Raw genomic sequence first — 57,671 nt, forward strand, 5'->3', positions numbered from 1 at the left:
ATACGTATGGGGTCTACTTCTTCAATGCTTATCTGGATATCAGCGCTTTTTATAACAAACATAAACAGCCCCAGCAATACACCGATAAGAATCGCTGTTGTTAAATCCAAGGCAACTGTAGCAACCATTGTAATAGCATATTTTATAACCGGACCATTGAATTTACGGGAGAACATATAACGGATAGCAGGCCATTCGTTCATTCTCCATGCTGTAACTATCAGGACGCCTGCCAGAGCAGTCAAAGGGATTTTTGACATTACGGGACTTAGTAAAAACATAGCAATTAAAAGTCCAATTCCATGAATGATACCGGTCAGTCTGGTCCTGGCGCCTGATTTGATGGCAACACTGGTCCTGGCGATAGCTGCTGTTGCCGGAATCCCTCCGAAAAAGGGTATCAGCATATTTCCGATTCCCTGTGCAATAAGCTCCTGGTCACTGTTCATGGCCTTATCTGCCATTCTGCCGGCAGAAGCTCCGCACAGAAGACTTTCAATCATACATAGCATTGCAATGCTTACAGCGGGTGAAAATAATCCCTCAATATGTTCCCATGTGATACCTGAAAGACGGAGCCTTTCTGCCGGAAAGAGTGTTTGGGGTATTTCTCCTACTGTTTTTACATCAAGGTGAAACAATATACTTGCTGCCGTAGCAAGGATGATGCCAAGCAAGGAGGCCGGTATTATATTATTCCATTTCTTTGGGAAAAACATCATTAACAATACCACAAATAATCCAACACAAAGGGTCGGTATATCCGGCACAAAGCCAAGCTTTGTATAACTAAAAAGCTTACTTAAAGCAGTTGCTCCTTTTGAGTGTACGCCAAAGAAATTATCTATCTGGCCTAAAACGATAATAATAGCTATCCCGGAGGTAAATCCGGTAATAACAGGTGACGGTATAAAGGAAGTAACCTTGCCTAAATGCAATATACCGGCTATTACCAGCAGTATTCCGGCTATTAAGGTGGCTATAAATACTCCCTGCATATGATATTTTGCTATAATCGACATTAAAATTGCTGCCATTGCTCCTGTTGGCCCTGATATCTGATAAAAGGCTCCTGAAAAAAAGCTGACTATCAGACCTGCTATTATCGCAGTAATTAGCCCGGAAGCTGCATCGGCACCGCTGGAAACACCAAAAGCAAGTGCAAGAGGCAAAGCCACGGCAGTAACTGTAAGACCTGCCATTAAGTCTTTGCTGAATTTTGTCAGGTTATAACTTTGGAATTCATTTTTTAATTCTGTCAGAAATGTAAGCTGCATTTGTCTATTCATCCTTTATGTAAGTTTCAAATGCTTATTAGTATAACACAAATGCAGGATTTTGCTAGCTGTAAAATGCAAAGTTTTTAGATTAATTTAATATTTTTTTTAGAATTTTGAAGTTTCTCTTAACCAAAGAGGTCCTCCAGCTCTTCTTCCCTGATTATGGTAACGCAATTTCCTTTGATATCGATAATGCCCTCCTGCTTCATTTTCATAAACTCTCTGGATAAGGAAGGCCTGGTTACGCCAAGAAAGTCAGCCATTTCTTCTCTGTTCATAGGCAGTACCACTTTATTATCTCCCTTATTATGTTTTAGTAAGAATGCTGCTATCTTATGTCTTATGGTCTCTCCTGAAAGGTATTGAAGCTTCTGATTCAGAAAATATGCCTTCCCTGCCAATATATTAAGCATGTTAAGTGTTAAATTCGTATGGAAGCTGCATTGATTATTACAATTTCTGTAAAGAAAAGTTCTTGGAATCCAGAGAACCTTTGCTGCGGTTACCGCCACAGCGTAATAATCATATTCCTGCCGGTCTAAAAAGGCATAGACCTCACCAAATAAATCGCCTCCGCGGTTAAAAGAAGCCACAAGACTTCTTCTTCCCGAAGGGGAGTCCCTGCACACCGCTACTTCACCTTCCAATAACAGATGAAGGTATTCAGGCTTGTCCTTCTGATAGAATATGAAATCATTTTTCTGATAACTTCTCTCACTTGCTTTACAGCATAATAAGAGACTGTCTATCTCTTCTTCCGGAATATCAGCAAATAACCTGCAATTTAAAACAGAATGATGCATTTTAATTCTTTTCCTTTCTCTATTTTTCTATTTATACTGCCCTGACACCACGGAAACTAACCGCATAATTCGTACAAAACTACTTATTTGTCTATTGCTTTTCCCATTGGTTTTTATGTATAATTTACTTATTAAATAATTAAATATTTGGAGGTTGAATTATGTTTGAATTTAATTATGGAAGCGGGGCCACCTTCTTAGGCACATGGGGTATGTGGCTACTCGTATTTGCCATCCTCTTCCTTTTGAATGAGGTGACAAGAAGATTTAAGTATGTAGGTTTATTTGCATTTACGGTACTTCCTCTTGTCTTATCAGTACTATGGTTTACCGTATTAAAGGATACCACTTATACCGATTGGTTCCATCTTGCAAAAGTATATTCTGCTACCGCAGGATGCCTCGGCTTCTGGCTTATCCGCCACTTAAAAGGAAAGAACAAAAAGACCGGTAAGGAATGGAGACTGGCTGATAAAAACTGGGCCTTATGCTTCCCTCCCTTAATACTTGCCATCAACATTATGGAAGCGGTAAGCCGCGATATCCAGGTTGGATTACAGTATAACGGCGGCGGCAACCTTACTGATGGTTCTATGTTTGTTCTTGGCGGCTCCTGGAATTATATGAATGCAGCTGCCGGTATCTTAAATATTATAACTATTACCGGCTGGTTTGGCATCAAAATCCGTAAAAAGACAGCAAAGGATAAGAGTCAGGATATGCTTTGGCCGGATATGCTCTGGTTCTGGATTATAGCTTATGATCTTTGGAACTTTACATATACCTATAATTGCCTTCCCGGTCATGCCTGGTATTGCGGTTTTGCTTTATTGCTGGCACCTACTATTTGTGCCTTTACTCTCGGAAAAGGTGCCTGGTTACAGCACCGTGCCCACACACTGGCTTTGTGGTGTATGTTTGCCCAGACAATTCCCGCCTTTATTGATAAGGGTACTTTCGCAGTTGCCTCAACTTATAACAAGAACATAATGTTCTTCTTCGGTTTAATTTCTCTTCTTGTCAATATTGCTGTTTTAGTTTATATGATTATGACAGCTCTTAAAACAGGAAGGAATCCTTATACGAAAGAATTATATACGGACAATAAGAAATACATCGAAGTGAATGACCTCGCTGTATAGGAGTTCATAAAACAAGTTTGATAACTCCGCTTAAAGCCCCATAGTTTCTGCAATATACTGCCAGAAACTATGGGGCTTCTCTTATGCAGATTGGCTTATTATAAGCCATCCCTTCATTATCTGTTCAAATTAATAACAGTTGCTTTTACCCTTGTCATGGCTTCTATTGAATAACGTATTCCCTGTGTGCCAATACCGGACTTTTTCACTCCTAAGAACGGAAAATGGTCAGGTCCACGCTCTGTCTTATTATTAATATGGACTGTTCCGACTTCTAGTTTGCCAGCTACGTGGAAAGCGTCCGTAATATTTTCCGTAAATACGGAAGCCTGCAGGCCATATTCGGATTTATTGGCAAGTGCTACTGCCTCTTCCACCGTATTCACCCGAAGGATTGGCAGAACCGGCCCGAAGGGTTCTTCCCAGGCTATTCTCATATCTTCCGTTACTTCATCAAATAAGGTAGGATAAATGAGAGTTCCCTCTCTTTTCCCTCCCATCACCATCCTGGCGCCTTTTTCCTTGGCGTCTTCTATAAGCCCCCATACAAAATCAGCGGCTTTTTCACTGATTAAAGGAACAACCTCAGCCTGCACCGTCAGAGGATTTCCCACTCTAAGCTTTCCGATTTCATCCTTCAGATATCCGATCAGCTTATCTGCCACTTCGTTTATTACAATGATTCTCTTTACTGCCGTACAGCGCTGCCCGGAATAGGAAAAGGCTCCCGCTGCAATATTCTTAGCAGCAAAAGGCAAATCGGCATCTTTTAAAACAATAGCGGCATCTTTTCCCCCCAGCTCCATAAGAAGAGGCACCATATGCACCTTTTTGGATATATCAAGGCCTACCTCTGTGCTACCGGTAAAATTAATAAAGCTGATATCCGGATGAGTTACGATATAATCTCCTATCTCACTGCCTTTTCCGGTTATTACTGTTAACGCACCCTCCGGCAGTCCTGCCTCTAAAAATATCTTAGCCAGCTCAATACCGCAAAGGCTGCCGGTAGTTGCCGGTTTAAAAACCACTGTGTTTCCCGAGACCAAAGCCGGTGCAATCTTGGAAGCCGCAAGGTTTATAGGATAGTTAAAAGGTGAAATTGCCAACACCACTCCAACAGGCTCCCTTGTAACCATTGCAAATTTTTCTTTGCTAAAACCGGAAAAATTATCGCCCTGTATGCTCTCTCCATGAATGCTTTTTGCCGTATCAGCCGTAAACCGGATAAAATCGGCAGTTCTTGTAATCTCTGATTCCGCGCTCTTTTGATCCTTTCCAATCTCCATAAGAAGAAGTTCGGCCACTCTTTTGGTATTGGCAAGTAAAAGATCCGCCGCTTTGTACATGATGTCAGCTCTTTTGCTTAAAGGGTATTCCCTCCATTCATAGAAGGCCTTCTTTGCTTTTTCTATATTGGTATCAACTTCTGACTGTGACATAGCTTTGACAGCACCAAGCAAACTGCCGTCAAGCGGCGAAACAATTTTTATCATATTTTCGTTATAATTATTTTCGTTATGAATACTCACTTATTACTCCTTTCTAATAAACACAATTATATTGTTTATTATCCTTTTGTTCTGTGCAAATTATAAAGGAATTATAGTGCAGAAAAGAAATATTGTATGTAACCAGGTTACCAACTAAAGCTTTTGCTCGCTAACAATTCTTTCTAATTCCAGCAATTCACCCGGAGTTAGTTTCTGGTTTTTTAAGAATTCCGTAAAAAAGGTGGTTAATGAGCCATTATAGAATTTATTAAGCAGTGACACTGTTTCTGTGTTCTGTACTGTTCTTTTTGATATAGTAGCCTTACATAAAAATCCGGGGTCTTCTCTTTTGATTGCTCCCTTATCAATCAGGCGCTTTATAACGGTATATGTTGTGTTCTTTTCCCAGCCTATGTATTCTTTAATTATTTTGGAAATATCTTTGGCCGCAAGCACCTTATTGGACCATAGTAATTCCATAATATTTAATTCTCCTTCATGTAGACGTATTTCGTTCATTCCTGCTCCAATCCGCGCACATAAAATATGCACTTAAGTATATTTAGCGATTTATATAAAACCCTGATAAGGATTAAAAAAGGATAATTATTTAAGTCTACATTCGTAGAATTAAGTCATTTTGTGTTTTCCAAATTAGTCTACTTTTGTCGCATTGTATACTCGATCTCATTGCGCAATACTCTACATTAGTAGTTTTTACCATATCTATATTCTACCTAAATAGAATTCACTTGTCAATAAAAAAACATTCCAACTCTCTGTTTTACAAGCCAAAACAGAATATACAATATAAAGGAAAGTTGATTTTTCTATTATCTAATCCATTAACCGCTTTATTATCGGAGGAAACTTTTATTGCATGGGAAATAGCTGGGTGCTTTTCATGGAAAGAAGAAAGGCTCTTGGAACGGTTTGCACCTGCCTCTTTTACTTCCAGGGGAAGAACTTTTCCTGTAGAAGCTGAACTTATCACATGTGCCCGGGAAATCTCTCTGTCTTTTAGCAGGAACAAAGAATGCAGCATAGAACTGGATTCCCAGTATCCAAAATCAATCCCTGCAGCATAGAGTGCCTGTGCCGTATAAGACTCCAGCAGACCGCTGCGGAACTCTTCTCCTTTATCTGTACCGGCAATCCTGCTTAGGGAATGATACAGGCCTATATCGAAAAGATACATCTTCATACCGGCATTTTTAGAAAGAGTACCGGGTCCTTCCATGAAATTTTCTAATTCTTCCTCAGTAATTTTAGTATTATAAATTCCGAAACAGGTATTTTTCAGGTGAGAATGGCCTTCCATATAAAGGGTTTCGGTTGCTCCTTTACGTATTAATGCATATTGGAACTTCTTATTGCGCTTTGAAAGCTGTTTCGGTAATGAATAAAGTATCTGCTTCACTTTCAAACCACAGCCGTCACCTTTTTGAATGCCTGCTTCGAAAAGATAAGAAGAGAGAATATTTCTATGAATTTCCGTAATATTCTCTTTCCCTCCTGTTGTAACATATTCGTTTACGGCTATAGGCAGCCCTCCCACATACAGATAGTCCTCCAAGAGCTCTAACAGCTCCTTATGCACTATATCAGGGATTATAATACCATTTCTATATTGCTCTTTTATTACCTCGATATACCACTCATTTCCTGTTGCCATCAGGAATTCTTCAAAGTCAAGAGGACGAAGCGTCAGATATTGATAATCCCATTGAATAAAAGCTTTTTTAAGAACATCCCGTTCGGTGCTTGAGATAGCCAGGATATCTGCAGCAGGGAATTGCTTTTTTAAATATTCAATGAAGATTTCAAAGTTGCCAGGGTATGTTATTTCGTCCAGCAGAAAAAGATGACTTTCTGATAATTCAGCCTCACATAAAGGCAGCTCTTTTCTATTTTTCGTTAAAATGCACGTAAAAAAGGCAGCCAAATCATCTTTGCCTGCCTGTAATATACTTTCTAAATTTACAGGATTATTTTCCAAGTTCAAATAAGTATAGGAATCATAATATGTATTTGCAAAGGCAAGAGCAAGGTATGTCTTACCCGTTCCCTTTGCGCCGCTTAAAATTAATGTTCTCTTATGTGAGGAATCTTTCCAGTTTTCCAGTTGCGCAATTAATTTTCGTTTCAAAGCTTACTCCTTATCACTGTTGTCTTCTTAATTTCATCAGAAGTTCTTCATAATAAGCAGGAAGCGGTGCTTCAAATTCCATGTATTCTCCCGTGGACGGATGAACAAAGCCCAAAACCCTTGCATGAAGCGCCTGACCCTCCAGGCTGAAATTACTCTTTTGATTGCTATAAAGTTCATCGCCTAATAACGGATGTCCGATACTGGCCATATGAACCCTTATCTGGTGTGTTCTTCCGGTTTCCAATGTGCATTCAATATGTGCGTAACGGTTCCCCAGATTCTCAAGAACCTGATAATGGGTAACTGCATGCTTGCCGTTTTTATGATTAATTGCCATCTTCTTACGGTCCACCGGATGCCTTCCAATGGGAGCATCCACAACCCCCTGGCTTTCTTTAAAGGAATGGTATACCAAAGCATTATATTTGCGTGTAATAGAATGAACTTTCAGCTGATCGGCAATAGCCTGATGAGCTTTATCATTTTTGCATACCACTAATACCCCTGTTGTATTCATATCAATCCGGTGTACAATGCCAGGCCTCATCACCCCATTAATTCCTGAAAGCTCCTCTTTGCAATGGTATAGCAGGGCATTTACCAGGGTATTGGTATAATGGCCTGCCGCAGGGTGCACTACCATCCCCTTCCCCTTATTTACTACTATCACATCTTTATCTTCATAGATAATATCAAGAGGTATGTCTTCCGGCTTTAATTCCAGGTCAATAGGCGGAGGAAGGATGAGCTTAATGGCATCACCTGTATTCACTTTGTAGTTTGCCTTAACCGGTTTTTCGTTTACCAATATCCGCCCATCTGCAATAAGCTTTTGTATATAGGAACGTGTCAAATCCTCTTGGTTTTCAGCTAAGTAGCGGTCAATTCGTATACCGCCCTCTTCCTGTTCCACGAAGAAATCTAGTATTTCATCCTTCATACTCTTCACTTTTCTTTGTCTTCCTTCTCCTCTGTCTCATCATTTGTTACTGTTGTAACAGTTTTGGCAGATTTTAAAGATAAAAATTCAAAGTCCTCATCCTTATAATAGAACAATCCCAATAAAATCAATAGGATGGAGGATAGGGTGACATAGCAGTCTGCTAAATTAAATACCGGGAAATCAATCAATTCAAAATATATGAAATCAACTACATATCGGTTAAATATTCTATCAATAAGATTGCCTACCGCACCGGCACAAATAAAGACCAGTATAATCCGTATTGCATTATATCGTTTATCCGTTGGTACCTTTAAATAGAGAAACACCATTAGAGACAGCAATAAAAAGGTTAATATTATCAGAAATACGATTTGCCCGCTTAAAATTCCCCATACTGCTCCGTTGTTTTCGTGATAGGTAAACTGAAAAACTTTAGGAATGACAATAAACGGATTCTCCTTTAAATCTGAAGCCGCCAGATGCTTTGTAAATTGGTCCAATATAACTAATAGAATAAAATATATAAAATGTCTGAATTTGCGCATAATGCCTCCGAATGTATCCTATTTATTTTTTGATTTCATAATATAGTCAATTGCTTTTCGTATTTCCTCACCGGTAACCGTTGAATCCATCACAGCCTCTCCCACTTCCTTCAGGAGAATGAATTTTATCTTGTCACCGTCAACCTTCTTATCGTGAAAGACTGCTTCCAATATCCCTTCCGCTGATAAGCAGTTCTCCGGTAAGGCAACCGGCAGCTGGTAAGAAGATATTACTTCTTCTATTTCTTTAAACTCTTCCATAGTAAGGCTACCGCGCTGATAAGACAGATACGCTGACCCAGCCATACCGATTGAAACGCACTCCCCATGAAGAAGCTTAAAATCCATGCAGCGCTCAACGGAGTGCCCAATAGTATGTCCAAAATTTAAAAGAGCCCTTACTCCCTTTTCCGTGGGGTCAACCTCTACTACCTCCTGCTTGATTTCACAGGAACGAAACACCATTTTTCTTAAAGCTTCCGGTTCCCTCTTAAGAATAAGGCTTCTGTTATCCTTTAGTTCTCTGTAATATTCCACATCCTTAATTAATCCATGCTTTATTACCTCGCCCATGCCATTTACAAACTGTCTGTCATCTAATGTATATAAATGAGCCAGGTTAATATATACCAATTTAGGCTGATGAAAAGCCCCTACCATATTCTTATAAGCATTAAAATCAACACCTGTCTTCCCGCCAATACTGCTGTCAACACAGGCCAGTAAAGTTGTCGGAATTTGCACGAAGGAGATGCCTCTAAGATAAGTTGCAGCCGCATAGCCTGTAAGATCTCCCACTACGCCTCCGCCTAATGCAAATAACATATCATTCCGGTCAAACTTGGAAAGGATTAATTTTTCATACAGCTTCTCTACGGTGGAAAGTGTCTTGCTCTTTTCGCCGGCAGCAAATGTAAATGTCTCTACCACTTTAGCGTAATCCTTAAGAATTTCCAATAAGCTGCTTAAATGAAGTCCGCTCACCGTGGAATCCGTAACAATACAAACCTTCCTGCCCGTAAGGTTTAAAGCCTTTAGTTCTTCGTGCAATAAGCTGTAATCCTTTGCTATAACAATATCATATATGGGCTCATTATCCTTTTTTATAGTGATTCGATTGGAATTACTCATAAAAGTTCCTTTCTATTCCTCTGTCAAATGATAGAATTCAAAAGCCGTATCCTCATCTGGCACATCTTTTGCCGCTGCTTTCTCTTCGGTCTTTCCTGCAGCCACATTGTATTGGAATTCTATATTGGGATTATCCTTTAAAGAATCTATATCCTCTATATGTAAAGAAAATGCTTCACTTTCTAGCATTTCTGCCTGTGCTGCAGCAAGGTGCTTAAACTGCGCCCTATAGGCCTCATACTGCTGGGCCAGTTTTAAGGTCTGCTGTTTTAAAAGGACAACTTCCTTGTAGCTTTCCGAAATAATCAATGAAGCCTTTCCATTTGCCTCATCTTCAATGGCTTTGGCCTGTTTTCTGGCAGCCTCCTTCGTATCCTCGGCAGCCTGCTCTGCCAGCAAAAGTGCTCTTTGAAGTGTTTTCTCGATGGATTTATAATAATTAATACCCTCGTTTAACGTATTTATCTTATCATTTAATTCCATGTTTTCTTTATACATGGTTTCGTAATTTTTTTGAAGTTCCAAAAGATAATTATCTACATCCCTCTTATCATATCCGATACCTGATTTAAAATTCTTACTCTGTAATTCAATCGGTGTAATCATATTAATATCCATACCTTTCCTATACCTGCAAGCTTTGGGCCGCAGGCATAAATTTGCGTGTGAATTATGCTTTTCAATAATCCACACTCTCCTCCTAGATGTATTTTAACAACGATACATAATACCGTCCTTTTTTCGTTTGGTTTTCAAGTCCTTTATATATGAATTTGCCATAACCTCTTACGGAAACCGTTTCATTCTCTTTTAGCTGGTAACTGTTGCTTTCCACCAGCTTTCCATCTACAAATACCTTTCCTCCCGAAATCAGGGACAAAATGCTGCTTCTGGAAGATTGGAAGGCCAATGCAATAACAGCATCCAATCTTGGTGACGCCACACTTCCCTTTATCTCTTTAAAATCAACCGTGATTGCAGGAGCCTCATCCTCTAAAATCTCACAACGCACATTGGTGTGTTTTATCTTCTGAAGATTTTCCGCCAGAAAGACACTTAATTTGGCTTCACAGTAAACATAGCCCTCTTTTTCTTTTACCAGGATATCGCCAATCTTTCCCCTTTCAATCCCGAGATTCATAATAGAACCCAAAAAATCTCTATGGTTAAAATCATCGCTGTACTTTTTATTAAGAGGGGTTATCTTAAGACAGGCAATATAACCGGAAAAAGCCTTTACGGAGGAATCTCCGCAAAAGCACAGGATTTTCCTTTCAGCAGAATCAAAGCCACCGAAAAGTTCACAATCTACATCAGGCAATTCTGACTTCATGCTATGAAAAATACTGATTTCATTTAGGGTCAAAAAATCAGTATATGTATTCAGGTTCTTGTTGCAGGCAGTACGTGCCAAGTCAAGAAGCCTTTTTTTAAAAAGCTGTTCCTCTTTCTCTGTGTCCATAAATACTCCTGTTATAATAATCTTCCAAAGAAATCCTGCAGAAATAAAATTATGACAAAGCCAATTAACGGTGACAAATCTGCAGCCGGATTATTGAATATTGAGTATTTCAGCATAAACCTTACCGGTGTCAGAACAGGCTCTATCAATAAGGACAATAGGCTTTTAAGCTTGTCTCCGCCGCTGAACCAGGAAAGAAGCATATATAACAGCAATGCCATCTGCAATATAATAAAAAATGTATAAAAGGTTGTATATATCGTATGAATCATCTTTGTTAGAAATCCTTATTTAGTGTAGGTACTTCAAATCCGTTGCTTTGCAAAATATCAGAATAATCTCCTGAAATATCTACCGACTCAGGTGATATTATAAAGATAAAACTGGATATCTGATGCAGTCTTCCGTTCATGGAATATACAGAGCCGGATATAAAATCCATTATGCGCTGTGCCAAATCCACATCCAGGCCTTCCAGATTAATAACGGCAGCCCGTCCGGATAACAGCATATCGCAGATTTCCTGTGAATCCTCAAAAGTTGAAGGCTTCATAATGCATACTTCAAAACCCTTAGGGCTTGTCCGAATGGGAACCACTTTGCTTTGGGAAGTCTTTTCCCGGTCTGTCTTACCAGGTTTTTCTCTTCTGGCTTCGTTTATGGCATTATTAATCGTCTGTGAAGGCATCTCTGTCTCATAAGCAGGCTGGTACGCAGGTCTTACGGTTTTCTTCTCGACTTTCTCGGCACGTGTATATTCTTTCTCATCTTCATAATCATCGTAATCATCATCTTCTGTTAATTTCAGCGAATCTAAAATACTTTTAAAAATATTTTCCATACTCCATGTCTCCTATCTGCAATTATAGTTTTAAACTGTACTATAATTACGTTCCCCAAAAATTCCGGTTCCAACCCGAACCATTGTAGCTCCTTCTTCAATGGCTACCTCATAATCTCCTGTCATTCCCATTGATAGCACATCCATAGTAACATTATCAATGTTTTTCATTTTTATGTCAACATTTAATTGTCGCAATTTTCTAAAATACTTTCTATTTTTTTCAGCCTCGTCCACATTAGGAGCAATGGTCATCAATCCGCAAATATGCACATTGGAAAGCTTTGATATTTCCTGTATAAGAGGAACCACATCGTCCTCATAAACGCCGAATTTGCTTTCTTCTTTGGCCATATTTACTTCAATTAAGATATTGCAGATAATATTTTTCTTTTCTGCTTCCTTTTGTATCTGTGAAGCCAGCTTAAAGGAATCAACAGAATGAATAAGTGCCGCTTTATCAATGATATATTTAATCTTATTCGTCTGCAAATGGCCTATTAAATGCCACTGAATATCCTCCGGTAATTGCTCATATTTTTCGGTCAATTCCTGTACCTTGTTTTCACCAAATACCTTAATTCCCTCTCCGATTGCAACCTCTATATCAGAAACAGGTTTGGTCTTGCTTACGGCTATCAGAGTTACTTCTTCTCTTTTTCTTCCTGCACGGGTACATGCTGCATTTATCCTTAGTTCCACTTCTTTTAGATTTGACTTTATTGTCTCAGCACTCACAATAACTCCTTTCGTGAATATTAAATCAAAGATTTGATATTCCTGAATACGTAGTTGAAAAATTTAATATATAATGGACTGTTCAGTAGCGGTACTGCTGTCTAATGCAATATGGTCATATATGGAAAGACCATTTGGAGTATTCTTTTTTACAATACAGTATTCTTCATTTTCATAAAGAATTTCAATACGCCTAAATACCGCATACCCTTTGTTGACGTTATAAACACCCTTGAAGGTCTTTGTTTTCTCAAGCATAAAAGTATCGCTGTCATTATTCCCTTTTATTATATCCCTGCTGTTAAATAACTTTGTATCAACATAAGCATAATTTTCATCCTGGTAATAGATATCCGTTGGTACAAATTCGTATGTAACTTTGTCCCCGCTGTCTCCGGATGATGTCACTATCCTTATAAGTCCATCTTTACCGGAATCACCGCCTTTTGTAAAATAGGATATGGGTACTTTATAGAACTTCTTCTCTGTAATAGCACTCATCGGTATTTTTATCCCTTCGGCTGAATTAATAACTATCTCCGTGGAAATAAACCTTTGATTAATGTACCGGGGCATATACTTACTAAGAGTTACCTTGGCAAAATAATCCGTTCCTTTCTGGAATACTTTGACCGGTACTGTCTGTTCTAATCCATCTGTGGTAAAAATAATAGTTATCTTTTCATTATCCTTTATCTTTTCATACTGGTCTTCATTCAGCAGATATAAGATATTCCAGTCATCATCTGTTACTATCTTATACGCGGTACTTCCTCTCTTCTGAAGTTTTTTGGTACGCAGCTGTGTTTTCTGATAAACAGTCTTATCAAATGCCTTTGCAGTAGCAGCATCTGCCGTCATATCCTCATAGCCGTCTGTATAATATACAATCACGCCGCTGGTATCAGTTTTTGCTATCTTTAAGGATGAGGTCTTATCTCTCAAAAGAGTTTTTAAATTCGTAAGCATGCTGTCATTGTAAAGCTGCATAGAAGAATTAGAAAGCTCTTCTTTTAGCTGGTATACATATGAAAAATTTCCATTATCATAATCCGTTTGAAAATCTGTTATATTACTCTTGATGGTGTCGGCATCATCGGATGATATGTTATAATTGCCGTCATCCTCTGCCAGACTTTCTGATTCATCATCTCCTGCGTTTACGGAATATACTACAGAATTCTTTGAAACGCGTTCACCTTCTCTGTGGTAATAATTGATATACCCGGCCGTATCGGTAGTGACAATCTTCTCATCCCTGAATATCAGCCCGTCCAATACGAAGTCATCCGCTGTAGTTCCCTCTTTCACCTCATAAATAGTAAGATGGTCTTTTGTAAAATATAAGTATATATTAATCAGCACATAAATAAAAACAATAAAAAATGTAATTGCTCCTATATTGATGCTTCTGGCTTTTCTGAATTTTTTTACCTTACCTCCGGAACTCAAATCTTAACCCCCTCTGTATTTCCTTCTATCTATTATACTTACTACACACGAAGAATAAAAGCCCTAAATTAATAATTTTGCCTCTTATTTTAATTCTTAATTTAATAAAAGTATATGGTATCATTGCATTACTCTTTTAGCTTCCTGACAAAACAGGAATAATATGTACAAAAATGGCAACAATAAAAAATGCAAGAAGGAGGTAATCAAGTGAAAACATTAGATTATATCGCATTGACACTTGTCATCATCGGCGCCATCAATTGGGGTCTCATCGGCTTCTTGGGATTTGACCTTGTAAGAGTCATATTTGGTGATATGACATTAATGTCCAGAATCATTTATGCTCTGGTAGGTATTGCAGGCTTATATGCCCTGAGTTATTTTGGAAGACTTCGCAGTGAATAATGGTGAATCCGCTTTTATCACTGTAAAATAACCCAGCTATGGTATACCATAGGATCAGAAGTCAGCAAATAAAATAAGAGGCAGGTAAATTAATCACCTGCCTCTTATTTTATCTATAAAGCAACTGCTATATTTTCGCGAATTATTTCAGGAAAAGCATGCTCTGCCAAAGAGATGCTAATTATAAAATCAACATTATATTCTTTCGATATCTTCTCTAATTTAATTAAGGTGGGAGTTAAGAGATCACCTTCGATGAAGGCGATAGTTAGAAAACTGTCTAAAAAAACAGCTTCCAGATCGTGATCCTGTGATACCAGACCACATATAAAACCAATAAACTCACTGGAATTCTCAATACAGTAATCTTTCACATTAATAAGCCGGATTCGGTTGCTAAGCTCATACATATGCTTATTGTTTTTATCCAGATAGATTATATTGCCTTTTACCTCTCTTGCTGCTTGGTTGGCTTTTTCAATGAGTACTTTTGTCTTACCTTTACCTTTTTCGCCTGCAATTATCTGTATCATTGTAATCTCCTCCTTAAGATGTGTATTAAATTTAGGTGAAATTATATGAATAGTTTCTAAATACAATCTCATTATAGTACAATTTCACCTAAAGCACAACCATAATATAGTAAACTGGTTACTTTATCATCTTCAATAAATCCGTCATTTGTGAAAAAAGACTATCACTATTGTTGGCTTTTAATACTAGGGAGATATAGTCTTTGTTATTCTTGTCCTTACTGTATAAAATAAGGCAGTTTCCTGCTTTGTTCGTGGTTCCTGTTTTTCCGCCAAGTACGGTAATACCCTCCGGAGCCTTTTCTTCTCCTTTTAAATAACGGTTCGTCGTCAGAAAATTCTTCGTTACCGGATCACCAGCAGCATCCTTATATGTTACAGTATATTCTGAATTATTAATAATAGAAAGAAATTTATCATATTGAACTAATTGATGAAATATCAGATATAAATCATAGGCAGTGGTATAATGATTATCATCATGCAGTCCATGGGGGTTTACAAAATTGGAATGTACTGCCCCTGCATCTTTTGCCGCCTGATTCATCATTTTAGCAAAACCACCGATCGTTCCTCCTATATGCTCTGCAATAGCAACACCGGCATCATTTCCTGAATAGATTAGAAAGGCAGAAAGAAGATCCTCTAACTTTATGGAATCTCCTTCTTTGAAACCACACAGCTTAGCACCGCTTTCTGTTATATGCGAAGCATTATAGCTGATTGTAACCATATCACTTAAGTCCGCCTTTTCAAAAACCACCAAAGTAGTTATCAATTTTGTCAGACTTGCCGGATACAGCCTTTCATATACATTATTGGCATAAATGACCTTATTATCCGTATCATTTACAATTAAAGAGGACTCTGCCGTTATTTCCGGATCAGACATGTGATTTAATTCATCCGGAATAACCGCAAGGTCAGATGCAAAAAAATCAGGTGCATTTTCACTGGTATCTGCCGACAGGTTCAACCCGTCCGTATTTGTATAGGGCAATGCCAGTTTGTCCTGATTTCTGCAGCCAGTCAGAAGTAAAACAGATAACAATAGGCAAAACAGCTTTCTCTTCATAGCTCTATCAGCTTTCATATCAGGATCTTAATATTTCGCGCCAATCAAGGTCACCGCGATCCAGCGCTTTTATCATAAGTTCTGCAGATGCTAAATTAGTTGCCAGTGGAATATTATGAGTATCACACAAACGTACTACTTTATCCACATCTGGTTCATGGCTTTTCGGACAAAGAGGATCTCTTAAGAAGATGACAAGATCCATTTGATTATGCTCAATCTGAGCTCCCATCTGCTGCTCTCCCCCAAGATGTCCTGCCAGATATTTATGAATATTCAGATTCGTTACCTCTTCGATTAACCTCCCGGTTGTTCCCGTTGCATATAGTTCATGTTTATTTAAAATGCCCCGATATGCTATACAAAAATTCTGCATTAATTTCTTTTTTGCATCATGTGCTATCATCCCGATATTCATATGGTATTACCCCCTTCTAAATTTTTTCTGTAGATTTATATTGATTATGATTCCGATGGCTATCATGCTGCTCATCATCGAACTAAGTCCATAACTGACAAAGGGCAGCGGAATACCGGTATTCGGTAATATTTTAGTCGCCACACCAATATTGACAAACATCTGAAACACAAACATAGCTGAAATACCAACAGCAATCAACCGTCCCAATCTGTCAGGAGCATGGCTTGCTATTATCAAGCACTTAAAAATAATTATTGATAACAATACTATTATAACACATCCGCCAATAAATCCAAGACTTTCACCTGCTACAGAAAAGATAAAATCACTCTCTGATATAGGAACATACGTATCACTTTGTATGGCATCCTTGCCTTCCGTAAAAAGCTTTCCGGTAAGCTTACCCGACCCAATCACTTCAACAGAATTCTGTTGCTGATAAAGAGTATCAGAGGATTGCTCGGATTCCGGATTCATAAAAGCTACAATTCTGCTCTGCTGATAATTTGTCAGAAAAAAGATATCATAATTATTCTGTATTCCCCATAAGGTGCCAATTACAATCGGGATTACAGTCAATACAATTGGCAGAATTATCTTTAAGCTTAACCCTCCTGCAAATACCATTATAGCAAAAATAAACAGAATAACAAGGCTCGTTGATAAATTTGTTTGGGTTAAAATAAGAAATGTAGGTATTCCTATTAATACTCCAAGAAGGATTAATACATAGAATTTTCCCATCCGCTCTTTGAATATCACTAATAGTTTTGCCATAAAAATGATAAGTATAATCTTTGTAAGCTCTGACGGCTGAAATTCAAACACTATCAGATTCAGCCACCTTCTTGAATTGTGATGCTCCACACCAAAAAGCTTTACCGCAACCAGAAGTACCAGGTTTATAAAGTATAGTACAATATAAAATTGGCTGATGAAGTGGTAGTCTATAATAGAAACCACCGCTACTATAAATAATCCTAACCCCAATCCCATTATCTGCTTAAGAAATAAGCCCGGTTGGGCTATTCTTACCAGATATACCCCTAATATACACAGGGCAAATACCAAGGTTAATAAGCTGAAATCATAATTTTTTATACTGTACTTTTTAAACGGAAACATACTCTTATCCTAACTTTTTCTTTATTTATTAGACTTCATATCCTTAATTGGAATATTTGCGAACAATGCGGGAACCGTACCATTATTACCCTCTGATTCCGTCTGTGTAATTTTGATATCAAGTCCCTCCAAATCAATCTCTACATACCGGGAAATAACAGCAATAATGTCATTCTTTATCTGTTCCATTAATTCTGGCGAACACCCTGCTCTGTCTGAGACAAGCACCAGCTTCAAGCGGTCTTTTGCAACACCACTCGAAGTTTTTTTCTTAAAAAAATCTGCCAATCCCATATCAATACTCCTCTCCCTAATTTTTCTTTAGTAAACTTGCCAGTCTGTTAAATAGTCCCTGCTTTCCATTTAATTCGAGGAATGGTACTTCCTCCCCCAGTATTCTGCGGCAGATGTTCATATATGCCTGCCCTGCTAAGGTATTTGTTCCAACTAACGGCTCGCCCTGATTTGTGGAAATGACAATATTTTCATCATCAGGAACAACACCGATTAACCCTATGGCGAGTATTTCAACAACATCATCACTGGACATCATATCCCCTCTTTTTACCATATCAGGTCTTAAGCGGTTTACAATCAGATGTGTCTGTTTCATCTCATTGGATTCCAATAAACCAATAATTCTATCGGCATCTCTTACGGCTGAAACCTCAGGGGTAGTAACTACTAATGCTCTGTCTGCACCTGCAATGGCATTCTTAAAGCCCTGCTCAATACCGGCAGGACAGTCCATTAATATGTAATCATATTCTTCCCTTAATTCATCGGCAAGCTTTCTCATCTGTTCCGGTGATACTGCTGTCTTATCCCTTGTCTGGGCAGAAGGTAAAAGATAAAGGTTAGGATATCTCTTATCCTTGATAAGCGCTTGCTTTACCCTGCAGTTTCCTTCAATAACATCTACCAGATTGTAAACGATTCTATTCTCCAGTCCCATTACCACATCCAGATTCCGAAGGCCTATATCGGTATCAATTAAAATAACTTTCTTATCCAGCTTTGCAAGACCTGTTCCGACATTTGCTGTTGTTGTTGTCTTTCCTACTCCACCCTTACCGGATGTTACTACGATTACTTCGCCCATTATGTTATCCTCCAAAAACTTATTATAAGTTTATATCATTTATAACCTCTTTACTCAAAGGTTCTATATAGATATTTCCATCTTCCAAGAAAGCAATCTTTGTTTCCCTGCCTGTGCTTTTATCAGGCTTGTCCGGTGATCTGGCTATGGTATCGGCAATCCGTATCTGAACAGGATTCATATCAAGGGCTACTACAAAAGAATTTGTATTGCCGGAGGCCCCGGCAAATACGCTTCCCTTTAGGGCACCAAGCACAATGATATTGCCCTTTGATACGATACGTGCCCCCGGATTAATGTCTCCTATGACGATAATACTGGTTTCTGATTCCAGTACCTGACCTGATCTTAGATTGCCTTTGTAGAATTGTCCGGTAGTATTGGATAACTCCATCAGTTTTTCATCCAGAGATTTCTTGAACTTTTCTTCCATCTTCGGGTCATCTTCTATGACACACACCACATGCAGCTTCGTTTCTTCTGCAATAATGTTCAAAATATCCCTCTGCTGTTCTGTCGTTAACTTCCTTCCTTCAAAGCTTAAGGCCATCTGAGCCTTATCAAAGAATTTTGCGGATTCACGAAACTTTTCAGCAATTTTTTCTCTTAGGCTTTCATATTCCATCTCATTGTCCAGAACGACAACAATACCGTATTTATTACCTTTTATAATGACCGGATTGTTCATAAACACCTCCTGATTACTCTATATACTATAATGGTTAGTCCGTGAAGGATACCGTTTGTGATTCCGGCATAATAGCTTTGCCTTCGGGTTTCTTGTATCCGTCCTCTTTGAAATAATAACCATACAGGTTTTTGCTAAGCTCTACCGCATTGCTGGATGCATAGCCATTGGGAATAACAACCACCATAGATATTTCCGGTTTTTCATAAGGAGCATAGGATACAAATAAAGCGTGGTTACCCCGTAAACGGCTTTCCTGGGCTGTACCGGTCTTTCCAGCAACTGTTACAGGGAAATCCTTGAAGATATAGGATACAGAACTTCTGCTTCCGTTTCCCACCTCATACATTCCCTGATGTACCAAATCCCAGTAAGTATTGCTTATGGAATCTATCTTTTTACTCTTTGCCTTATTGCTTACTACAACCTTTCCATCCTTGTCCACTACTTTATCCAATAAGGTCAGGTTATAAGAAGTGCCTCCGGTAGCTACCGTTGTAAGATATCTGGACAACTGGATCGGAGTATAGTTGTTGGTACCCTGACCAATGGCAGAACGTACCGCATCCATATCAGAGCTTTTAGGATCTGCTTCTTCTAACTCAATGCCAGATTTCTCATTTAATCCTAATAACTTCGCATATTTGCTAAGTCTTTCCAGACCTAATGCTGCTTTAGCGGAGTCATTTCCATTATTGCTTAGACGCCAGCCCATTTCATAAAAGAAATAGTTACAGGAAACCTCAAGTGCTGTCGTGATATCCACATTTCCATGACTCGATGAGGACCAGTCCTTTGGCGGATGATCGGTTACTTTGTTAAATACGGTTTTATCATAGACTGTTTCACCGGGAGAGAGTACTCCCTCTCCAAGGGCAGCTATGGATGTAACCATTTTAAAGGTTGAACCGGGAGCAGTCCTTTGCTTGGTTGGTCTGGAAATCGTCGGCTGTGAAAGATCTGAATTCACCTTTGTATAATAATTGTAATCAATTTTATTAGCAAAGTAATTGTTATCATAGCTGGGATAAGACACCATAGCTTTAACCTCACCCGTTTTTACATCTGTCACAACAACGGAAGCACTGCAAGGGTCCAGGGCAAGCTGGGCCGGCGTTATCTCAATATTACGAATCTTATCGGTAATAAACGTATAGGGTGATAAGGCACCGCTTTCTAATTTAGTAATATCTTCCTTATCGTATTTTATCACACCTTGGTCAAATAATAAAAGACAAATTTCTTTTCCCGACAATTGGTAAGAATAAACCAGCTCTTTATATACCATCTTTTGAAAAGAAGCATCATCCATCAGCGAATCCATCATGTATTTCAGCAGTTTAGTATACAGCTCATCCGTGCTGTAATAGGTATTTTCACCAGTCTTCTTGTTATCAAGAAATTTATCGACGTTTATCCAGTTCTTAGAAATTGCATATTGGAGGAACTTGCTTAGGCTTATCTTATCCTCTGTGTATTTTATATACATCTCATCCGTACTGTCAATGGGCTCCAAAAGAGAAACGGAATCGGTGATGTCTGACTGTTTTGACAAAAGAATTCCTTCACTTCTTAACTTGCTTTCTATATAGTTAAGATAATCTGCCGTTGAATCAGAGACAGTGGAACGGAGGGTATTAGAGTCAATTGAAAGCATGTTTTTTAATTCGCTTAAAACTGCATCCCTTTTATTGGTGTATTTCCCGTATACTGCTTTTTCAAGATTGGTAGCATCGTCTGCCTTAAAGGTAGTTACATCAATTACACTATTATTAATCAAGGCATAGTAAACATCGTAAATTGGAATCTTAATGTCTTTTGCTGATTCTCCCCTCGTCCCGGCATCCGCACTGTTATTAATTTTAGATAACAGTACTCCGGCAAGAGCACGCTCCACAATCTTATAATAGGCCTTTTGAAGGTCGCTGTCTATGGTTAAATAGACATCTTCACCCGCTACAGGCTCCGTCCTGCTTATTGTCGACATATATTTACCGACTGCATTGACAGATACGGTTTCTATGCCCTTTTTTCCCGCCAGATAAGATTCAAATACCTTTTCCACTCCCAGCTTTCCAAGCATATCAGAAGTGTTATAACTTGTGTCTGATCCCATGTTCTGAAGTTCTGCATCGCTGACAAGCCCTGTATAGCCGATAATATGTGCATTATAAATACTGTCATTATATACCCTGTAGGATTGCTGCTTAATCTCAACCCCCGGAAGAATGTCGCTGTTTTCATAAATAGCCGCAACTGTCTCAGGACTCACCTTCGAAGAGATGATAATCTGGTTATAAGGGGGATAATTGCTAAAGATGGCATAACGCAGGGACATGATTTTAAGTGATTCTTCCATGGAGTAGATGTCTGATATATTAAACATGGCAACGCTCTTATCACCGTGCCTTAAGAAATCAAACACTTCCTGGGCAGTAGCATTTTTTTGTTCTTCTGTCAGCTTATCAATAGAAGATTTCCCGTAGGCATTCATTTTAAAGCGCAATTCAGCCTTATCACTTATGGTAAATTGCGGTACGCCTTTTTTATCTAAAGTAATACCAAATTGGTTTTCAATGGTATTTCCATATTTCTCAAGAATCGTTATCAGATTAAAAAGCATCTTGTTCAACTCATCATTGGAAGCTATCTTTGAGATATTTTCCAGCACTACAGAATAGCTGATTTCATTGTATGCAAGAAGCTTGCCGTTTCTGTCGTAAATATTTCCTCTGGTGCTCTTTATCTCTCTTTCCCTTGTTTCTCTGACCTGCAAATTTTTCTCAAAATTCGCTCCCTGAATAATCTGCAGAGTATATATACGGCCGATCAGTATTGCAATCAACGATATAAATATCAGAGTAACCGGAAATAATCTGGAGGTAAATACCTGCTTTAGCTTTTCTAAAATAATATCCAGCAATTAGAATACCTCCTCTTCTTCTTTTTTCTCTGTCTTTTCGTTAATTATGTTTAACAGCTTATACAGGAATACGGATACAATAACTGTATAAATCAGTTCCGGCAGCCCCTTATGGACAAAATAAAATCCTATGTTCAATTTGCCGCGCAATAAGTACTCGAATACATAATAGAGAAAAAAGTAAACCAAATCACTAATTCCAACAAGTATTAACGGAATCGTCATGTTTTCCTTTACAAAAATCCTGTGGCAAAAACCGTTTAAATATCCAATAGTCATATAAACAAAGGCGTAAAGTCCTACCGTATACCCGTAACATAAATCTATCAGCAGCCCGCACAAAAAACCGGTCAGCAAGCCTTCTTTTCTTCCCTTTGTAAATCCGGCCGCAGCAGTTAAGATTAAAAGAAGATTCGGAACAACTCTGGCTAAGGAAAACCATTGGAATATGGTAGTTTGCAATAAAAAGCATAAGAATATTTCTACAATTACAATAATAATTCTTTTCACTTAAATTCTGGTTCACCTTACCTTTCCTGAAAATTACTTTTTTAATTGTTCTTTCAATTCAGTTATAATAAGTACCTCATCCAGCCTGCTAAAATCAACTGAAGGTATCAGATGAGCTGTTTTAGTTAAGTTATTGGGCTCTACAGTAATATCTGTGACATAACCAATTAATATTCCCTGCAGATATTTAGTACTGATAGAGGAGGTAACAACCTCGTATCCATCGGATATTTTAGCATCCTTTGCAATCAGGGAAACGTCTAAAACTCCTTTGCTGTAGGCTTCCATACTGCCGTTAACAACACAGGTGTCTGAGGTCTTGATGAACATTCCGCTGACATTGCTGGAATCATCAATGATGGAACGCACCTTCGAATAATTCTTATGCACCTCCGCCACAATTCCCACAAGGCCATTTCCGGCAATCACATTCATATCAACGGCAATTCCATCCTCCGATCCCTTGTCAATGGTAAAGGTATTATACCAGTTATTGGGATCTATGCTGATTACTCTTGCACCTACCTTGGGATAATCCGCATATTTCTGATCCAACTCGTAGAGGTCGCGGAAACGGTCCAATTCATATTTATCCTGAAGCAGTATCTTATTCTCATAGGAAACTTCCGATAGTTGTTTCTTTAACTTTTCATTTTCCTTTAAAAGTACATTAAGTTTAACAAATTTGTCTCCCTGGGCAGCTATTGTTTTACCCACTGTGTTAATTCCCTTCTGCATGGGCATTATAACGTCTCCCACCGCTCCCTTTACAGGTGACAAGACCCCACTGTAACGAAAGGATATAAACATCAGTATAAGACATACAACGATTCCCCCGATAAACAGATGCTTGGGGTTAATCGAAAAACCGGTTCTCCTTCTCATATAGGCCTCCTTCCTTTTCATTTATTTTCTGAAGGCAATTTTCAAACCTTTATTGCTGTCTCTTTTAATGGGCTTGCCAGGTCTTTTAAATGATGGTCCTCTATAATCCTTCCGATTCCGTTTACTACGGTATTGGCAGGATCGTTGCAGATATTTATTTTAAGACCGGTTTCTTTCCCAAAAAGGGTATCCAGTCCTTTTATAGCAGATGAACCTCCTGTGACATAGATACCGGAGTCTATAATATCGGAAGAAATTTCAGGCGGAGTTCTCTCAAGAATAATCCGGATGGCGTCTATAATAGCATAGATATATTCTATTATTGAGTCATATACAAAGGAAGAGTTGATATCTACTTCGGTAGGAAGTCCTGTTACTACATTTCTTCCATATGCCTTCATGCTTTTTTCTTCAGAAGGAGAAACTGTTGCCAGTTCTTTTTTGATATTTTCCGCTGTCTTATCTCCGATTACCAGATTGTAGCTTTTCTTCACAGTGGATTTAATGGATTCATCCAGACGGTTTCCTCCGATTGGAATAAGCTTACTGATAACAATACCGCCTAAGGACATGATAGAGACTTCCGTTGTATCGGCACCGATATCAACTACCATAACACCCTTTGCATTATTCACATCAAGACCAATACCAACTGCATCCGCAATAGGTTTTTCCACAATCTTAATAGATTTGGCCTTGGCGCGTGAGCTGGCTATCAGGTCATAAAAAGCTCTCCTTTCTACTTCTGTAATATCGGTTGGGGTGGCTATTATTATAGCGGAAGCTTTTAAGCTTCCCCTTTTATATAATCTGTTAAACATATAGTTTATTAATTCCAGCATATTGTTAATATCTGCAATAACACCATTTTTTACCGGGTAGCTGACAGTAATACTGGCCGGTGCTTTCCCATGCATTTCAAATGCCTCATTACCGGCGGCTATCACCTTTTTCTTACCTTCTACCGCAATAATATTCTTTTCATCTACCACAACGCCTTCATTCTTATGGTATATTTTAATGGTACTGGTTCCCAAATCTATTCCGTAAGTCTTTCCTGCCATTTTTTTATCTCATTGCATCTCCTCATCTTAACGTTTAAAATAGAGGTTCTGTCCTATCTTTTTTTTGCCGCTGCAATGTTTTCCTTTCTAAATATATCCCTGCTCTGCAAGGCTTATATACTTATTATCACCAATAATAATATGATCCATAAGCCGGATCCCTACTAAATTTCCAGCTTCTTTCATTCTTTGAGTGGTCTTGATATCTTCTCTGCTGGGGGTCGGATCTCCGCTGGGATGATTATGAAGCAGTATGATATTAACAGCTTCATATTTGAGAGCATTTAAAAAAATTTCCCGGGGTGAAAGCAGGGAACTGCTTACCGTACCGGTTGAAATAATCATATCTTTTAGTATTCTGCTCTTGGCATCCATCATGACCAGATAGACCATTTCCCTTTGAAGATGTCTCATTTCCTGCATATAGTTCTCTGCAACTGCTTCAGGAGTAGCGAGCGGCCGTTTCCCGCTGTTAGTGGCTTTCGCCATTCGTTTTGTCAGTTCTGTCACACACAAAAGCTGTATTGCCTTTACTCTGCCGATTCCCTTAATAGACTGAAAGTCTTTTAAGTTCATGTGGTTTAATCCGATAAGTCCCGGATAAGCCTTAGAAAAGGAAAGCACCCGGGCTGCCACATCTACCGCCCGTTCTCCTGCCGTACCGGTTCGCATAATTACAGCAAGAAGTTCGGCATCAGAGAGTACCCCCGGGCCTGATTTTTCGCATTTTTCATAAGGCCTTTCTGATAAAGGCATTTCCTTTAAGGTGTAATACTTTTCATTCATTTGTCCTCCTACCTTCTCTCTCCGGGAAAAAGCAGGATATTAAAGCTTTCGGTATATTAGTATTGCCAAAATAATTCCAATAATACCGCCAATGGTTATTTTAATGGATAAGCCAAAGCTTATTACCATAACACCCAAATTCAGTTTTACAACTCCATCCTGTCCAGTACTGCCAATCCCGAATTGCTGCCCGTAATTAAGCCAGGTCAGATAAGGAACATCTTTCGCCAGATACCCAAGAAAGCCTCCCAGGACTACCCCTGCTAACAGTACAACTAATAGGACACCTGTATTCTTCGCATTCATTCTGGACATTGGATTTGTACCCCCCACTATAAAAATTTCCCCTATATTCTAACATATATTCCTGGTTTTGTATACAGCAATAGAATAAAATAGGACATAAAGGCAGGGCACAGGGGGGTATGGAAGTGTATGACATTTTACAAAGATATAAGTCCTTCTTCGTACATCTTCTGTACAGACATCAGGATGCCAAATTTTGCATGATACCAGGTTAAGCCGCCTTGAAAGTATACATTATAAGGAGGTTTTATGGGAGCATCAGCGCTAAGTTCAATACTTGCTCCCTGGATGAAAGCTCCCGCTGCCATGATAACATCGCAGGTGTAACCTGGCATTGCCCAGGGTTCCGGAATGACATAGCTGTCTACCGGTGCGGCTGCTTGAATACCGCGGCAGAATGCGATGACACCTTCTTTTGTGCCAAGGGTTACTGCCTGAATGATATCATGCCTTGATTCGGTTCCGTTTGGAACTACAGTAAAGCCAAGCCTTTCATAAACGTTGGCAGCAAAGATTGCTCCCTTTAATGCTCCTGATACTACCTGGGGTGCCAGGAACAATCCCTGAAATAGCTGGCTGTTTACTCCCAGCGTAGCACCTACTTCTTTGCCAAGTCCGGGAGCAGTAAGCCTGAAAGCCGCATTGTCAACGTACTCCGCCTTACCGGCTATATAGCCTCCGATAGGAGCAAGACCGCCCCCAGGATTTTTTATAAGAGAGCCTACTGCCAAATCAGCTCCTACATCGGTAGGCTCGACTGTTTCTACAAATTCACCATAACAGTTATCTACCATGCAAATAACTTCCGGCTTGATGGCTTTCACGAAGGCTATCAGTTCACCGATTCGTCCTACCGACAGGGTAGGTCTTGTGGCATAGCCTTTGGAGCGCTGGATTGTAACTAACCTGGTTCTCTCATTGATGGCATTTCTTATACCTTCATAGTCAAACTCTCCGTCATCCAGTAAATCTACCTGGGAATATGTGATCCCATATTCCCGTAAGGAACCGGTTAGCTTATTCTTCTTCCCTGCCGTTTCTCCGATTCCGATTACACCTTCTAAAGTATCATAGGGTTTTCCTACAGGGGAAAGTATCTCATCCCCAGGTCTTAAATTGCCGGACAGTGCCGTACTTAGCGCATGGGTCCCGCTGATAAGCTGCGGCCTTACCAGGGCAGCTTCCGTGTGAAATACCGATGCATAAACCTGTTCTATCGTATCCCTGCCAAGGTCGTTGTAGCCATAGCCCGTGGTAGCTGCAAAATGAATATCGCTGACACGGTTATCCTGAAATGCTTTTATGACCTTAAGCTGGTTATATTCTGCGATTTTATCGATTTCTTCGAATCGTTTTTTTAATTCACTCTCAATCTTTCTTCCAAGTTCCAGTATTTCTGTATTGATGGAAAGATCTTTATATATTTGTTCTAATTGCTGTTTCACGGCTTTGCCCTTTACCTTTCAGATACTAATAACCCATGCATATCGCAGGCCCGCCTGCGATACTGCTCAAATAGAAATTTGAAAAATGCAATGCATTTTTCAAACTAACTGCCACGCCTTTTTCAGTACACCTCAAGTTTGTACCGAGGATTTCGCAGGTACAAACTTGTGTGAAAATTATTTTTAATTTTCACACTATGCCCTTTTCTTTCATGGGAATAAGAAGGGCATCAAGGATATCCTCTTCTTTTTTATAATCATCTTTTGAAATCCATATTACTTCTTTTTCTCTTTTAAACCAGGTTATCTGCCGTTTGGCAAAGTGTCTGGTTTCCTTCTTGATATCATAAACAGCTTGCTCTAAGGGATATTCTCCATTAAGATATCCTATAATTTCTTTATATCCTAACCCCTGCATGGACACCATATTAGCAGTTAAGCCTCTCTCTAACAGCCCCTTTACCTCTTCTGTAAGCCCTTCCGCCATCATGACATCCACCCTTTGGTCAATCCGGTCATAAAGGAGTTTTCTGTCTGAATTCAGTACAAAGTAGCAGAAGTTATAGGGAGACTCCTTCTGCCTCTGCTCTTCGTTATGGGCAGATATCTGTTCTCCTGTCTGGGTATGGTACTCCAAGGCCCTGATTACCCGCTTGACATTGTTTGGATGAATGGATTCTGCCGCCACTGGATCTACTTTTCTTAATCTGTCATGAAGATATTCTGCTCCCTTTTCCTTTGCAAGAGCAAGCAAGCTGTCTCGAAAGGCATTATTATCTTCTGCTTCCTTAAAATCAATCCCATAAAGCACAGCCTGTATATAGAAACCGGTTCCGCCTACCAGAATGGGAATCTTGCCTTTTGCATAGATCTCTTCCATGTATTTATGGGTATATTCCTGGAACCTTACTACGTTAAAATCTTCTTCCGGTTCCAGTTCGTCTATGAGATAATGCTTTACTCCCTGCATCTCTTCCGGTTTAATTTTGGCGGTTCCGATATCCATATGCCGGTACACCTGCATGGAATCGGCACTGATGATTTCTCCGCCGATTCTTTTGGCAAGTCCTACGGAAAGGGCAGTTTTTCCCACGGCAGTAGGGCCGGTCAGTATTATTAAAGGTTTTTTCATGTCCGCATCATTCCATTCTCTTTTATAAACTTGCATAAATGTGAAAGTTGCTTTTTAATTTTCACATCAGACAATACGCTTAAATTTTCTCTCCACCTCATATTTACTCATAGAGATGATGACCGGTCTTCCATGAGGACAGTTATAGGGATTCTCAAGGGACAATAACTGCTCAATTAATGCACGGGCTTCCTCTACGGACAGCTTGTGGCTGCCTTTTACAGCGGCTTTACAGGACATGGAAGCTATTTTGTCCAGAATAATTTCGGGTGTGTTATTATAGCCTTCCTCTGTAAGCCCGTCAATGATTTCTATTAAAACATCATACTGGACCAGATTATACAAATCTCCTGGAACGGCACGAACGGCATATTCTTTTCCGCCGAACTCTTCAAATTCAAAACCAGCCTGGGTTAGAAAGTCAAGATTCTTTATCAATGCTTCCTTTTCCCTAAGATTTAACGAAAGAATAATAGGCGGCATAAGCTGCTGGGAGAAATGTTCCTTTTCCCTTAGTTTCTTTACGATACGCTCGTAAAGCACCTTTTCGTGGGCAGCATGCTGGTCAATTAGAAACATCTTGTCGCCATATTCTATAATCCAATAGGTATTAAATAACTGCCCTATAATTTTATGTTCGGTTACTGCTTCTCTTGAAAGGAAGGCCATCTGCTCGTACACAGAATCTGTTTCACCGGCCGATACATTACCGGCTTCCGGTACTACGTTCTGCACCGGCTGCCCGACTGTATCCGGCAGCTCTGCCTGGACCTGTTCCTCTGCACTTCTTCTGTCCAGTACATTTCTTGCAGCTTCATAAACATCCTTCCGGTAGGTCGATTCCTCTAAAAGAGTATGGTCCCTATCCATATTTTCCTTTACAAAAGAAGGAGCGGAATCCACATAGGATTTAAGACGCCCTATTTCCGTTTCCTTAATAGCTTCCTTTATCAAGCCAAACCCTTCTTCCTGCCTTCTCTTAGTCTCAAAGGGTTCGGGAAGCTTCTGGCTTATCTTCTGCTTCTCCTCTTCTTTTGTCAGATATATCTCTGTTATTAAATCCCTGCCTTCCAGGGTATTCTTTAAACTTTTATAAAGAAAGCTATAAAGCTCCTCTCCATTCTTAAAACGTACCTCAAGCTTGGCAGGATGTACATTTACGTCAATAAGCTCGGAATCAATGGTTAGCATCAGGGCAGTGAAGGGGTAGCGGTGAAGCATAATATAGGGCTTAAAAGCTTCCTCTATGGCCTTATAAATAATAGGATTTCTTACAAAACGTCCGTTTATAAAATAATTTTCATAGTTTCTGTTGCCTCTGGATATGGCAGGCTTTGCAATGAAACCGGACAGGGAAAAGCTATCCCCCTCTGCCTTTACCGAAACCAGATGGGAGGTAATATCTCTGCCGTATATATGGTAAATAACATCTTTCTGGTTATTATTTCCTGATGTATGGAGCTTATTCTGACCGTTCATAATAAATTTAAACGAGATTTCGGAATGGGATATTGCAATCCGTTCCATAAAATCCTGGATATAACCCGCTTCTGTCTGAGCGGATTTTAAGAACTTTCTTCTGGCCGGTGTGTTAAAAAAAAGATTCTTTATAATAAAGGTGGTGCCGGAAGGACAGCCTATGTGTTCCATCCCCTTTTCTACCCCGCCGTCAATTAAGTAACGGATTCCCGTAAAGCTCTCCGCTGTCTTGGTTACAAGCTCAATCTGGGAAACTGCCGCAATACTGGAGAGAGCCTCGCCGCGAAAGCCAAGGCTTTTTATGCGAAGCAGGTCATCTGCAGTTCTTATCTTACTGGTGGAATGGCGCAGAAATACATAAGGCATATCACTTTCTTCTATTCCCGAACCGTTATCGGTAATGCGGATAAAGCTTATTCCGCCCTCTTTTATTTCCACTGTAATAACCGTTGCTCCGGCATCAATGGAATTCTCAACCAATTCCTTTACAACCGCAGAAGGCCGTTCAATAACTTCTCCTGCTGCTATCTGGTTTATGGTAGCGTCGTCCAATACAGTTATATTTGGCACTTTATATTCACCATCCTTTCTGGCTAAGAAGTTATTTTAATTCTTTACCTTTTGCTGCAACTGGTACAAGTAATTCATGGCATCCATAGGCGTCATGGCATTTAAGTTAAGCTCTTTAATTTCTTCTATGTAAGGGGGCACAGCAAACTGATAGTCAAAAAGGGAAAGCTGATTCTCTATATCCTTACTCTTTCTTGCACTCTTTTCTTTCGCCGCCGCAACCTCTGCAGCATAGGACTCCTCTGCTGTCTCTTCTTGGGCAGTAACAGCTTTCATGGATTTTGCCTTGTCTGCAATGTCATTGAGGCTTAATTCCTCTACGATATCCCTTGCACGCTTAAGCACACTGTCCGGAACCCCTGCCAATTTAGCCACCTGTATTCCATAGCTCTTATCAGCTCCGCCGGAAATTATCTTACGTAAGAATATAATATCTTCGCCTTGTTCCTTGACAGCAATGCAGTAGTTATTGACACTGTCTATTTTTCCCTCCAGCTCTGTCAGTTCATGATAATGGGTGGCAAATAAGGTCTTTGCCCCTAACAGCTTTGGATTGGCAATATGCTCTACCACCGCCCAGGCAATGCCCAGTCCGTCAAAGGTGCTGGTTCCTCTTCCGATTTCATCTAAAATCAGAAGGCTGTTCTTTGTAGCATTGCGGAGAATATTGGCTACCTCTGTCATTTCCACCATAAAGGTACTCTGCCCGGAAGCCAAATCGTCGGAAGCCCCGACTCTGGTAAAAATCCTGTCTACAATTCCGATGTTGCCGGAAGCTGCCGGTATATAGCAGCCTATCTGTGCCATAAGAACAATTAAGGCCGTCTGTCTCATATAGGTGGATTTACCTGCCATATTGGGACCTGTGATGATTGAGATACGCTTTTCTTTACTATTTAAATACGTATCATTGGCAACAAACATATCTCCGGTAATCATCTGCTCCACTACCGGATGTCTGCCGTCCTTGATATCAATAATTCCTTCTTCATTGATAACCGGCCTTATAAAGCGGTTCTTTTCCGAAACATAGGCCAGAGAGGTAAATACATCAATTTTGGCAATTGCCTTGGCTGTACGCTGTATGCGCTGTACTTCCTTTGCAATGCTATCCCTGATATCGCAGAAAAGCTCATATTCCAGTGAAAAGAGCTTGTCCTCGGCTCCTAGAATAACATCCTCCAATTCCTTTAGCTCGGGAGTTGTATAACGTTCTGCATTGGCAAGCGTCTGCTTTCTGATCCAGTTATCCGGAACCAGATTCTGATAGGAATTGGTTACCTCAAGGTAATACCCAAAAACACGGTTAAACTTAATCTTTAAATTCTTGATACCGGTCTTGTCCCTCTCCTTGGTTTCTAAGTCCGCCAGCCAGTTCTTTCCTTCTGTTTTCGCTTTGCGGAGCCTGTCTACCTCGGCATGATAGCCATCCTTTATGATGCCGCCTTCCCTTACCGTTATGGGAGGCTCTTCTTCGACTCCTTCTTCAATGAGACTATAAAGATCTCTTAAGGGATCAAGCTCTTCTTCGATTTCCCTTAAAAGGCTGCAGGAAGAATTCTCAAGGAGCAGCTTAATGGAGGGAACCATGGCAAGGGAATTCTTAAAGGCAATTAAATCCCTGGGGCCGGCGCTTTTATAGCTGATACGGCTGATAAGCCTTTCCAAGTCATACACAGCGTTTAAGTATTCCCTGATTTCTTCTCTGGTAATGGCAGAACTGTTTAATTCCTCCACGGAATCCAACCTGTCCGTAATATCCTGCTTCTCGATAAGGGGCTGCTCAATATAGCTTCTTAAAAGTCTTGCACCCATGGCTGTCTTTGTCTTATCCAGTACCCAGAGAAGGGACCCTCTCTTTTGCTTCTCCCTTAAGGTTTCCACAAGCTCCAAATTTCTTCTGGTGGAGCTGTCAAGAACCATATACCTGCTGGTAGAATAGGGAATTATCTTTGTCAAATGGGAAAGGGAATTCTTCTGGGTTTCATATAAATAAAGCATTACCGCACCGGCAGCTACTACACCAATGGAATAATCCTTAAGACCAAGTCCGCTTAAAGAGGCAACCTGAAAATGCTCCATAAGGGCTTTACTGCAATCCTCTTCTTCAAAATACCAGGGCTCTAAATCTGACAGGGAAATATTTAAGCGGTTCCGTAAATCGGAGATATCCACACCGCTTACCATAAAGGTACTGTTGCAGATAATCTCCGAAGGGGTATATTTATTGATTTCATCAATTAATTTTCTTTCCGTATCTACTTCCGTTACAAAAAAATCACCGGTAGTGATATCTACCGTAGCGATTCCATATGCATTTATTGTATGTACAATGCCCATCAGGAAGTTGTTTTTCCCTTCCTCCAATGCCTGGGCATTTAAGTTCGTGCCGGGTGTAACAATCCTGATTACTTCTCTTTTTACAATACCTTTGGCAGCCTTGGGGTCTTCCACCTGTTCACAGATTGCCACCCTGTAGCCCTTTGCAATTAAACGGCCCAGGTAATTTTCAACCGCATGATAGGGTATTCCGCACATGGGAGCACGTTCTTCCTGCCCCACATTCTTTCCTGTCAGGGTTATTTCCAGTTCCCTGGCACAGGTGACTGCATCTTCAAAAAACATCTCGTAAAAATCGCCTAAGCGGTAAAAAAGGATGCAATCCTTGTATTGTTCCTTTATTTCAACATATTGCTGCATCAAGGGTGTTAATTCAGCCATATCCTTTGTTCCTTCCTGTTAATACATAAGTATCTGTTCTTAATGCTTCAGTTCATCCTGGTGTTTTAGATGCTCTTAAAAAACATCTTCCTCCAAATTGTTTCCGTCTGCCGCACTTGTTGCAAGTATATCACATCTTTCATTCTGCGGATGTCCTGCATGTCCCTTGACCCAGATAAAGGTCACCTTATGGGGCTCCATGGCTTTTAAAATCCTTTCCCAAAGGTCTACATTTTTAACCGGCTCGTTCTTTCCCCTTTTCCAGCCTTTCTTTATCCAGCCTTCCAGCCAGTGTTCATTAAAAGCCTTCACAAGATACTGGGAATCGGAATACAGGGTTACCTCACAGGGGCGGTTCAAGGCTTCCAGTCCGGCAATCGCTGCCATTAATTCCATACGGTTATTGGTAGTCTTTTTATAACCTTTTGAATATTCACGGATGTGTTCCGTCCCGGAAGAATCAACATAGCTAATTATGGTTCCATACCCTCCCGGTCCATCGGGATTTCCCCTGGCAGCCCCGTCTGTATATATGGTTACTTTCATTGGGACCTCTTTTCCCAGGTGAGAAGTTCCCCGCTGTAAGGAAGTTCTTTCATATAATCACAGAAATCGTGCCATTCCTTTAGCTTATGGTTCTTCCTGGCATTGTAGATATTAATCAGATTTTCATAATTTAAGGTGCAGGTCCTCATCTGGTTATAGCTTGAAGGAAGCAATTGTATGATACTGTACCAATAAGACTTATCCCCTGTTTCCAAAAATGAGAGCCTAAGCTTTTCTAACTGGCTGATTACATCCTGAAAGAACAGCTTTGTTTCTTCCGTTAACTGGTCTGTGCTGAAATCCTCTGCCTCAAAGCTCTTGCTGTGTATCTTGTGCATGGTGCTGGTAGAATTAGCGGTTGTCCCAATCTTATAAGTATCAAATTCCTTCCACCAGTAAATAGGCGCTGTGATATCCATAGATACAAATATCTGGCGCATGAACTTTCTGTGGTCCGTACCGGATCTGCACAGTCTGACTGCCAGACCAAGGTCATTTTCACCTAATATGTATTCGCCCTTTTCATTATAACAGCTGTCGCCCTTTTCCCAGCTGTTCATGGGATTTCTGGCACCCCTTATAGCATTGTCAAGATTCATAACACTGATGCGTTCAACTTTTAACATAGTAACTCCTTTATAGTATTAATATAATTTTGCCATATAATATTCATCTGTCAATTGCCCATTTACCAGCATGGAGTTCTTCTTAATGCCTTCTTTGACAAAGCCGCTCTTTTCGTAAAGGCGCATGGCCGCTTCATTCGTGCACATTACAGTAAGCTCCAGTCTTTTGATTTGGTTTGATACAGCCCACTTATCAAGTTCACGAAAAAAAGCAGTTCCGATACCAAGTCCTCTGTAATCCTTACAGATACCGGTTACAATATAAGCGCTGTGGCGTATTCTGTTAAGGCTTCCCCGTTCGGCCCAAAGATAGCCCCATAGTTTTTCCTTATCTTCCACTACCAGTAAAAGATTTTCACCTTCTGCGGCACTCTTTAAAAGATTCTCTGTTCTGTCCCTGTCAGGATTCCTCTCCCCCGGTTCGTACATCATAAATTCAGTTTCCCGGTCCAGCCGAAGCTGCAGGTCAATAAAGTTATCGGCATCTTTTAGATTGGCATTTCTGATTTGCATAGGTACCTCCCCTTGTCCGATAAAAATTATTATAACATTTTTTGACCGGAATTTCATCTTAATATTTCTTGAATATTCACGAGGATACAATTTAAGCACCTGGCAAACGTCTTCTTTCAAAACTTTATTTTCAACCGGTAAAAACGGAGCGCTGCTCCATAGATGACTATTCACATCTATTTTGCAGCGCCCCTTTTAATTCTTATTTTATCACTACTTGACTAACGGCAGTGAAATTTTCCTTTAACAGCCAAAGTGCCGGCACATTTGAAGGCTCCCAACCCACCAGTGAAGTATGTGATTGTCGGCATACATAGGTTTTTCCGTTATAGGATACAACATCTCCTATCCGGTAAGCTTTCCCTGCCTGCCATGGAGTGGCGGAGGGATTATCCGGATTAGTGCTTTCAATGGTATAGACTGCGGTTACGGTTTGTGAAGCGGTCATCCCGGTCTTAAAAGCTTTTGCTTTCACCGTCGTTGTTGCACTGATTGTCAAAGCTTCCGTATATACCGGAGAAGTCTCTGTAGGCTCCTGTCCGTTGATGGTATAACGGATGGTTGCTCCAGCCGTGGTGCAGCTGATACTAACTTTTTGCTCACCTTTATAAGTACCTGCCGGTAAAGAAAATACCGGTGCAGTCACCTGGGTTATGGGAGAGGTCCCTGATAATTGCTGCAGGGCTGCATATACGTCTACAATACCTGCACCATACTCTGTTGTACTTCCTGCCGGCTGAGCGGTACTCTTAAGCAGGCTGTCCACCTGTGCATAGGTTAAAGACTTGTCATAAGAACGCAATAGTCCAACTACGCCGGCTACATGAGGACAAGCCATGGAAGTACCGGACATGGTCACATAACGTCCGCCAGGAGAAGTACTGTATACGGAGACTCCGGGTGCCATTACATCAAGTCCCGGACCATAATTGGAGAAGCTGGCACGGCGTCTGCCGGAATCTACGGCACCAACCGCTATCACGTTATCATAACGCGCAGGATAAGAAATATAAGGGGTACTGTCATTCCCTGTGGCAGCCACAATAATAACTCCGCCGGATGTAGCCGTATTGCATGCTGCGGCAAAACTATCGGAGTATCCACCGCCGCCTAAAGACATATTGATAACATCCGCGCTGATGCTTGCAGCATATAGAATACCCTGCTCGATCCCATACATTGTCCCCTTGCCGTCATCACCCAATACCTTAACCGGAATTAGTGTGGCGTTCTGCATAACACCTGAAACACTGCCATAACTTGCAATGGTTCCTGCAACATGGGTACCATGTCCCTGGCGGTCCATAGTATCTGCACCACCGGCATAATTCTTGCCAAGGCCAGTGTTAACAAAATTAGCCAGGCTGGGGTGTGTATTATCAATACCAGTATCTAATACTGCCATTCGTACATTGCTGCTGCCGGTTGTAATATTCCAGGCACTGGTTGCCTTAATCATGTCATACTGCCACTGCTGACTCGGGTTTACTGCCTGTGCCTGTACATTTTCCAAACTATATTCAGAAGTATCACTAAGGCCTATCGCCTCTAAAATATAGTTTGGCTCAATGGATTTTGCCTGATAGCCTGCTTCCTTCAAAGCAGCACTTACTTTTTCACTGGCAGCCTGAAAACTTAACTTTTCTTCCGGATATTCCACCAGGTATGTATATCCCATATTCTCTACGGCTTCATTTTTTAAGTTTTTCTCTTCTGCCGTATAATACTGCTGATTAATTCCGGTGGATTCAAATAAATCATCTTTCACTGTAAACACATCAGAGGTAAGTAAATCAACTAGCGAGCTTGAAGTCTTTTCCGCAGTCTGTAACTGCATCGTATCTGCTTTTTCTACACATACGATTAATTCTCCAGGTACCGTCTCATATTGAGAGCCGACCGTCTGAAATGATGTTGCGCTTACTGGCTTGGTACTTCCTGATAAGCTAGTTACTAACACTAGTACCAGCACCATAAATGTGGTAAAAATTCGCCTTTTCAACTGCATCCTTCTTTCTTATTTCTTATTTAAAACAGATTGTGCCGGCTTACTATCTTTCCTCCTTCCCTGCTGAATTTACACATTCTGTTTTAGTTCTCCAGTAACAATATCCTGGTGCTTGTCCTGACAAACTTTATACATTTCCATTCAAATATGCATAAAATTTGTAAACCATGGGTATTCGTTCCATTGTCTGCAGTCATTGATTTTACATGTCCCATTTTGTGTATGTTAGCCTTTATATTTTGAGCCGTTGAAACCAAAATAATGTTTCTTCTCCATTTTTACATTTTACATTTATATACAAGTAAAATAATAACATATTTGGACTAATTTGTAAATTATTTTATTATTTTCAACATAAATTGACGAACAAGGGGGCCGATTGCTGATCTTGCAATAGCCCCCTTACTCACTGTGAATTTATAACAATGAAAGTTTCCCCCTATCCATCCGGTAAATACTTTTACTATAGGGCAGAAACCTTTCATCATGGGTACTTATTACTATAGCCGTTCCTTCTTCGTTGATTGTCTTAAACAATTCCATAACTTTGATGGCATTGTCTGTATCAAGGTTACTTGTAGGCTCATCCGCAATTATTATTCCGGGGTTATTCATCAGAGCTCTTGCAATGGATATCCTCCTTAACTCACCGCCGGAGAGCCTGTCGGGATAGGAAGCGATTGTGTTGGTAAGCCCCACCAATTCCAGTACTTCTTTGGCACGCAGACGATAATTCCCTTTTATCCCTGCAAGATAGAGCGGAAAGTACAGATTATCCTCTATTGTAAAGTTTGTCAGCAGATTTTGTCCCTGCATAATAAAGCTTATCTGCCGTGTTAAAAAAGAGGGAGTCCCATCAAGAAATATGCTTCCTTCCGACGGCCTTAAAAGCCCTGTCATAATATGAAAGAGTGTACTTTTACCGCTTCCTGAAGGACCTGTTACTGCTATAAAATCCTGTTTCTTTACCAGAAGATTTGCATGGTCTACCGCAGGGAAGGTATTGACGGAATGTTTATAATATTTTGTAATGTCTTTAAGCTCTAACATTATTCATTCTCCCTTATAAGCGTGTAGGTTTCTTTTCTTTGGATTGCTGCGGAACTTAATATAGCAGCAAATACACCGGTAAGAACAGACAGTCCCGTGCAAAATACCGTAAGAAGCATCAAATCGGAAAAACTCTGCCTTAAGTAGGGAAGCTTAAGGTGCAGGAGAATAAAGTTCCGAAACAGTGTAAGTATCAGAATGGACAAAAAGCTTCCCGCCAGGCTTCCTATGATACCTATTGCTGCCGCCTCTCCAATTGTAATAGAAAGAATCTTAAACGTACTTCCTCCCAGGCTTTTTATAATACCATATTCCTTTTTTCTCTCACTCATGGTGATAATAAAGAAGCTTAAAAGGGATTCAAAGGTAAAGGCAACTAATATTATTTCAACAAATGTAAAATAAGTGGTATATTGCTTTAATGCATGGCGGGTATCTTCCATAAGCTTTCCGGAAGTTTCAATACTGACATTATCCTTTTCATATTTATCCTGCAAAGCCCTCACTACTTTTTGGATATCTGCTTTCTTATCCACCTTAACTGTTATTAAGGAAACCACTTCTTTTTTATTTCCAATCGCAAGGTAATTCTTCACCACCGGCTCTTTTAAAAGCTCTTCTGCCGTATTAAAATTTAAAAATACCGTATTGTCATACCCCATCCCGGTTTCCTTCAATTTTCCTGCCACGGGAAACTTCTTTCCAAAGAACATGGCTGTATCGCCTTTTTTATATGATAATTTGCTTCCTGCCACAATTTCACCGTCTGGAATCTCTCTTTTTAATTGTTTCTCGATCCAAGGCTGAATTAAAAAATCACTCTCCGGATGATAGGCAATTATCTGAACCGCTTCATCACAGCAGGGGCTGTTATAAATTGTTGCTAAAAACATCTGGGAACTGACCTTTTCTACTCCCTCTTCCTTTGCAACCTTCTCTTCCAATGAGCTGTCAAAGTATACGGTACTTGGTATTCCTAAAAAAAGAGCATCCTTTACAGAACTAAAATAATCCTTTGGTACTAACAGGATATCTGCTCCTGTTCTTTTCACCGTACTGTCAAGTCCTTCCCTCATACTGTTAAGAATACTTGTAAAGCTGAATATCATAAATACCATGAAAAACAGGAATGCGGACAATAAGAAGGTTCTGCTTATTCTTCGTTTCAAATTCCGGTAAATAATATGTCCGTAATGGATATTGCCTTTCTTCTTTCTGCCCATAGGTTTCATGCCTTTCTTCTTTTACTGCTTTTCCGGTTATTTTCAAACTTCATGATGTTTCTTGTAAGGATTCTGCTTTCTTTGCTAAATGGAAGAAAACAAGATTTCCTATCGAATACAGGATTCCAAGTATTGATATTAAATACAAGGAGGGATAGGTGAGGCTCTGGCAGGCCATATCCTTACTCTTGCATCCGCCAATGAGAAAGGCAGGTATCAGGATACCGACAACGTAACTTCCTATCGTCTGAAGGCTTAAGAATATTTTTGCTTCCTTTCCTTTTGCAAACAAATAAAAAACACCAGTTAATAACAGGAGAATACCAAGACCTGTTTCTGCCTGTACGGACCAGTGGCAGGTCATAACCATCTCCTTTGCAGAGCATACTTTAAAAATAGTATGGGGTCCGATAAGATACAATACTCCTGAAAGTATATAGATAAGAAATGTTATAATCCGGTTTTTCATGCAATCTTTTTCTCCTTCCGGTTACTTTAGCTGGGAAGCAGGGTCCACCGGCGGGGTAATGGTTCCTGTAATTTCATCTGCTACGCCATGAAGCCTTATAAAGCTGCTTTTTGCCAGGGCCTCTCCATCCGTATCCTTGCGGATTAAACCAAGTTCTTTCATATCTTTGATATTTCTTGTCAGTGCTGTCTCTACGCCGCTGACAGAAGGCAGATATTTATAGTCCTTAAGCGTATGCTGATCCACCTCCAATTCCCCCACAACCCATTCATTATCCAGCTGTATTTCGGCGGCAAGATCTTTATTCTGGTCAATCCATGCAGATGCCTTCTGAATTGCCGTTACAATTTTAGCAAGCTTTTCCGGCTGATTTTCTATGGTTTCATTTCTTGCCCATAGTGCACAGCAATATTCATCCTTTAACAAGTCCGAAGTCGCAGAATTAAAGAGTGAAATTCCATCACCGTCTTTTGCCAGGATAGAAGCCTGAGGATCTCCGATAGCAATGGCATCAACCTTTTCTTCTTTTAATGCCACCGGCAGATCAGCCTTCGGAAATACCACAAACTCCACCTGCATGTTATCTCCGGTTGAACCGATCCCTACACTGGCCAGCGCACGCTGTGCAATAATATGGGGCGAAGAAGCCAGATTCTCAATTCCGATTTTCTTACCCTTTAAGCCTTCCACACTTGTGATACCGGAATCCTTTCCTGCCAGTATCTGAATACAGCCGGTATGGACACCAAGCACTGTTTTAGCCTCCAAGCCGTTATCAAGAGGTGCTAACATGGCAGCCACCAGGCCAAAACTAACATCTGCCTGCTTGGTGGAAAGCATCTCCACTCCGGTCGTACTGCTCGTGACATAACTATAATCAACGCCTTCCTTTAAGCCTTCCGCTTCATAGAACTGTAACTGCTTTGCAATATGAAGAGGAATACCGCATAATCCGGGCCCGTAGAGGACCTTTATAATGCCATCCTCCGATTTCTTAGCACTATCGGTAGTTACAGCTTCTGTATCAGAACCCGTTTCTTTATCTTTTTTTGCACCAGAACAGCCTGTAAGTAATAATATCAACACCAGAACCAGGCTTAAAAACGATCTTGATTTTTTACTTTTTTTCATCATTTTCCCTCCGCTTTATAGATATTTTCTTCCAATAATACCCCGCCTTACTACAGGTAGAATTCCGGCGTCTGTACCTTACCGGTAAAGTCCAGAATCTGCAGTATCATGGAACGGTAGTTTAAAAAATCTACGCTGTTTCTCTGTCTTCCATAGGTTTCATTCCTGCCGATATCCACTTTTATGATTTTCTCCACTTTTGCAGGTCTCGGCGTCATAATGAACACACGGTCACTTAAGTATATTGCCTCATCCACATCATGGGTTACCATTATCATAGTGGTTCCCCGCTCCTTCCAAATCCTAAGTATCTCATCCTGCATATTCATTCTGGTAAATGCATCAAGAGCCCCTAAGGGTTCATCCAGCAGCAATACCTTCGGATGATTTACCAGCGCTCTGGCAAGGCTTGCACGCTGTGCCATACCACCGGACAACTGATGCGGGTAGGACTTTTCAAATCCCTCCAACCCCACAAGGCGGATAAACTCCTCTACTTCCTCCCTGTGTTCCTTGTAAATATGCCTGATTTTAAGACCATATGCCACATTATCATAGATAGTCAGCCAGGGAAAAAGTGTCGGGTCCTGGAATACAAGCCCTCTCTCATATCCGGGACCATTAACCGGCTTATCATCCAGCAAAAGTTCCCCCTCTGTAGGAGCAGAAAGTCCTGCTACCAATCTTAAAAAGGTGGATTTTCCACAGCCGGACGGTCCGATAAGGCAGACGAATTCCCCTGGTTTAATTTCTGTATTAAGCTCTTTTAATGCAAGGGTTTTCCCTCCGTCGGAATTTGCAAACTCCTTTGATACATTAACTGCTCTGATATTTCCGGTCTTATTCCCAACCTGCGGTTCCGTTACCATTTAATTACTCCCTTCTGCCACTTTAAAAGTTTATCCCTCACCTTAAATTGAAGAGTAATAAAAAGATAACAAAAACCTGCAATGATAATTAGCCCTGCATAAACATTGGGATACGCTATCATTTCCTTCTGCCAGTTGATATACCATCCAAGCCCTGACTTTACTCCCATCATTTCCGCTGCCATCAATGCCACAAAGGAACTGCAGGTCGCATTAAAAAACCCCAGAAAGATAGATGGCAGTGCATCGGGGATTGCTATGTAAAAGAGATTTTGAAGACTGCTTGCACCCAAGGTCGAGGAAACTTCAAAATAGGATTTTTTTGTTGCCTGTATTCCAGAACTGGTCAGTATGGTTATCTGAAACCATACTCCAAAAGCTATCAGGAATATTGCCGCTCCCTTTGGTGCCGAGAATATAATAAGGGCAAGGGGTATCCAGGTGGAAGAAGGTATCGGTCCTAAAATCCGGATAATGGGATAAATCCAATAGCTCCAACCCTTGCTCCAGCCAACCACTATTCCTGTTATTACCCCGATTATGGTCCCGATTATGAGCCCTTCTATCAAAAGGGTAAAGGAACTTATGACACAGGTCAGTAAAAAGCTCCTGTCTTCGATGTATACATTAAATACTCTGCTTAGACTTGGAAAATACAATTGAGGCAGCATATGGGTCTTTGCTGTGACAATATTGATAACTGCAATAAATATTCCGCTGCCTCCAATAAACCACCCCTGATAGGAATACCGCTTCCTTAGCCTTTTAATAAATATAGATAACAGGCATAAAAGCACGGATATGCTTAGAGCTGTAATAAGCACGGTTCTTAGGTTTGTCAGGTCGCTGTATTTTGTATCTTTGTGATTTGGAATCAATACTTCGGTAAGCAGTGCAATCAACAGTCCGGCACTTGGTATTAGCGTGCGGTAGTTGAATGCAATCTTACTCTTCTTTTTTCCCTGAAACTCCTCTGACATTCGCTTAAATCCCTCCGTTTCTGCGCAAATTCATTGTCTGTTTTAACATCTATAGAAACTGATGCTTTTTATAAAATGCTTTAATCTTTATGAGCGCCTGATTTATGCTGCCCTGATACTGTAAGGGAACAATTCCGCTATGGATTAGCAGCTTTTCAGACCGTGTCCCAACCTGCCTGACAAGAACTATCTGGCAATCCCTTAGGGCATTTATTTTCTCCCTGATCACTTCTTCCTGATGATTTTTGCAGGAATCCTGATGAATGGTGATACGGTCTTCCATAAAGGTTACGCTGTCATCTTCCTGGCTGATGGCAAGGATCTGAAAGCGGCTGCACTGGCCAAAGTGTTCCGTTATATTGATTCCGTCATTGGTGCCTATTGCAATACGGTAGGTCATAGGCTAATACCATATGCGGCTTTTCTCTTCCGGAATGGAATTGAATAATTCCGTAGAAAGATAGCGTTCTCCCGTATCCGGTAAAATAGCAAGCACTGTTTTTTCTTGGTTTTCGGGTCTTTTTGCTATCAATGCCGCTGCATAGGCTGCCGCTCCCGAGGAGATTCCTACCAGCAGTCCTTCTTCTCTTGCCAGCACCCTTGCAGTATCAATGTCCTCTTCATTACGGACTCTGTAGATTTCATCAATAAGCCCGGTATCAAGTACCGCAGGAACAAATCCTGCTCCAATCCCCTGGATTTTGTGCGGTGAAGGATTGCCTCCCGACAGAACCGGAGAAGCATCCGGTTCCACTGCAATGACCTTAATAGCAGGCTTCTTTTCCTTTAGATAAGCCCCCGTTCCGGTTATGGTTCCCCCTGTTCCCACACCCGCTACTAAAACATCTATCCTGCCGCCTGTTGCTTCCCAGATTTCCGGTCCTGTTGCAGTCCTATGTATCCTTGGATTGGCCGGATTATCAAATTGCTGCAAGATAATGCTGTTTGGCGTCTGTATATGAAGTTCTTCTGCCTTTCTGATAGCTCCTTTCATTCCCTGGCTCCCGGGTGTCAGTACCAGATCAGCTCCCAGGGCTGTCAAAAGGGCTCTCCGTTCAATACTCATGGAATCCGGCATCGTTATAATCAGCTTATATCCCTTAGCCGCTGCTACAAATGCAAGGCCTACGCCGGTATTTCCGCTGGAAGGTTCTATCAGAACAGAATCCTTGTTAAGCAGCCCCTTTTCCTCTGCATCTGTTATCATGGAATAAGCAATCCTATCCTTCACACTGCCCAGGGGATTAAAGTATTCCAGCTTAAACAGCAGTTCTGCGTTTTCTATTTTGGCTAATCTTGAAAATGCCAGAGGTTTAAGAATTGGTGTGTCTCCAATTAAGTCTGTTAAATTTTCTACTATCCTTCCCATGTTAACCTCATTTCTTTTTGTTTGCACCGCTTATTAATAATTGACAGCTTCCTTTATATTTTCTTTTGGGTCCCTGTCATACCAATCCTCCTTAAGAGGCAGGGAAGTATTAGCGGAGACATTCTTTACAAAGTTAGTGTTTTTTAATATCTTCACAGCCTTTCTGGCCAATTCGAAAGCACCGGAATATCCCATATAGTTTAAGCTCTGCCCAAAAAGCGGGAAATTTGGAATACCAAGCTTACTGACCCATCCATTGGCATTCATGTGCCCGATATATAAGTCAGGTTTTAATTTCTTTAAAAGATTTAATTCCTCTGCCGGCTGACCTGCTCCAACCTCAATTAAAAGCTTCGGTGCATTCATGTCTTCTAAAATGTCCTCAACAAACCGGTCCACATTATGGGCCTTTACACCTGTAAGTTCCATTCCAAGGGAATAGAAAAATTCTGCTGTTGTAAGGATTCTGGTCTCTCCTCCGCCAACAAATACCTTCTTTCCGGCAAGTACTTGTTTAAAAGGCTCCAATGCCTTATTAAGCTCTGAAACCTCAAAGGCTATGAGCTTTTCTGTCTCTTCTTCCAGGTGAAAATAGGCCGCGATTTTTCTAAGCCACTGATTGGTATTTCGGATACCGATGGGCAGGGTATCAATGAGATAATCTGTCCCGAATCTTTCCTTTAAATGCCCCAAAAGATAATCATCATGAGTTGCACAGATACTCACATTTAAGGCAGCTTCCCCAATATGTGCCAGGTCATCTAAGGATGCGTGAAGGGGCAGAACCTTTGGAATCAGGCCGATAGCTGAAAGCAGTCTGGATAATTCAATCTCATCTCCATTGGAATTAGACCCGACATTAAAGATATTTACCGTACGGCTGATACGGTATTTATCCTTAGCCTCCTTTTCCTCATTGCCTCCGGGAACCGTACTCCATTCTTTCTGTGGCGGCTCTATCAGGTATCTTAGTACTCCGTGGTAAGCAGAATCATAGCCGGATGCTACATATTTGCTCTTAAAGCCTTCACAATGCACCGGAACAATCTTAGCAGTAATTTGATCCTTTAATTCCCCTGCCAGGGAATCAACATCATCTCCTATGATGCCCGGAACACATCCATTGGCAATTACAATGGCTTCGGGATGATATTCCTTTTCGGCATAGAGTATTGCCTTTCGAAGCTTATCGATTCCGCCCTGTACTACATCCAGTTCATCCAGATTGGTATGCAGCCATACAAATTCCTCATTGGGCTTCCCCTTTGAAGCCCTCATGGTCTTTCTAAGCCCGCCGGTTCCTACAAAATTAGAACAGCACCCTAAAGGGGAATGGATTATCATAACAACATTGGTAAAGCTGCTGACAATACCGACTGCCAGCGTCAATTGACATCCTCCGCTCTGGGCAAACTTTCTGTTCTGCAGCTGTGCACAGCCGGATTTTATTCCCCCTGCCAGTTCGCCGCAGGAGCCGCAAAAGGCATGACAGGCACCGATTCGTTCTTCTCTGGTGGGCGGAGCATCAGCTCCCAGATAATGATAGGTTAAACTATCCGCATAACTTCCCATAGAATTCCTTCCTTTCTTCTATCTATTTCTATTCCTTCTTCCTATCTGGCAGATACCAGCTCACTGATTAAATCCTCCACTAACGTCAATGCTCCTCGAAAACCTGCATAGCTTTTATTTAATACCACTCTGTTACTTACCGGAAAAGCCACGGATAAAAAGTTTGCACCCAGCTTTTCTGCAAGACCTCTCTCTATGCTGCTTCCTACCACAAAAGCCGGCCCAAAGGCATCATAATATTTTTGGTTGTGGTTATACGGCCAGCTGTTTCTGACTTCCTTTAAAAGCTCTCCTGCATTCTCTTTAAATAGAACCTTCGGCCTTGTTTCAGAAGTGATACTGTCAAATTTTCTCCTGTAATTTTCTTGTTCTTCCTCCTCTGTGATATCATTAATTGAGGTGATAAAAGGTATCCACCCCAAATCATCCGCCAGAAATCTCGTCAGAGAATAAGCATAATAGCTGTCTGCTGCCACCACCGCATATCTTTGGAAATCAATATCCGAATAAATGTCAATTATCCTCTCCAGATACGAATAATAATGCCTCTCTTCTTTTTCTATTATGGCTTCAATGTACTCCTTATCAATTCCTAATGCCTCTCCAACCTGAAAAAGAAAAGCTTTGGTTCCAGAAGGACCTATGGGAAGGTCGGCTTTTATAGACGGGATATCATGAAACTCTGTAAGAAGCTTTGCTGTCTCTGCTCCTGCCTGGTCAGAAAGTAATATGGTAAGGCCAGCCTCCCCATATCCTCTGATATCAGCAACCGATTCTCCCGTTCCAAAAAAGGTATTGACTTTGACTCCAAATGTTCCCAAAAGCCGTTTGATTTCATCTAAGTTTCCCCGGTAGAATACATCATGCCCCGGAACGGTTCCAAGAATATTCACTGTCCTTGCATCCTTTACTTTAGACGGTGTTATAACATCCTTAACCAGTGCCTTAAGTATGGCATCATAGCCTTTAAAGGTATTTCCCAGGAACCCCGGTGTACTGGCTCCGATAACATTCCGGTCCTTAAACCGTCTTGCCACACCTACGGCATCATCCCCGATGATTTCTACCTGGCATCCTGTTATCACAATGTAGAGATCCGCATCCAGAATCTCAAGGGAATTCTCTATCTGTTCTTCCAGACGTTCTTCTCCGCCAAATACGATATTATTCTCTGAAATATTCGTAGTAGGAATCATAGTCCCGCCGCAGTAGCCGGTTCCCCTATAGCCTGCAGCCAGATTGTAAGTGCCGGACAATGCCGCTGCACACCCGCCTGCCGCATGAACGATGGGAACCGCCCGGTTAATTCCTGCAATGGTAGTAAGTGCCCCTCCCAAAGCACACGTGAATTTTGCGCGTTCAATAAATTCTGCCAAATCAAATCCTCCCTTTCTTATTTCTGCAAAAAAAAGAGGCACATGGACATTTATATATTGTCACATGGCCTCCGGTTTACCGGTCAACCCCTCAATATCAGTAAATTAAAGCTGAAAAACTGTTACTCTTTCTTCTGTGGTTGCTTCTCCAAAATCAAGAACTTTTAGTTTCTTTGGAACTATTTTATAGATGTTATGGGTTTCTTTTGTAATTTTGACATTGGGATTTTTATTCTGTATGATACCTTTTCCTTTTTCAAATTCCGAACTGTTTTCTACTAAAGCTGCTTCCCCATAAAGGATCACGTTAAAATACCTGGATATAAACTGGTTTTCATGCTGAAATAAAACCGCAGTATTTTTGTTCTCGCTTAACTGCGTATTTTTATTGCTGGTTTTTGATGTTGAAAAATAGACAGTATATCCTTCCAGACCATAACCTCCCAATATCCGGACGTCCGGGCTTCCTTCCTGGTCCGTGGTTGCCAGTATAATCCTCTGGTTTGATTTCAGATAATCTTTAATTTTTTCTTCTGATGCAGACATCCTTCTCTCCTTTCGAATATTACGGTAATCTATATTGATGAACAGTATCCTCCTTTCAACTCATAGTTATTTCATTCTCACCTTTTCATTCTTCTCGATTTGTACAATCCTTCCGTCCTGAATAACTACCACAACAGACCCATATTGAATGGATTCAATAAACTCCACAATCCTATGTATATCCCTCTCATTTACAGCACTTTTCCTCACAGGCTGCCTTTCATCACTTCCCACTCTTTCACCCCTTGGATTGCATATTCATACTTATCATATATGAATTATATGTTTTGTTTTTGATAGTATAACTTTTCTTTTTCACTTTGTCAATACTTTTTTTTACAAACTTTACTTGTTATGACGCCATAGATTTACCTGGGACTGCATTTCATTAATAACAGCCTGAATTCCGGCGGCCTTTAATTTGACATTAAGCTTATTAAGATACTCATCCGTATCCACACTTCCCGTATAAAGTGCCGGCCCAAATTCGTCTAAAATACTCCGAAAGCCTGATATCTGTGTAAGTACAGGTTCTGCATAGAAATCAAAGCCAAAGCTTGGGGCTGTCTCTAAGCTGTCATTAAAGCTCTTAAACTCACTCCATTTGTCAATTGGCTCGGATTCGGTTACATAGGTATTAAAAAGCCCTCCCTGAACCCAGTAAGGTACTGAATATTTCTTCTGGTTTTCCGGTATCAGGCGTATTTTGGTATCATAAACATAGGGCTTTCCCTTGGCTTTTTCTTTGTCTTCTTCACTTAAGGGAACCTTTGTATAATGAACACCCTCTAACCCATAATTAAGAAGATTCCTAAGATATTCATCGGTATTCACAAGGTTTAAAAATTCCACTGCTTCTTTGGGATGCTTTGAGTTTTCCGATATGGCTGTGAGGGCACCTCTGGCAGAAGCATTGGTAATCTGAACATCCATAATAGTGGAGGCTACTACATCATAGCCCAGATCTTTTGTCCATATCAGCTCCGCATAGGGCTGTCCGTCTCCCTTTGTTACAAAACGCTCCACACTTTTGTCATCGGTTTCAACGGCTGCATTCTGGTTAATATAGCCCTTTTGGTAATACTTTCTCATCACCTTTAAGGTTTCCCTCATCTTAGCGGTTTCAAAAACACTTTTTACTGTCAGAGAAGTATCTCCATATTCTATGCCTACCGGTTCCTGAATTAAATCCATATAAATAGGCGCAGAATAATCACTGGTTAAATACAGCGGAACAATGCCCGGTTCCTTTTCCTTGATAAGTTCAAGCCAGGGTTCCAAATCCTCCAGGCTGTGTATTTCCTTATAAGGAATATTATATTTATCCACGTACTTTTTCGTAAATACCCACATGGGCATATTGCCGATTTCCTTTTCGTTAGGAACCCCATAGATAATTCCTCCGACCTTGGCTGCTTCCCAGAATTTTGAATCTATCTTTTCATACATCTCTTTTCCGCACTTTGGCAGATAATCATTTAATGCCAGAAATACCCCTTTTTGTGCATTAAGAAGGTAATTATTGGCCCAGGAGCTGGTAAATGCCATATCGTATTCATCTCCGGTATTGATTATCAGCTGCATCTTACGGTTGTAATCCCCCCAGCCAATTTGGATAACCCGAAGAGAAACGCCGATTTTGGCACTTGTGTATTCATTTACCTTTTCCAATACCTTATCCATATCTGCCTGCGGGTCTCCAATCTGATACCAGAGCAGCTGAACGCTGTCGGAGGAATTCACCTGACCATTTCGTGTTTTTGCCTCTCTGTTATCCCGTGACACCTCAATAAACTTAACAACTCCCCATATGGCAAATAAAATTATAACTGCAGATAATACCAGAATCAGCGTTTTTCTTTTCTTCATATCCCGCTCCACTCCGCTGTCTAAAAGGCAGCATAAAATCTATTATCACTTTTCAGCGCTGTTATACTCCTTCATCTCCCTTAATGAGGCAGGAGATATTCCATAGCACTGCTTAAATTTCCGGTAAAAATAGCTGGTGTCTGTAAACCCCACCTCTTTTGCAATGTCATTTATGCGCATGTTGGTATTTAATATCAATTCCCTCGCAATGCTGTTCTTATAGTTTGTCACATACTGGGAAAAAGAACACCCCATTTCCTTTTGGAACAATTGTCCCAAATAGGACGTATTCATATGGTATTTATGAGCCAGGGTTTTTAAATTAAAATCTCCCTTATAGTTTTCCTGTATTTCCTTTAACAGTTGTTTTATAACAGGAGTAAGTTTTGAATTTTCCTTGTGAAGTTCGTCCATGATGTCAATGATTTCTGTTGTAAATAAACTCTTGATGGTACTGATATGCTCTGCCTGATTAAGCTTATCCACCAACTTTAGGATGGTGTTTCTTTTCTTGATCTTTACCAGATCAAACTCTTCCATAATCTCCTGCAATATCATGGACAGCTTAAAAATCATCTGAAACAGAGCGTCTGCGGATATTCTTTCTTCTCCTGCATTATTAATGAATAAATCTTCAATATAGTCAACAGCGGCTTTCTTATCCCCGCCTAAAAGTAATTTATGAAGCCTGCCTTCATCTACCAGGATATCCTTTGTCTTTCTGTCAACAATATGATTTAAGTCAATGCAGCTTCCATAGCCTTCGATCATGAAATATTTCTGCAGACTTTTCATGGTATCCAGAGCAAAGGGCAGTTCCTCTAAAGTTTTCGATAAAGGGGCAACGGTCATAAAGGAGGATATCTTAAGATTCGCCTCCAATTTGTTCTGAAGCTTTCTGTAATAATCATTTATTCCTGTAATACTGCCGTAATCAATGGGACGTAACAGCAATATTTCGTCCATTCTTAAATAAAATGCATAAAGATTGTCTTTCTCATATGCAGCAAGAGCTGCCATTAGCTTTTCCTGCATATTGACAGTCTTCTCATTTGCCTGCAGCTTCATTCTGGCAAGGCTGATACCGGAATTCTCTGTTTCAATTCCGATGGATTCAAAAAAGTTCTTATACTCTTCTGCCTCCATATCCCCATTCATAAAGCCTTCTAACTTCGTCCGGAAGTCTATTGTCTCTCTCTTTTGCCTGCCATACTGTTCCAGGCTGTTTATTGCTTTTTTTAAAGCCTCCTCTAACTTCTCCTCATCAATCGGCTTTAGGATATACTCCTCTACCTTCATGCCGATCGCCCTTCTTGCATATTCGAATTCATCATAACCGCTTAAAATAATAAAGCGGAGATTCTTACTTTTCTTCTGTAGTTCTTCTATCAGCCGCAGTCCGTCCATCTCCGGCATATTAATATCTGTTATGACAATATCGGCAGGCTCCTTCTCCCAAAGCTTTAATGCCTCCACACCGTCATGGGCCTTATGCACAACAGTCAGTCCAAGCCCTTCCCAGTCAATTATCCTGTCGATACCCTGCAAGATAAGCTCTTCATCTTCAACCAGAGACACCTTGTACATGGTCAACCTCCTTTGGAAATCTTATTATGACCTTCAATCCTCTGTCCCGATTTTCCTCTATATGAACCCCATACTTATCCCCATAAGCTCTTTTTAGCCGTCTGTGTACGTTTAAGAGCCCGATAGAACCTGTTCCGTTGTCATCTTCATTAAGTTCTAAGTTCTTTTCCCTGATTTCCTCCCCTGTCATTCCCTTGCCATTATCCTCTACGGATACTGCCATGGCTTCCTCTTCTTCCCAAACCCTGATAAGAAGGTAATTATCTTCCTCCTTTAAACGGATTCCATGAACGAAGTAATTCTCAACAAGGGGCTGGACAATAAACTTCATTACCGGCCTTTCCATATATTCCTCCCGGCAGTCGATATCAAAGCGGAATTTATCTGCAAAGCGGAATTCAAATACCTCCAGGTATTTCTTACAGTAATACAGTTCCTTGGCTATGGTAATAATATTGCTTTCCTTTACCTGGCTGCGGAAGATTACCGCCAGATTATAAAGCATCTTTCCTACTTCCTTATCATCATTTAAAATGGCCTTCATTCGGATGGATTCTAAGGTATTATAAAGAAAGTGCGGATTAATCTGGCTTTGCAGGGCATTCATTTCTGCATTCTTCTGTTCGATTTCCGCTAAATACCTTTTCTTGATGTGGCTGTCCAAATCCTTGCACATACGGTTGAAATGCTCCCCAATAATATCAATCTCATCCTTTTTCTTATCCTTTATGGAATCAAAGGAGACATTAAGATTACCGCTTTTCACCTGCTCCATGGTGGACAGCAGTTCCTCCAATCTTTTCGTAAAGTAATCCAGTCTTACATGGATAATAATCTCTCCCAGTAAAAATAATGTAAACCCAAGAAGCAGCAGGGATAACCACTGTATGAGAGGAATCTTTTCTGCCTGACTTGTCTTCATATAGCAAAGGATATTCATCTCATCCATCTTACTGTAGGAGACATGTGCCTTTAATTTGCTCTCCATCTGCTTCTGACTGACAAGGCTTCCCTTTCTGTCATAGAGAAGAACCATGTTAAGCCCTGGATCCGACTGGTAGATAATTCGTCCGTCATCCGTAAATACTGCCAGCTGGGATTTTTTATAATACTGATATTCCTTCTCAAAGCCTTTTGAGCTGAAAGTAATCTTCATAAAGCCCACATTTTCCAGATTATCAGTATTGTGTATCTCCTTGATGAAGGTAATCGTCCCATCCTCTGTCTGGATTCGGTCTTTAATCAAAGTATCAATGTTATTATCCAGCTTTTTTGTCCGGATATCATTGCTTTTGTAGAAGGTAGTAACCTCTTTGTTGGAGTAGCTGACAAAGGCTATTTCGGTAATATAATCAGACAATTCCAAGGCACTTCCTGCAAAGTCCTCTATCCCATTGTAGCTTCCCTGCCTGGAGTTATAAAAAGCATCCAGTTTCTTTTCAAGATATGTTTCCATATCATATTCCAGGTAATTGGTCACATCCGTCAATTCATCCTCTGATTTGTAGAGGTTATACTGTATCAGGTTGGAGGTTTCCTCCATATCTTTGATATAACCGGAAGCATCCTCTAACAGCAGCTGACTGTAGCGAAGATTATTTTCCTTGGTCTGATCCCTGATACTGTTAATGAAAAAAAGAATAAGAGAAATAACAATCACAGTCATTATTAGGGTATAAGTCATAAAAAGCTTACGATACAGCTGATGAGATTTTATCCTGTTTTTTGCTTCTCTTATTCTTATACCCATAATGCTGTAACCTTTCCCTTCTTAGTATCGTAAATTATCCGATTTCAACCAGATATGTCTTAATCTCATAAGGTTTTACGGCGGTTGTTATCTCGGAAAGTTCCTGTCTTTCCTCTATCGGCCTTTCCATCAGGTCACATTCTCTGTAGCCCTTGACAGGGAAAGAGAATCTTACATTTACATTCTGCCTGGAACCGGTGTATTCGTGGAAACGGATAACAAGGCTCTTCCCATCTTCGGAGCGTTTAAGGGCGTCTACTTCCACCCATTCATTGTCTATTGTTATAAGGCTTCCCTCTTTGGAATCTCTGCCTTCAAGCAGTGTAAGAGGCTGGTTTAGAGCATAAGCTTCCTTTACCGTACCGCCTTCTGCAAAATCGCCTCCATGAGGATACAGGGAATAGGTAAATTCATGAAGTCCCTGGTCCTGTTCATAATCGGGATGTATAGCCGCCTTTATAAGAGTAAGACGGATAACATTTTCCTTAATATCATGACCATACTTGCAGTCATTTAACAGACTGACGCCATAGCCTCTTTCGGATAAATCCACCCATCTGTGGGCTACCGTTTCAAATTTTGCCTGTTCCCAGGAGGTATTCCAGTTATTTGCTCTTCTTACATTGCCGTACTGGATGTCATAGGTAGCATAGGTAGAACGGATATCTACGGGGAAAGCTACCTTTAACAGCTGTCTTCTCTCATGATAATCTACCTTTGTTTTAAAGTCAATTCTTCTGTTGTCAGCATAAAGGATAATCTCCTGATCAATAACAGAACTTTGGAAGTGGTAACTTAAGCGGATTACCGCTCTTAAAGGCCCTTCTTCCACAATTTCAAAAGAGGTTAACTCCGTAACTTCTTTCATCTTTTCCTGATAGAAGATATCAATATCCCATGCATCAAAGTTTAAAGGTTTATCTTCAAATATCTGAAGTACATTTCCTCTGTCTCCCGGTCTCATGACCTCTCTGTTATATTCCTTGTCGTAAATACCTGTTATCTGTCCGCTGGCATTTAAATGCAGCGTATAAAAAGGTGTCTCTATCACTTCTTTGCTAATTGCAAATACCTTGTTTTCCTGCCTCTTAAAAGGAGTACCCTCTCTCCAATACAGCGTCTTAAAGCCCATGGCAGGTATTTCTTTTACCAGAACCTTTAAGGTATCTCTGTCTTTTTGTACAGGATAAGGATTACCGTCTGCATCGGTAAGGATACCTGGCATTTCCTTCACTTCTACTATTTCATCACGGTCCCAATTAGAATTATTGAGAATTGTAACAGCTCCGTCTTCCTGCTTTAACAGGTCGGTAAAGGCATCCTCTTCTACCTTAAGGGCAATCTCCTTAATGGTCTCATAATCTTTAGCCGACTGCTCATACACTTCATGGATAGAGGAACCGGGAATAATATCATGGAACTGATTGGTAAGTATCATCTTCCACCCTTTCGTCAAATCCTCCTGTTTTGCATCGCTGATACTTCCCTTAAGGATACCTGCCATTACAGTAAGCCATTCTGCTTCCCTATAGAGTAATTCCATCTTACGGTTCATCCTCTTATTATGGGCATGGCTGGTATAAGTACCCCTGTGATACTCTAAATATAATTCACCGTCCCATGTATGGACATAATTATCTGTATTTTTTACCGTTTCCTTCAAGTCTCTGAAGAATTCTCCTGCTGTGGAGGTTTTAAGGCTTGGAAGCCCCGGTATCTTATCAATTCTTCTTCTTTGCTCTAAGGTATCCCTGTTAACACCGCCGCCTCCGTCACCGTATCCATAGGAGATTAAGAGTTCCTTGTTGATATCCTTATCACGGTAGGCCTCCCAGGCACCCTTTACGGTCTTTGGCGTCAATTGCCCGTTATAAGTATAAAACCAGGATCCCGGCTCATTCCAAGGCTCCGGGGTGGTAATAAAGTGTGTTAAGACTTTGCTTCCGTCCATTCCCACCCAGTAAAAGGTATCATGGGGCATACGGTTGTACTGGTTCCAGCTGATTTTTGTAGTCATAAACATATTGATACCGGATTTTTTTAATATCTGAGGCAGGGACCAGGAGTAGCCGAAAACATCCGGCAGCCATAAGTATTCTACCTCTTTTCCGAATTCCTCACGGAAGAGCTTACTTCCGATAAGAATCTGCCTTGTAAGGGATTCTCCGCTGGTTAAGTTACAATCTGCCTCTACCCACATGGCTCCGTCGGTTTCCCACTTTCCGGCAGCTACCTTTTCCTTTATCTTTTCAAAGATTTCCGGGAAATCCTTCTTGATGTACTCATATAACTGCGGCTGGGTCTGTAAAAAGACGTATTCCGGATACTGCTCCATCAGGCGCAGCACCGTTGAGAAGGAACGGGAAGCCTTCTCCCTTGTATGCTTAAGCTGCCAGAGCCAGGCCACATCAATATGGGTATGTCCTATGCATTTCACAGCTATCTTGCTGTTTTTGTCCATGCTGTCTATTCTGCTGTTAAGGTATTCATCCGCCTGGTGAAGGCTTTCATAAAAGTCTGTGCTTCCGGGATAGGACCAGTCAATAAGCCTCATTGCTTTTTCCAGGGCCTCTCTTAGTTCGTGGCGCTCCGTATCTTTATCTTCTAAAATATTAATCGTATCCATCACCATGGCAGACAGGTAGTAAAGGTCATCGACCTTTTCATCCAGCCAGGCTATATCCATTCTTTTTATTGCATGTTCCTGAGGTACGGGTCTGCCGCCTCCTTCAAGCCCTGACCAGAGCCTGAAAGTTAAATCGATCTTTCTTCCAACCATATCCTCTGTAAAGAAGACTTCCTTATGGTTGGAGTCAACTCCCTGGTAAGGCTTGCCGTCTACATATAACAGGGATTCAAAGCCGGAATTGTTGCCGCCGCCTGTGTTGCCGTAATCAAAAATTCCAAGAACCTTCTTTCCCTGAAGACTCTCCGGTGTCTCGATTACCTTATGAAGCCAAAGGTATTTATCTCTGCCCTTCCAGGTATCCCCTGTTTTTAAGATATCCCAATTCTCAAATTCTGTGGGAAGCTCCGGGTTTACAACTCCCTGTAAATCCTCTTTTGCCGTAAAATACTCCAGTGGGATAATGTCCCTGTAACGGTACTCCTTTAGTTCATTTACTCTTGCCTCAAGTTTTCTGTCTTGTAAAAACATGGTGACTCCTTTCATCCTGTGAAATAAAATAGGCATAAGGCGGGAGAAGTGCTGTGTTTGCACTCCCCCTGCCTTTCTAAATTAAAGTTCTATTTATTTTGTTTTCAGCCATTCATTAATCTGGTTCTGATATTCTGTTCTGATCTTTTCAAGACCTCCGTTTTTGGTAAGCTCACTATAAAGCTTAGGTACTACTTCTTCCGGATCACTTGTTCCGGTATAAAGTTCCTGTTTGTAACGGGACAGTATCAAGTCGCAGGCAGCAAGTTCATTTTCAACATTGGTTCTGTCAAAGGAGAATCCTAAGAGTACAGAACTTGTTGCCTTTTCATTCCATTCCTGTACTTTCGTCCACTGGTCAGCACTGTTGGGAGCAACCGGTGACATAGTAAAGAAGGAAGCCTGGGAATAAGCAGCAGGGCTATAGCAGTCTGGAGTACGTGTAACGGTACCGTCTCCGTTGTCTGTCCAGTCAACACCCTCAATACCATAAGCTAACATATTTCTCATCTTAGGATCGGTGTTGCATAATTCCAGGTACTTTAAAGCTTCTGCTTTGTGGTCGGAGTTGGAAGATATGGCATTAACAGAGCCTAAAATTGTTCCGGTGGAGTAAAGAGGACCGGCAAAAGGATGACTAACTGTATCTTTTCCGCGGCCTTTGCCCCAATCTACGTCAGAACCCGGGAAGCCCTGTCCTGAACTTACGATAACCCAAGCAGGACCCTGGTCTAATGTAGCAGCATCAGGATTAACAATACCATCTTTATACCACTTGTGCATATGTGTTAAGATATCCATGATATCCTGCTGCTCAAATACATTTACAACCTGAGCGTTCTTATCATCAAAACGAACACCAAGAGCTGCGGAAGGTCCTTCATAGTTCATAAGGAAACCATTGATACCATCTTTTGCAGTGGTTAAAGCGTAATCGGTACCTGTGATATTGCCGGCTTTGATTTCATCCTGCAGTTTATAAAGAACGGGATCAAGCTGGTCAACTGTTTCAATATGTTCATAGTCAATCTTGTATTTATCTACAAGTTCCTTATCCCATACCCAGTACTGTGTCTGGGAGGAATCCTTGTAGGTAGGAACGCCATAAATCTTGCTGTTAATCTTAGCACCGCTCCATAATGTTTCCGGTACGAACTTCTGCAGGTCAGGTGTATCCTTTAACATATCTGTGATATCTGCAAAAGCACCAAGAGATACTGCTGAAGAATATTTATCTCCGTTTGTAAACATGATATCAAATTTCTCACCGGAGTTAATCATTGCTGTAACCTTATCTCCCCAAATACCCCAGTCAAGGTACGTAAATTCAACTCCCACTCCGATCTTGCCGATGGAGTATTCGTTCATATTCTTCACTGCTGCATCCATGTTATTAGGCTGGCCTCCGATTTGAATCCACTTTAATATTACCGGATCCTTCGTTTTGTCATCCTTAGAAGTGTCTTTTGTGCCTGCTGTATCTCCCCCCGATACCTTACCGGCATTCTGGTTATTAGTGTTCTTTCCTTTGCCGCAAGCTGCCAGAGAGGTAATGCACAAAGTAAAAATCAGAAATAACGCCATAACCTTTGAAAACTTTTTCATATAGCTTCTCCTTTCAAATATCAAAAATTGATTTATATTACGGCTTTCGCCGGTAATACCAACTACTCTTTTACCGAACCGATTGTAAGGCCGGATACGAAATACTGCTGAAAGAACGGATAGGCACAGGCAATGGGCAATACTATAATTACTGCCATGGCCATTCTCATGGATTCCTTTGGCATTTTGGAAGCATATTCCGCTGCCGAGGCACCCAGTGTATTGGCATTTTGTGAAAGGTATTCAATATTTCTCTCAACGCTCATC

Annotated in this window: 55 protein-coding genes (2 of these 55 cut by a window edge); 2 read left to right on the top strand and 53 right to left on the bottom strand. The window is 40.6% G+C overall.

Annotated features, from left to right (window positions below):
• Both BUF11_RS05395 and BUF11_RS05400 read right to left on the bottom strand, forming a co-directional pair.
• Nucleotides 1–1,277 carry the 5' portion of a SulP family inorganic anion transporter gene (locus BUF11_RS05395; protein WP_073587704.1) on the bottom strand. Its footprint begins 340 nt before the window's first position, so only the first 1,277 of its 1,617 coding nucleotides appear in the window; its start codon is at nucleotides 1,275–1,277; the stop codon falls past the left edge of the window.
• A 128-nt stretch (nucleotides 1,278–1,405) separates the two neighbouring features.
• Complete coding sequence (locus BUF11_RS05400) at nucleotides 1,406–2,083, bottom strand: Crp/Fnr family transcriptional regulator (RefSeq protein ID WP_073587705.1); 678 nt, start codon at nucleotides 2,081–2,083, stop codon at nucleotides 1,406–1,408.
• Nucleotides 2,084–2,244: 161 nt separating this feature from the next.
• Here BUF11_RS05400 and BUF11_RS05405 point away from each other — a divergent pair, with 161 nt between their 5' ends.
• On the top strand, nucleotides 2,245–3,225 hold the full coding sequence (locus BUF11_RS05405) for a DUF5692 family protein (RefSeq protein ID WP_073587706.1): 981 nt from the start codon (nucleotides 2,245–2,247) through the stop codon (nucleotides 3,223–3,225).
• Nucleotides 3,226–3,341: 116 nt separating this feature from the next.
• On the opposite strand, the gene BUF11_RS05410 is transcribed toward BUF11_RS05405, so the two are convergent.
• From BUF11_RS05410 to BUF11_RS05465, 12 genes are all read right to left on the bottom strand, one after another.
• Nucleotides 3,342–4,757 (bottom strand): NADP-dependent glyceraldehyde-3-phosphate dehydrogenase, encoded by a 1,416-nt coding sequence (locus tag BUF11_RS05410; protein WP_330393853.1) that lies wholly within the window; start codon nucleotides 4,755–4,757, stop codon nucleotides 3,342–3,344.
• 114 nt (nucleotides 4,758–4,871) lie between these two features.
• Complete coding sequence (locus tag BUF11_RS05415) at nucleotides 4,872–5,237, bottom strand: BlaI/MecI/CopY family transcriptional regulator (protein WP_073587707.1); 366 nt, start codon at nucleotides 5,235–5,237, stop codon at nucleotides 4,872–4,874.
• A 265-nt stretch (nucleotides 5,238–5,502) separates the two neighbouring features.
• Entirely contained in the window at nucleotides 5,503–6,867 is a 1,365-nt protein-coding gene (locus BUF11_RS05420) for an AAA family ATPase (protein WP_073587708.1), read from the bottom strand.
• Nucleotides 6,868–6,880: 13 nt separating this feature from the next.
• A complete protein-coding gene (locus BUF11_RS05425) occupies nucleotides 6,881–7,810 on the bottom strand; it encodes an RluA family pseudouridine synthase (RefSeq protein WP_073587709.1) in 930 nt (309 codons plus the stop codon).
• A 5-nt stretch (nucleotides 7,811–7,815) separates the two neighbouring features.
• Nucleotides 7,816–8,361 (bottom strand): signal peptidase II, encoded by a 546-nt coding sequence (gene lspA / locus BUF11_RS05430; RefSeq protein WP_073587710.1) that lies wholly within the window; start codon nucleotides 8,359–8,361, stop codon nucleotides 7,816–7,818.
• A gap of 18 nt (nucleotides 8,362–8,379) precedes the next feature.
• Complete coding sequence (gene aroB / locus BUF11_RS05435) at nucleotides 8,380–9,492, bottom strand: 3-dehydroquinate synthase (protein WP_073587711.1); 1,113 nt, start codon at nucleotides 9,490–9,492, stop codon at nucleotides 8,380–8,382.
• Nucleotides 9,493–9,504: 12 nt separating this feature from the next.
• Nucleotides 9,505–10,110 (bottom strand): DivIVA domain-containing protein, encoded by a 606-nt coding sequence (locus tag BUF11_RS05440; RefSeq protein ID WP_139243279.1) that lies wholly within the window; start codon nucleotides 10,108–10,110, stop codon nucleotides 9,505–9,507.
• Nucleotides 10,111–10,192: 82 nt separating this feature from the next.
• Nucleotides 10,193–10,954, bottom strand: coding sequence for a YlmH/Sll1252 family protein (locus BUF11_RS05445; protein ID WP_073587713.1), 762 nt, complete (start codon nucleotides 10,952–10,954; stop codon nucleotides 10,193–10,195).
• Nucleotides 10,955–10,965: 11 nt separating this feature from the next.
• Complete coding sequence (locus tag BUF11_RS25190) at nucleotides 10,966–11,226, bottom strand: YggT family protein (RefSeq protein ID WP_073587714.1); 261 nt, start codon at nucleotides 11,224–11,226, stop codon at nucleotides 10,966–10,968.
• 5 nt (nucleotides 11,227–11,231) lie between these two features.
• Nucleotides 11,232–11,795, bottom strand: a complete 564-nt coding sequence (locus tag BUF11_RS05455; protein WP_073587715.1) for a cell division protein SepF — start codon at nucleotides 11,793–11,795, stop codon at nucleotides 11,232–11,234.
• A gap of 30 nt (nucleotides 11,796–11,825) precedes the next feature.
• Entirely contained in the window at nucleotides 11,826–12,533 is a 708-nt protein-coding gene (locus tag BUF11_RS05460) for a YggS family pyridoxal phosphate-dependent enzyme (RefSeq protein ID WP_242952319.1), read from the bottom strand.
• Nucleotides 12,534–12,596: 63 nt separating this feature from the next.
• The gene (locus BUF11_RS05465) at nucleotides 12,597–13,985 is read right to left on the bottom strand and encodes an HlyD family efflux transporter periplasmic adaptor subunit (protein WP_073587716.1); all 1,389 of its coding nucleotides are present in this window, start codon (nucleotides 13,983–13,985) and stop codon (nucleotides 12,597–12,599) included.
• Nucleotides 13,986–14,195: 210 nt separating this feature from the next.
• Here BUF11_RS05465 and BUF11_RS05470 point away from each other — a divergent pair, with 210 nt between their 5' ends.
• The gene (locus BUF11_RS05470; protein ID WP_073587717.1) at nucleotides 14,196–14,393 is read left to right on the top strand and encodes a DUF378 domain-containing protein; all 198 of its coding nucleotides are present in this window, start codon (nucleotides 14,196–14,198) and stop codon (nucleotides 14,391–14,393) included.
• Between the two features lie 113 nt (nucleotides 14,394–14,506).
• On the opposite strand, the gene BUF11_RS05475 is transcribed toward BUF11_RS05470, so the two are convergent.
• The 39 genes from BUF11_RS05475 to BUF11_RS05670 form a co-directional block, all read right to left on the bottom strand.
• Complete coding sequence (locus BUF11_RS05475) at nucleotides 14,507–14,926, bottom strand: twitching motility protein PilT (RefSeq protein ID WP_073587718.1); 420 nt, start codon at nucleotides 14,924–14,926, stop codon at nucleotides 14,507–14,509.
• 118 nt (nucleotides 14,927–15,044) lie between these two features.
• On the bottom strand, nucleotides 15,045–16,019 hold the full coding sequence (locus BUF11_RS05480; protein WP_073587719.1) for a D-alanyl-D-alanine carboxypeptidase family protein: 975 nt from the start codon (nucleotides 16,017–16,019) through the stop codon (nucleotides 15,045–15,047).
• 1 nt (nucleotide 16,020) lies between these two features.
• The gene (locus BUF11_RS05485; protein ID WP_073587720.1) at nucleotides 16,021–16,419 is read right to left on the bottom strand and encodes a methylglyoxal synthase; all 399 of its coding nucleotides are present in this window, start codon (nucleotides 16,417–16,419) and stop codon (nucleotides 16,021–16,023) included.
• Nucleotides 16,420–16,425: 6 nt separating this feature from the next.
• Nucleotides 16,426–17,547, bottom strand: a complete 1,122-nt coding sequence (locus BUF11_RS05490) for an FtsW/RodA/SpoVE family cell cycle protein (RefSeq protein WP_073587721.1) — start codon at nucleotides 17,545–17,547, stop codon at nucleotides 16,426–16,428.
• A 21-nt stretch (nucleotides 17,548–17,568) separates the two neighbouring features.
• A complete protein-coding gene (gene minE, locus BUF11_RS05495) occupies nucleotides 17,569–17,841 on the bottom strand; it encodes a cell division topological specificity factor MinE (protein WP_073587722.1) in 273 nt (90 codons plus the stop codon).
• Between the two features lie 16 nt (nucleotides 17,842–17,857).
• Nucleotides 17,858–18,649 carry a septum site-determining protein MinD gene (gene minD / locus BUF11_RS05500; protein ID WP_073587723.1) on the bottom strand — a complete coding sequence of 264 codons (792 nt, stop codon included), beginning with the start codon at nucleotides 18,647–18,649 and terminating at the stop codon, nucleotides 17,858–17,860.
• Between the two features lie 22 nt (nucleotides 18,650–18,671).
• A complete protein-coding gene (gene minC, locus BUF11_RS05505) occupies nucleotides 18,672–19,337 on the bottom strand; it encodes a septum site-determining protein MinC (protein WP_073587724.1) in 666 nt (221 codons plus the stop codon).
• A 34-nt stretch (nucleotides 19,338–19,371) separates the two neighbouring features.
• Entirely contained in the window at nucleotides 19,372–22,260 is a 2,889-nt protein-coding gene (locus BUF11_RS05510) for a penicillin-binding transpeptidase domain-containing protein (protein ID WP_073587725.1), read from the bottom strand.
• On the bottom strand, nucleotides 22,261–22,770 hold the full coding sequence (gene mreD, locus BUF11_RS05515; protein WP_073587726.1) for a rod shape-determining protein MreD: 510 nt from the start codon (nucleotides 22,768–22,770) through the stop codon (nucleotides 22,261–22,263). It lies immediately after the preceding gene.
• A gap of 33 nt (nucleotides 22,771–22,803) precedes the next feature.
• Nucleotides 22,804–23,655, bottom strand: a complete 852-nt coding sequence (gene mreC / locus BUF11_RS05520; protein ID WP_073587727.1) for a rod shape-determining protein MreC — start codon at nucleotides 23,653–23,655, stop codon at nucleotides 22,804–22,806.
• 41 nt (nucleotides 23,656–23,696) lie between these two features.
• Nucleotides 23,697–24,719: a rod shape-determining protein gene (gene mreB, locus BUF11_RS05525; protein WP_073587728.1), complete on the bottom strand. Its 1,023-nt coding sequence runs from the start codon at nucleotides 24,717–24,719 to the stop codon at nucleotides 23,697–23,699.
• 87 nt (nucleotides 24,720–24,806) lie between these two features.
• Nucleotides 24,807–25,505 carry a RadC family protein gene (gene radC, locus BUF11_RS05530; RefSeq protein ID WP_073587729.1) on the bottom strand — a complete coding sequence of 233 codons (699 nt, stop codon included), beginning with the start codon at nucleotides 25,503–25,505 and terminating at the stop codon, nucleotides 24,807–24,809.
• A 39-nt stretch (nucleotides 25,506–25,544) separates the two neighbouring features.
• Nucleotides 25,545–25,820 (bottom strand): DUF4321 domain-containing protein, encoded by a 276-nt coding sequence (locus BUF11_RS05535; RefSeq protein WP_073587730.1) that lies wholly within the window; start codon nucleotides 25,818–25,820, stop codon nucleotides 25,545–25,547.
• A 128-nt stretch (nucleotides 25,821–25,948) separates the two neighbouring features.
• Complete coding sequence (locus BUF11_RS05540; RefSeq protein WP_073587731.1) at nucleotides 25,949–27,256, bottom strand: methionine gamma-lyase family protein; 1,308 nt, start codon at nucleotides 27,254–27,256, stop codon at nucleotides 25,949–25,951.
• A gap of 190 nt (nucleotides 27,257–27,446) precedes the next feature.
• Entirely contained in the window at nucleotides 27,447–28,388 is a 942-nt protein-coding gene (miaA, locus tag BUF11_RS05545) for a tRNA (adenosine(37)-N6)-dimethylallyltransferase MiaA (protein WP_084558505.1), read from the bottom strand.
• 66 nt (nucleotides 28,389–28,454) lie between these two features.
• Nucleotides 28,455–30,437: a DNA mismatch repair endonuclease MutL gene (mutL, locus tag BUF11_RS05550; RefSeq protein ID WP_073587733.1), complete on the bottom strand. Its 1,983-nt coding sequence runs from the start codon at nucleotides 30,435–30,437 to the stop codon at nucleotides 28,455–28,457.
• Between the two features lie 36 nt (nucleotides 30,438–30,473).
• Nucleotides 30,474–33,158 (bottom strand): DNA mismatch repair protein MutS, encoded by a 2,685-nt coding sequence (gene mutS, locus BUF11_RS05555; protein WP_073587734.1) that lies wholly within the window; start codon nucleotides 33,156–33,158, stop codon nucleotides 30,474–30,476.
• 75 nt (nucleotides 33,159–33,233) lie between these two features.
• Entirely contained in the window at nucleotides 33,234–33,704 is a 471-nt protein-coding gene (gene rnhA / locus BUF11_RS05560) for a ribonuclease HI (protein WP_073587735.1), read from the bottom strand.
• On the bottom strand, nucleotides 33,701–34,330 hold the full coding sequence (locus BUF11_RS05565; protein ID WP_073587736.1) for a hypothetical protein: 630 nt from the start codon (nucleotides 34,328–34,330) through the stop codon (nucleotides 33,701–33,703). Before BUF11_RS05565 ends, rnhA begins: the two co-directional genes overlap by 4 nt.
• A gap of 18 nt (nucleotides 34,331–34,348) precedes the next feature.
• A complete protein-coding gene (locus tag BUF11_RS05570; protein WP_073587737.1) occupies nucleotides 34,349–34,843 on the bottom strand; it encodes a GNAT family N-acetyltransferase in 495 nt (164 codons plus the stop codon).
• 202 nt (nucleotides 34,844–35,045) lie between these two features.
• Nucleotides 35,046–36,845: a S8 family serine peptidase gene (locus BUF11_RS05575; protein WP_084558464.1), complete on the bottom strand. Its 1,800-nt coding sequence runs from the start codon at nucleotides 36,843–36,845 to the stop codon at nucleotides 35,046–35,048.
• A gap of 423 nt (nucleotides 36,846–37,268) precedes the next feature.
• Nucleotides 37,269–37,901, bottom strand: coding sequence for an ABC transporter ATP-binding protein (locus tag BUF11_RS05580; protein ID WP_073587739.1), 633 nt, complete (start codon nucleotides 37,899–37,901; stop codon nucleotides 37,269–37,271).
• Nucleotides 37,901–39,133, bottom strand: a complete 1,233-nt coding sequence (locus tag BUF11_RS05585) for an ABC transporter permease (RefSeq protein WP_084558466.1) — start codon at nucleotides 39,131–39,133, stop codon at nucleotides 37,901–37,903. The genes BUF11_RS05580 and BUF11_RS05585 overlap by 1 nt, the downstream gene beginning before the upstream one ends.
• A 40-nt stretch (nucleotides 39,134–39,173) precedes the next feature.
• A complete protein-coding gene (locus tag BUF11_RS05595) occupies nucleotides 39,174–39,593 on the bottom strand; it encodes a DUF4418 family protein (RefSeq protein ID WP_073587742.1) in 420 nt (139 codons plus the stop codon).
• A 21-nt stretch (nucleotides 39,594–39,614) separates the two neighbouring features.
• Nucleotides 39,615–40,727, bottom strand: coding sequence for an ABC transporter substrate-binding protein (locus BUF11_RS05600; protein WP_084558467.1), 1,113 nt, complete (start codon nucleotides 40,725–40,727; stop codon nucleotides 39,615–39,617).
• Between the two features lie 47 nt (nucleotides 40,728–40,774).
• Complete coding sequence (locus tag BUF11_RS05605; RefSeq protein WP_073587744.1) at nucleotides 40,775–41,593, bottom strand: ABC transporter ATP-binding protein; 819 nt, start codon at nucleotides 41,591–41,593, stop codon at nucleotides 40,775–40,777.
• The gene (locus tag BUF11_RS05610; protein WP_073587745.1) at nucleotides 41,587–42,573 is read right to left on the bottom strand and encodes an ABC transporter permease; all 987 of its coding nucleotides are present in this window, start codon (nucleotides 42,571–42,573) and stop codon (nucleotides 41,587–41,589) included. The genes BUF11_RS05605 and BUF11_RS05610 overlap by 7 nt, the downstream gene beginning before the upstream one ends.
• A gap of 49 nt (nucleotides 42,574–42,622) precedes the next feature.
• A complete protein-coding gene (locus BUF11_RS05615; RefSeq protein ID WP_073587746.1) occupies nucleotides 42,623–42,973 on the bottom strand; it encodes a NifB/NifX family molybdenum-iron cluster-binding protein in 351 nt (116 codons plus the stop codon).
• 3 nt (nucleotides 42,974–42,976) lie between these two features.
• A complete protein-coding gene (gene cysK, locus BUF11_RS05620; protein WP_073587747.1) occupies nucleotides 42,977–43,942 on the bottom strand; it encodes a cysteine synthase A in 966 nt (321 codons plus the stop codon).
• A 33-nt stretch (nucleotides 43,943–43,975) separates the two neighbouring features.
• Nucleotides 43,976–45,514: a nitrogenase component 1 gene (locus tag BUF11_RS05625; protein WP_073587748.1), complete on the bottom strand. Its 1,539-nt coding sequence runs from the start codon at nucleotides 45,512–45,514 to the stop codon at nucleotides 43,976–43,978.
• 41 nt (nucleotides 45,515–45,555) lie between these two features.
• On the bottom strand, nucleotides 45,556–46,890 hold the full coding sequence (locus BUF11_RS05630; protein WP_073587960.1) for a nitrogenase component 1: 1,335 nt from the start codon (nucleotides 46,888–46,890) through the stop codon (nucleotides 45,556–45,558).
• Between the two features lie 105 nt (nucleotides 46,891–46,995).
• Entirely contained in the window at nucleotides 46,996–47,436 is a 441-nt protein-coding gene (locus tag BUF11_RS05635; RefSeq protein ID WP_073587749.1) for a pyridoxamine 5'-phosphate oxidase family protein, read from the bottom strand.
• 66 nt (nucleotides 47,437–47,502) lie between these two features.
• Nucleotides 47,503–47,670: a YezD family protein gene (locus tag BUF11_RS05640; protein WP_073587750.1), complete on the bottom strand. Its 168-nt coding sequence runs from the start codon at nucleotides 47,668–47,670 to the stop codon at nucleotides 47,503–47,505.
• 111 nt (nucleotides 47,671–47,781) lie between these two features.
• Entirely contained in the window at nucleotides 47,782–49,305 is a 1,524-nt protein-coding gene (locus tag BUF11_RS05645; protein WP_073587751.1) for an ABC transporter substrate-binding protein, read from the bottom strand.
• Nucleotides 49,306–49,350: 45 nt separating this feature from the next.
• A complete protein-coding gene (locus BUF11_RS05650) occupies nucleotides 49,351–50,892 on the bottom strand; it encodes a response regulator (protein ID WP_073587752.1) in 1,542 nt (513 codons plus the stop codon).
• Nucleotides 50,870–52,642, bottom strand: coding sequence for a sensor histidine kinase (locus tag BUF11_RS05655; RefSeq protein WP_073587753.1), 1,773 nt, complete (start codon nucleotides 52,640–52,642; stop codon nucleotides 50,870–50,872). The genes BUF11_RS05650 and BUF11_RS05655 overlap by 23 nt, the downstream gene beginning before the upstream one ends.
• 34 nt (nucleotides 52,643–52,676) lie before the next feature.
• On the bottom strand, nucleotides 52,677–55,799 hold the full coding sequence (locus tag BUF11_RS05660; RefSeq protein ID WP_175561979.1) for an alpha-mannosidase: 3,123 nt from the start codon (nucleotides 55,797–55,799) through the stop codon (nucleotides 52,677–52,679).
• Nucleotides 55,800–55,892: 93 nt separating this feature from the next.
• Nucleotides 55,893–57,404 carry an ABC transporter substrate-binding protein gene (locus BUF11_RS05665; RefSeq protein ID WP_073587754.1) on the bottom strand — a complete coding sequence of 504 codons (1,512 nt, stop codon included), beginning with the start codon at nucleotides 57,402–57,404 and terminating at the stop codon, nucleotides 55,893–55,895.
• 62 nt (nucleotides 57,405–57,466) lie between these two features.
• A protein-coding gene (locus BUF11_RS05670; protein WP_073587755.1) for a carbohydrate ABC transporter permease crosses the window boundary here: on the bottom strand, nucleotides 57,467–57,671 show its final stretch. It continues 734 nt past the right edge of the window; only the last 205 of its 939 coding nucleotides appear in the window; its start codon lies beyond the right edge, outside the window; it ends in the stop codon at nucleotides 57,467–57,469.

It is taken from the genome of Anaerocolumna xylanovorans DSM 12503 (assembly GCF_900143645.1).
Lineage (GTDB): Bacteria > Bacillota > Clostridia > Lachnospirales > Lachnospiraceae > Anaerocolumna > Anaerocolumna xylanovorans.

Excerpts from the sequence above, each read along its gene's own strand:
- BUF11_RS05490 (WP_073587721.1), bottom strand. The coding sequence starts at position 17,547 with ATGTTTCCGTTTAAAAAGTACAGTATAAAAAATTATGATTTCAGCTTA.
- aroB (WP_073587711.1), bottom strand. The coding sequence starts at position 9,492 with ATGAGTAATTCCAATCGAATCACTATAAAAAAGGATAATGAGCCCATA.
- BUF11_RS05565 (WP_073587736.1), bottom strand. The coding sequence starts at position 34,330 with ATGTTAAAAGTTGAACGCATCAGTGTTATGAATCTTGACAATGCTATA.
- BUF11_RS05440 (WP_139243279.1), bottom strand. The coding sequence starts at position 10,110 with ATGGATATTAATATGATTACACCGATTGAATTACAGAGTAAGAATTTT.
- mreC (WP_073587727.1), bottom strand. The coding sequence starts at position 23,655 with ATGAGAAGGAGAACCGGTTTTTCGATTAACCCCAAGCATCTGTTTATC.
- BUF11_RS05595 (WP_073587742.1), bottom strand. The coding sequence starts at position 39,593 with ATGAAAAACCGGATTATAACATTTCTTATCTATATACTTTCAGGAGTA.
- minD (WP_073587723.1), bottom strand. The coding sequence starts at position 18,649 with ATGGGCGAAGTAATCGTAGTAACATCCGGTAAGGGTGGAGTAGGAAAG.
- cysK (WP_073587747.1), bottom strand. The coding sequence starts at position 43,942 with ATGGGAAGGATAGTAGAAAATTTAACAGACTTAATTGGAGACACACCA.
- BUF11_RS05635 (WP_073587749.1), bottom strand. The coding sequence starts at position 47,436 with ATGTCTGCATCAGAAGAAAAAATTAAAGATTATCTGAAATCAAACCAG.
- BUF11_RS05605 (WP_073587744.1), bottom strand. The coding sequence starts at position 41,593 with ATGGTAACGGAACCGCAGGTTGGGAATAAGACCGGAAATATCAGAGCA.
- mreB (WP_073587728.1), bottom strand. The coding sequence starts at position 24,719 with ATGGCAGGAAAGACTTACGGAATAGATTTGGGAACCAGTACCATTAAA.
- BUF11_RS05655 (WP_073587753.1), bottom strand. The coding sequence starts at position 52,642 with ATGGGTATAAGAATAAGAGAAGCAAAAAACAGGATAAAATCTCATCAG.
- BUF11_RS05425 (WP_073587709.1), bottom strand. The coding sequence starts at position 7,810 with ATGAAGGATGAAATACTAGATTTCTTCGTGGAACAGGAAGAGGGCGGT.
- BUF11_RS05415 (WP_073587707.1), bottom strand. The coding sequence starts at position 5,237 with ATGAACGAAATACGTCTACATGAAGGAGAATTAAATATTATGGAATTA.
- BUF11_RS05405 (WP_073587706.1), top strand. The coding sequence starts at position 2,245 with ATGTTTGAATTTAATTATGGAAGCGGGGCCACCTTCTTAGGCACATGG.
- miaA (WP_084558505.1), bottom strand. The coding sequence starts at position 28,388 with ATGAAAAAACCTTTAATAATACTGACCGGCCCTACTGCCGTGGGAAAA.
- BUF11_RS05585 (WP_084558466.1), bottom strand. The coding sequence starts at position 39,133 with ATGAAACCTATGGGCAGAAAGAAGAAAGGCAATATCCATTACGGACAT.
- minE (WP_073587722.1), bottom strand. The coding sequence starts at position 17,841 with ATGGGATTGGCAGATTTTTTTAAGAAAAAAACTTCGAGTGGTGTTGCA.
- BUF11_RS05650 (WP_073587752.1), bottom strand. The coding sequence starts at position 50,892 with ATGTACAAGGTGTCTCTGGTTGAAGATGAAGAGCTTATCTTGCAGGGT.
- BUF11_RS05580 (WP_073587739.1), bottom strand. The coding sequence starts at position 37,901 with ATGTTAGAGCTTAAAGACATTACAAAATATTATAAACATTCCGTCAAT.
- BUF11_RS05600 (WP_084558467.1), bottom strand. The coding sequence starts at position 40,727 with ATGATGAAAAAAAGTAAAAAATCAAGATCGTTTTTAAGCCTGGTTCTG.
- BUF11_RS05645 (WP_073587751.1), bottom strand. The coding sequence starts at position 49,305 with ATGAAGAAAAGAAAAACGCTGATTCTGGTATTATCTGCAGTTATAATT.
- BUF11_RS05615 (WP_073587746.1), bottom strand. The coding sequence starts at position 42,973 with ATGACCTACCGTATTGCAATAGGCACCAATGACGGAATCAATATAACG.
- BUF11_RS05485 (WP_073587720.1), bottom strand. The coding sequence starts at position 16,419 with ATGAATATCGGGATGATAGCACATGATGCAAAAAAGAAATTAATGCAG.
- BUF11_RS05480 (WP_073587719.1), bottom strand. The coding sequence starts at position 16,019 with ATGAAAGCTGATAGAGCTATGAAGAGAAAGCTGTTTTGCCTATTGTTA.
- BUF11_RS05535 (WP_073587730.1), bottom strand. The coding sequence starts at position 25,820 with ATGTCCAGAATGAATGCGAAGAATACAGGTGTCCTATTAGTTGTACTG.
- BUF11_RS05610 (WP_073587745.1), bottom strand. The coding sequence starts at position 42,573 with ATGTCAGAGGAGTTTCAGGGAAAAAAGAAGAGTAAGATTGCATTCAAC.
- BUF11_RS05570 (WP_073587737.1), bottom strand. The coding sequence starts at position 34,843 with ATGCAAATCAGAAATGCCAATCTAAAAGATGCCGATAACTTTATTGAC.
- BUF11_RS05455 (WP_073587715.1), bottom strand. The coding sequence starts at position 11,795 with ATGGAAAATATTTTTAAAAGTATTTTAGATTCGCTGAAATTAACAGAA.
- minC (WP_073587724.1), bottom strand. The coding sequence starts at position 19,337 with ATGAACAATCCGGTCATTATAAAAGGTAATAAATACGGTATTGTTGTC.
- rnhA (WP_073587735.1), bottom strand. The coding sequence starts at position 33,704 with ATGAAAGTAACCATATATACAGACGGGGCTGCCAGGGGAAATCCCGAT.
- lspA (WP_073587710.1), bottom strand. The coding sequence starts at position 8,361 with ATGCGCAAATTCAGACATTTTATATATTTTATTCTATTAGTTATATTG.
- BUF11_RS05665 (WP_073587754.1), bottom strand. The coding sequence starts at position 57,404 with ATGAAAAAGTTTTCAAAGGTTATGGCGTTATTTCTGATTTTTACTTTG.
- BUF11_RS05625 (WP_073587748.1), bottom strand. The coding sequence starts at position 45,514 with ATGGGAAGTTATGCGGATAGTTTAACCTATCATTATCTGGGAGCTGAT.
- mutS (WP_073587734.1), bottom strand. The coding sequence starts at position 33,158 with ATGGCTGAATTAACACCCTTGATGCAGCAATATGTTGAAATAAAGGAA.
- BUF11_RS05400 (WP_073587705.1), bottom strand. The coding sequence starts at position 2,083 with ATGCATCATTCTGTTTTAAATTGCAGGTTATTTGCTGATATTCCGGAA.
- BUF11_RS25190 (WP_073587714.1), bottom strand. The coding sequence starts at position 11,226 with ATGATTCATACGATATATACAACCTTTTATACATTTTTTATTATATTG.
- BUF11_RS05660 (WP_175561979.1), bottom strand. The coding sequence starts at position 55,799 with ATGTTTTTACAAGACAGAAAACTTGAGGCAAGAGTAAATGAACTAAAG.
- radC (WP_073587729.1), bottom strand. The coding sequence starts at position 25,505 with ATGAATGAAAAGTATTACACCTTAAAGGAAATGCCTTTATCAGAAAGG.
- BUF11_RS05445 (WP_073587713.1), bottom strand. The coding sequence starts at position 10,954 with ATGGACACAGAGAAAGAGGAACAGCTTTTTAAAAAAAGGCTTCTTGAC.
- BUF11_RS05475 (WP_073587718.1), bottom strand. The coding sequence starts at position 14,926 with ATGATACAGATAATTGCAGGCGAAAAAGGTAAAGGTAAGACAAAAGTA.